The 57,077-nt window shown below is 58.8% G+C and carries 54 protein-coding genes and 1 pseudogene (2 of these 55 running past the window's edge); 24 read left to right on the forward strand and 31 right to left on the reverse strand.

The window, feature by feature from the left end; translation table 11 throughout:
• The 6 genes in view from moaA to ABLV64_RS23355 are tightly spaced (at most 45 nt apart) and all read left to right on the forward strand, a layout consistent with a single transcriptional unit that may run on beyond the window.
• On the forward strand, positions 1-723 hold the 3' portion of the coding sequence (gene moaA / locus ABLV64_RS23330; protein ID WP_004886137.1) for a GTP 3',8-cyclase MoaA. The gene continues 267 nt to the left of window position 1, outside the view; only the last 723 of its 990 coding nucleotides appear in the window; its start codon lies beyond the left edge, outside the window; it ends in the stop codon at positions 721-723.
• 23 nt (positions 724-746) lie between these two features.
• On the forward strand, positions 747-1,259 hold the full coding sequence (gene moaB, locus ABLV64_RS23335; protein WP_004886139.1) for a molybdenum cofactor biosynthesis protein B: 513 nt from the start codon (positions 747-749) through the stop codon (positions 1,257-1,259).
• Between the two features lie 3 nt (positions 1,260-1,262).
• Positions 1,263-1,751 (forward strand): cyclic pyranopterin monophosphate synthase MoaC, encoded by a 489-nt coding sequence (moaC, locus tag ABLV64_RS23340; protein WP_004886142.1) that lies wholly within the window; start codon positions 1,263-1,265, stop codon positions 1,749-1,751.
• Positions 1,744-1,992 (forward strand): molybdopterin synthase sulfur carrier subunit, encoded by a 249-nt coding sequence (gene moaD, locus ABLV64_RS23345; RefSeq protein ID WP_004886145.1) that lies wholly within the window; start codon positions 1,744-1,746, stop codon positions 1,990-1,992. Before moaC ends, moaD begins: the two co-directional genes overlap by 8 nt.
• Before the next feature lies 1 nt (position 1,993).
• A complete protein-coding gene (gene moaE / locus ABLV64_RS23350) occupies positions 1,994-2,446 on the forward strand; it encodes a molybdopterin synthase catalytic subunit MoaE (RefSeq protein ID WP_004886150.1) in 453 nt (150 codons plus the stop codon).
• A gap of 45 nt (positions 2,447-2,491) precedes the next feature.
• The gene (locus ABLV64_RS23355) at positions 2,492-3,196 is read left to right on the forward strand and encodes a Bax inhibitor-1/YccA family protein (RefSeq protein ID WP_004886153.1); all 705 of its coding nucleotides are present in this window, start codon (positions 2,492-2,494) and stop codon (positions 3,194-3,196) included.
• A gap of 298 nt (positions 3,197-3,494) precedes the next feature.
• Here ABLV64_RS23355 and ABLV64_RS23360 read toward each other — a convergent pair whose 3' ends face one another.
• Genes ABLV64_RS23360 through ABLV64_RS23370 form a run of 3 tightly spaced genes read right to left on the reverse strand, consistent with a single transcriptional unit; the run spans position 3,495 to position 6,459 of the window.
• On the reverse strand, positions 3,495-4,460 hold the full coding sequence (locus tag ABLV64_RS23360; RefSeq protein ID WP_017900169.1) for a YbhN family protein: 966 nt from the start codon (positions 4,458-4,460) through the stop codon (positions 3,495-3,497).
• Positions 4,457-5,701 carry a cardiolipin synthase ClsB gene (clsB, locus tag ABLV64_RS23365; protein WP_004886156.1) on the reverse strand — a complete coding sequence of 415 codons (1,245 nt, stop codon included), beginning with the start codon at positions 5,699-5,701 and terminating at the stop codon, positions 4,457-4,459. Before clsB ends, ABLV64_RS23360 begins: the two co-directional genes overlap by 4 nt.
• Positions 5,698-6,459: an endonuclease/exonuclease/phosphatase family protein gene (locus tag ABLV64_RS23370; protein ID WP_004886158.1), complete on the reverse strand. Its 762-nt coding sequence runs from the start codon at positions 6,457-6,459 to the stop codon at positions 5,698-5,700. Before ABLV64_RS23370 ends, clsB begins: the two co-directional genes overlap by 4 nt.
• A 131-nt stretch (positions 6,460-6,590) precedes the next feature.
• On the opposite strand from ABLV64_RS23370, the gene ABLV64_RS23375 reads away from it, so the two are divergent.
• Entirely contained in the window at positions 6,591-7,001 is a 411-nt protein-coding gene (locus ABLV64_RS23375; protein WP_012542390.1) for a YbhQ family protein, read from the forward strand.
• Here ABLV64_RS23375 and ABLV64_RS23380 read toward each other — a convergent pair.
• From ABLV64_RS23380 to ABLV64_RS23405, 6 genes are all read right to left on the reverse strand, one after another.
• Positions 6,963-8,069: an ABC transporter permease gene (locus ABLV64_RS23380; protein ID WP_004886162.1), complete on the reverse strand. Its 1,107-nt coding sequence runs from the start codon at positions 8,067-8,069 to the stop codon at positions 6,963-6,965. The two genes, ABLV64_RS23375 and ABLV64_RS23380, sit on opposite strands and share 39 nt — an antisense overlap.
• Positions 8,070-8,199: 130 nt before the next feature.
• Complete coding sequence (locus tag ABLV64_RS23385; protein ID WP_218804619.1) at positions 8,200-9,333, reverse strand: ABC transporter permease; 1,134 nt, start codon at positions 9,331-9,333, stop codon at positions 8,200-8,202.
• Positions 9,323-11,062, reverse strand: coding sequence for an ATP-binding cassette domain-containing protein (locus ABLV64_RS23390; protein WP_032455747.1), 1,740 nt, complete (start codon positions 11,060-11,062; stop codon positions 9,323-9,325). Before ABLV64_RS23390 ends, ABLV64_RS23385 begins: the two co-directional genes overlap by 11 nt.
• Positions 11,055-12,050 carry a secretion protein HlyD gene (hlyD, locus tag ABLV64_RS23395; RefSeq protein ID WP_048294415.1) on the reverse strand — a complete coding sequence of 332 codons (996 nt, stop codon included), beginning with the start codon at positions 12,048-12,050 and terminating at the stop codon, positions 11,055-11,057. The genes ABLV64_RS23390 and hlyD overlap by 8 nt, the downstream gene beginning before the upstream one ends.
• Positions 12,050-12,724 (reverse strand): transcriptional regulator CecR, encoded by a 675-nt coding sequence (cecR, locus tag ABLV64_RS23400; RefSeq protein ID WP_085956527.1) that lies wholly within the window; start codon positions 12,722-12,724, stop codon positions 12,050-12,052. The genes hlyD and cecR overlap by 1 nt, the downstream gene beginning before the upstream one ends.
• Before the next feature lie 57 nt (positions 12,725-12,781).
• Entirely contained in the window at positions 12,782-13,705 is a 924-nt protein-coding gene (locus tag ABLV64_RS23405) for a LysR substrate-binding domain-containing protein (RefSeq protein ID WP_043521817.1), read from the reverse strand.
• Here ABLV64_RS23405 and ABLV64_RS23410 point away from each other — a divergent pair.
• The 8 genes from ABLV64_RS23410 to ybiB all read left to right on the forward strand — a co-directional run bounded on the left by ABLV64_RS23410 (position 13,697) and on the right by ybiB (position 23,021).
• Entirely contained in the window at positions 13,697-13,834 is a 138-nt protein-coding gene (locus ABLV64_RS23410; RefSeq protein ID WP_053810621.1) for a hypothetical protein, read from the forward strand. The two genes, ABLV64_RS23405 and ABLV64_RS23410, sit on opposite strands and share 9 nt — an antisense overlap.
• Positions 13,835-14,122: 288 nt before the next feature.
• Positions 14,123-15,457: an MFS transporter gene (locus ABLV64_RS23415; protein ID WP_004886173.1), complete on the forward strand. Its 1,335-nt coding sequence runs from the start codon at positions 14,123-14,125 to the stop codon at positions 15,455-15,457.
• Between the two features lie 50 nt (positions 15,458-15,507).
• Positions 15,508-16,257, forward strand: coding sequence for a glucose 1-dehydrogenase (locus tag ABLV64_RS23420; RefSeq protein WP_017900162.1), 750 nt, complete (start codon positions 15,508-15,510; stop codon positions 16,255-16,257).
• Positions 16,258-16,270: 13 nt separating this feature from the next.
• Entirely contained in the window at positions 16,271-17,116 is an 846-nt protein-coding gene (locus tag ABLV64_RS23425; protein ID WP_049092359.1) for a transketolase, read from the forward strand.
• Positions 17,116-18,108 (forward strand): transketolase family protein, encoded by a 993-nt coding sequence (locus ABLV64_RS23430; protein WP_348843093.1) that lies wholly within the window; start codon positions 17,116-17,118, stop codon positions 18,106-18,108. Before ABLV64_RS23425 ends, ABLV64_RS23430 begins: the two co-directional genes overlap by 1 nt.
• Before the next feature lie 215 nt (positions 18,109-18,323).
• Entirely contained in the window at positions 18,324-19,679 is a 1,356-nt protein-coding gene (rhlE, locus tag ABLV64_RS23435; protein WP_004886179.1) for an ATP-dependent RNA helicase RhlE, read from the forward strand.
• Between the two features lie 192 nt (positions 19,680-19,871).
• Positions 19,872-22,028, forward strand: coding sequence for an ATP-dependent DNA helicase DinG (gene dinG / locus ABLV64_RS23440; RefSeq protein WP_348843092.1), 2,157 nt, complete (start codon positions 19,872-19,874; stop codon positions 22,026-22,028).
• A 27-nt stretch (positions 22,029-22,055) separates the two neighbouring features.
• Complete coding sequence (gene ybiB, locus ABLV64_RS23445; protein ID WP_004886183.1) at positions 22,056-23,021, forward strand: DNA-binding protein YbiB; 966 nt, start codon at positions 22,056-22,058, stop codon at positions 23,019-23,021.
• A 109-nt stretch (positions 23,022-23,130) separates the two neighbouring features.
• On the opposite strand, the gene ybiJ is transcribed toward ybiB, so the two are convergent.
• From ybiJ to ABLV64_RS23465, 4 genes are all read right to left on the reverse strand, one after another.
• Positions 23,131-23,391, reverse strand: a complete 261-nt coding sequence (ybiJ, locus tag ABLV64_RS23450) for a DUF1471 family protein YbiJ (RefSeq protein WP_004176772.1) — start codon at positions 23,389-23,391, stop codon at positions 23,131-23,133.
• 285 nt (positions 23,392-23,676) lie between these two features.
• Positions 23,677-23,943 carry a DksA/TraR family C4-type zinc finger protein gene (locus tag ABLV64_RS23455; protein ID WP_002895824.1) on the reverse strand — a complete coding sequence of 89 codons (267 nt, stop codon included), beginning with the start codon at positions 23,941-23,943 and terminating at the stop codon, positions 23,677-23,679.
• 20 nt (positions 23,944-23,963) lie between these two features.
• Entirely contained in the window at positions 23,964-24,224 is a 261-nt protein-coding gene (locus ABLV64_RS23460; protein WP_023320022.1) for a DUF1471 domain-containing protein, read from the reverse strand.
• A 140-nt stretch (positions 24,225-24,364) separates the two neighbouring features.
• A complete protein-coding gene (locus tag ABLV64_RS23465) occupies positions 24,365-24,979 on the reverse strand; it encodes a flavin reductase family protein (RefSeq protein WP_004886190.1) in 615 nt (204 codons plus the stop codon).
• Positions 24,980-25,075: 96 nt separating this feature from the next.
• Here ABLV64_RS23465 and rlmF point away from each other — a divergent pair, with 96 nt between their 5' ends.
• A complete protein-coding gene (gene rlmF, locus ABLV64_RS23470; RefSeq protein ID WP_285209683.1) occupies positions 25,076-25,990 on the forward strand; it encodes a 23S rRNA (adenine(1618)-N(6))-methyltransferase RlmF in 915 nt (304 codons plus the stop codon).
• Here the strand turns inward: rlmF and ybiO are convergent, their stop codons facing one another.
• The 6 genes from ybiO to rhtA all read right to left on the reverse strand — a co-directional run bounded on the left by ybiO (position 25,991) and on the right by rhtA (position 32,591).
• On the reverse strand, positions 25,991-28,186 hold the full coding sequence (gene ybiO / locus ABLV64_RS23475; RefSeq protein ID WP_004886194.1) for a mechanosensitive channel protein: 2,196 nt from the start codon (positions 28,184-28,186) through the stop codon (positions 25,991-25,993).
• A 110-nt stretch (positions 28,187-28,296) separates the two neighbouring features.
• Positions 28,297-29,019: a glutamine ABC transporter ATP-binding protein GlnQ gene (gene glnQ, locus ABLV64_RS23480; RefSeq protein WP_004212183.1), complete on the reverse strand. Its 723-nt coding sequence runs from the start codon at positions 29,017-29,019 to the stop codon at positions 28,297-28,299.
• Positions 29,016-29,675 (reverse strand): glutamine ABC transporter permease GlnP, encoded by a 660-nt coding sequence (glnP, locus tag ABLV64_RS23485; protein ID WP_002895837.1) that lies wholly within the window; start codon positions 29,673-29,675, stop codon positions 29,016-29,018. Before glnP ends, glnQ begins: the two co-directional genes overlap by 4 nt.
• A gap of 125 nt (positions 29,676-29,800) precedes the next feature.
• The gene (glnH, locus tag ABLV64_RS23490) at positions 29,801-30,547 is read right to left on the reverse strand and encodes a glutamine ABC transporter substrate-binding protein GlnH (RefSeq protein ID WP_004886198.1); all 747 of its coding nucleotides are present in this window, start codon (positions 30,545-30,547) and stop codon (positions 29,801-29,803) included.
• Between the two features lie 415 nt (positions 30,548-30,962).
• Entirely contained in the window at positions 30,963-31,466 is a 504-nt protein-coding gene (gene dps / locus ABLV64_RS23495) for a DNA starvation/stationary phase protection protein Dps (protein ID WP_065904932.1), read from the reverse strand.
• A gap of 237 nt (positions 31,467-31,703) precedes the next feature.
• Positions 31,704-32,591 carry a threonine/homoserine exporter RhtA gene (gene rhtA / locus ABLV64_RS23500; RefSeq protein WP_004886203.1) on the reverse strand — a complete coding sequence of 296 codons (888 nt, stop codon included), beginning with the start codon at positions 32,589-32,591 and terminating at the stop codon, positions 31,704-31,706.
• A gap of 351 nt (positions 32,592-32,942) precedes the next feature.
• On the opposite strand from rhtA, the gene ompX reads away from it, so the two are divergent.
• The gene (ompX, locus tag ABLV64_RS23505; RefSeq protein ID WP_004886207.1) at positions 32,943-33,455 is read left to right on the forward strand and encodes an outer membrane protein OmpX; all 513 of its coding nucleotides are present in this window, start codon (positions 32,943-32,945) and stop codon (positions 33,453-33,455) included.
• 96 nt (positions 33,456-33,551) lie between these two features.
• Here the strand turns inward: ompX and ABLV64_RS23510 are convergent, their stop codons facing one another.
• Both ABLV64_RS23510 and mntS read right to left on the reverse strand, forming a co-directional pair.
• On the reverse strand, positions 33,552-35,132 hold the full coding sequence (locus tag ABLV64_RS23510) for a phosphoethanolamine transferase (protein WP_004886211.1): 1,581 nt from the start codon (positions 35,130-35,132) through the stop codon (positions 33,552-33,554).
• Between the two features lie 268 nt (positions 35,133-35,400).
• Positions 35,401-35,526, reverse strand: a complete 126-nt coding sequence (mntS, locus tag ABLV64_RS23515) for a manganase accumulation protein MntS (protein WP_004886214.1) — start codon at positions 35,524-35,526, stop codon at positions 35,401-35,403.
• 185 nt (positions 35,527-35,711) lie between these two features.
• Here mntS and mntR point away from each other — a divergent pair, with 185 nt between their 5' ends.
• The 4 genes from mntR (at position 35,712) to ABLV64_RS23535 (ending at position 39,625) form a co-directional block, all read left to right on the forward strand.
• Complete coding sequence (gene mntR / locus ABLV64_RS23520; RefSeq protein WP_004886216.1) at positions 35,712-36,185, forward strand: manganese-binding transcriptional regulator MntR; 474 nt, start codon at positions 35,712-35,714, stop codon at positions 36,183-36,185.
• The gene (locus tag ABLV64_RS23525) at positions 36,182-37,294 is read left to right on the forward strand and encodes an anion transporter (protein ID WP_004886219.1); all 1,113 of its coding nucleotides are present in this window, start codon (positions 36,182-36,184) and stop codon (positions 37,292-37,294) included. The genes mntR and ABLV64_RS23525 overlap by 4 nt, the downstream gene beginning before the upstream one ends.
• Positions 37,295-37,464: 170 nt before the next feature.
• On the forward strand, positions 37,465-38,841 hold the full coding sequence (locus ABLV64_RS23530; protein WP_064150418.1) for a glycoside hydrolase family 1 protein: 1,377 nt from the start codon (positions 37,465-37,467) through the stop codon (positions 38,839-38,841).
• Between the two features lie 67 nt (positions 38,842-38,908).
• A complete protein-coding gene (locus ABLV64_RS23535) occupies positions 38,909-39,625 on the forward strand; it encodes a GntR family transcriptional regulator (RefSeq protein WP_004886227.1) in 717 nt (238 codons plus the stop codon).
• Between the two features lie 131 nt (positions 39,626-39,756).
• Here the strand turns inward: ABLV64_RS23535 and ldtB are convergent, their stop codons facing one another.
• Positions 39,757-40,671: a L,D-transpeptidase gene (gene ldtB / locus ABLV64_RS23540; RefSeq protein WP_004886230.1), complete on the reverse strand. Its 915-nt coding sequence runs from the start codon at positions 40,669-40,671 to the stop codon at positions 39,757-39,759.
• 177 nt (positions 40,672-40,848) lie between these two features.
• Positions 40,849-41,764 (reverse strand): annotated as a pseudogene (locus tag ABLV64_RS23545) (tyrosine-protein phosphatase).
• A gap of 48 nt (positions 41,765-41,812) precedes the next feature.
• Between ABLV64_RS23545 and ABLV64_RS23550 the strand changes: the two are divergent.
• Positions 41,813-43,405, forward strand: a complete 1,593-nt coding sequence (locus tag ABLV64_RS23550; RefSeq protein WP_004886235.1) for an ABC-F family ATPase — start codon at positions 41,813-41,815, stop codon at positions 43,403-43,405.
• Between the two features lie 376 nt (positions 43,406-43,781).
• Here ABLV64_RS23550 and ABLV64_RS23555 read toward each other — a convergent pair whose 3' ends face one another.
• Together ABLV64_RS23555 and ABLV64_RS23560 are read right to left on the reverse strand one after the other, a co-directional pair.
• A complete protein-coding gene (locus ABLV64_RS23555) occupies positions 43,782-46,145 on the reverse strand; it encodes a glycoside hydrolase family 31 protein (protein ID WP_348843091.1) in 2,364 nt (787 codons plus the stop codon).
• Positions 46,146-46,160: 15 nt separating this feature from the next.
• Positions 46,161-47,462, reverse strand: a complete 1,302-nt coding sequence (locus ABLV64_RS23560) for an MFS transporter (RefSeq protein ID WP_004886240.1) — start codon at positions 47,460-47,462, stop codon at positions 46,161-46,163.
• Positions 47,463-47,762: 300 nt separating this feature from the next.
• On the opposite strand from ABLV64_RS23560, the gene ABLV64_RS23565 reads away from it, so the two are divergent.
• A complete protein-coding gene (locus ABLV64_RS23565; protein ID WP_348843090.1) occupies positions 47,763-48,836 on the forward strand; it encodes a LacI family DNA-binding transcriptional regulator in 1,074 nt (357 codons plus the stop codon).
• On the opposite strand, the gene ABLV64_RS23570 is transcribed toward ABLV64_RS23565, so the two are convergent.
• The 6 genes from ABLV64_RS23570 to moeA form a co-directional block, all read right to left on the reverse strand.
• Positions 48,833-50,098, reverse strand: a complete 1,266-nt coding sequence (locus ABLV64_RS23570) for a DUF1479 domain-containing protein (RefSeq protein ID WP_017900150.1) — start codon at positions 50,096-50,098, stop codon at positions 48,833-48,835. The two genes, ABLV64_RS23565 and ABLV64_RS23570, sit on opposite strands and share 4 nt — an antisense overlap.
• 140 nt (positions 50,099-50,238) lie before the next feature.
• A complete protein-coding gene (locus tag ABLV64_RS23575; RefSeq protein ID WP_049092576.1) occupies positions 50,239-51,054 on the reverse strand; it encodes a Cof-type HAD-IIB family hydrolase in 816 nt (271 codons plus the stop codon).
• A 179-nt stretch (positions 51,055-51,233) separates the two neighbouring features.
• Complete coding sequence (locus ABLV64_RS23580) at positions 51,234-53,666, reverse strand: formate C-acetyltransferase/glycerol dehydratase family glycyl radical enzyme (protein WP_218804611.1); 2,433 nt, start codon at positions 53,664-53,666, stop codon at positions 51,234-51,236.
• Between the two features lie 4 nt (positions 53,667-53,670).
• Entirely contained in the window at positions 53,671-54,570 is a 900-nt protein-coding gene (locus tag ABLV64_RS23585; protein ID WP_004886257.1) for a glycyl-radical enzyme activating protein, read from the reverse strand.
• 154 nt (positions 54,571-54,724) lie between these two features.
• A complete protein-coding gene (gene moeB / locus ABLV64_RS23590) occupies positions 54,725-55,480 on the reverse strand; it encodes a molybdopterin-synthase adenylyltransferase MoeB (protein WP_064178099.1) in 756 nt (251 codons plus the stop codon).
• Positions 55,480-56,715 (reverse strand): molybdopterin molybdotransferase MoeA, encoded by a 1,236-nt coding sequence (gene moeA / locus ABLV64_RS23595; protein ID WP_017900147.1) that lies wholly within the window; start codon positions 56,713-56,715, stop codon positions 55,480-55,482. The genes moeB and moeA overlap by 1 nt, the downstream gene beginning before the upstream one ends.
• Positions 56,716-56,950: 235 nt before the next feature.
• Between moeA and iaaA the strand changes: the two genes are divergently transcribed.
• Positions 56,951-57,077 carry the 5' end (the start) of a beta-aspartyl-peptidase gene (gene iaaA, locus ABLV64_RS23600; protein ID WP_348843089.1) on the forward strand. Its footprint extends 815 nt past the window's final position, so 127 of the gene's 942 nt are visible here — the first part of the coding sequence; the start codon lies at positions 56,951-56,953; its stop codon lies off the right edge, out of view.

Genomic DNA, 57,077 nt, shown 5'->3' on the forward strand with positions numbered 1-57,077 from the left:
AACCCGGCGATCCGTCAGATTGCCGTCACCACTAACGGTTATCGCCTGGCGCGCGATGTCGAACGCTGGCGCGATGCCGGGCTGACGGCGATCAACGTCAGCGTCGATAGCCTCGACGCCCGCCAGTTCCATGCCATCACCGGCCAGGATAAATTCCACCAGGTGATGGACGGGATTGACGCCGCCTTCGCCGCGGGCTTTGACAAGGTGAAGGTGAATACCGTACTGATGCGCGATGTTAATCATCACCAGCTTGATACCTTCCTCGCCTGGATCCAGCCGCGTCGTATTCAGCTGCGTTTTATTGAGCTGATGGAAACCGGCGAGGGCAGCGACCTGTTCCGCCGTCACCATCTCTCCGGCATGGTGTTGCGCGACGAGCTGCTGCGTCGCGGCTGGATCCACCAGATCCGCCAGCGCAGCGATGGTCCGGCGCAGGTCTTTTGTCATCCGGACTACGCCGGCGAGATCGGCCTCATCATGCCGTACGAAAAAGACTTCTGCACCACCTGCAACCGTCTGCGCGTCTCCTCCGTCGGCAAATTGCACCTGTGCCTGTTTGGCGAAGGCGGCGTCGACCTGCGCGACCTGATGGCCGATGATCGGCAGCAGGCCGCGCTGGAAGCGCGGATCGCCGAAGCCTTAACCCATAAAAAGCAGACCCATTTCCTGCATCAGGGCAACACCGGTATTACGCAGAACCTGTCCTATATTGGCGGATAATCGTTTTCGAAAGGAGCATTCAGATGAGCCAGGCTAGCGCTGAGTTTATTCCGACCCGTATTGCTATTCTTACCGTTTCCAGTCGTCGCGGCGAAGCGGACGACACTTCCGGCCACTGGCTGCGTGAGGCGGCGCAGGAGGCGGGGCACCATGTCGTCGATAAGGCGATAGTCAAAGAGAACCGCTACGCCATCCGCGCCCAGGTATCGGTGTGGATCGCCAGCGATGAGGTACAGGTGGTGCTGATCACCGGCGGGACCGGGTTCACCGAAGGGGACCAGGCGCCGGAAGCGCTGCTGCCGCTGTTTGACCGTGAGGTGGAAGGTTTTGGCGAAGTGTTCCGCATGCTGTCGTTCGAAGAGATCGGCACCTCGACGCTGCAGTCCCGGGCCGTGGCCGGCGTCGCCAACCACACGCTGATCTTCGCTATGCCGGGCTCGACGAAAGCCTGCCGCACGGCGTGGGACAACATCATTGCCCCGCAGCTGGATGCCCGCACCCGTCCTTGTAATTTTATTCCTCACCTGAAGAAATAATGTATGTCACAACTGACCCATATTAACGCCGCGGGCGAAGCCCATATGGTGGATGTCTCCGGCAAAGCGGAAACGGTACGCGAAGCGCGCGCCGAGGCTTATGTCGAGATGCAGGCGACAACCCTGGCGATGATTATCGACGGCAGCCATCATAAAGGCGACGTTTTCGCCACGGCGAGGATCGCCGGGATCCAGGCGGCCAAGCGCACCTGGGAGCTGATCCCGCTGTGCCATCCGCTGATGCTCAGCAAAGTGGAAGTCAATTTGCAGGCGCAGCCGGAACATAACCGGGTGCGCATCGAATCGCTCTGCCGCCTGACCGGCAAAACCGGCGTCGAGATGGAAGCCCTTACCGCCGCCTCGGTTGCCGCGCTGACCATTTACGATATGTGCAAGGCGGTGCAAAAGGATATGGTGATTGGCCCGGTGCGCCTGCTGGCGAAAAGCGGCGGCAAGTCCGGCGATTTTAAGGTGGACGAACGCCATGATTAAGGTTCTGTTTTTTGCCCAGGTGCGCGAGCTGGTGGGGACTGATTCGCTGACTCTCGACGCCAGCGAGCTGGCCACCGTTGAGGCTGTGCGTCAGCAGCTTGCCGCTCGCGGCGATCGCTGGGCGCTGGCCCTGGAGGAGGGCAAGCTGCTGGCGGCGGTTAACCAGACGCTGACCGCCTTTGACCATCCTGTCGCCAGCGGGGATGAAGTGGCGTTCTTCCCACCGGTCACCGGGGGCTGACATGACGCAAACTCGTATCGTCGTTAGCCCGGCGCGCTTTAGCGTTGGCGAGGAGTATCTCTGGCTGGCCGAACGCGATGAAGACGGCGCGGTGGTTACCTTCACCGGCAAAGTGCGCAATCACAACCTCGGCGACAGCGTGAAAGCGCTGACTCTTGAGCACTATCCGGGGATGACCGAGAAATCGCTGGCGGAGATTGTCGACCAGGCGCGCGAGCGCTGGCCGCTGGGCCGGGTGACCATTATCCATCGCATCGGCGAAATGTGGCCGGGGGAAGAGATTGTGTTTGTCGGCGTCACCAGCGCCCACCGCGGCAGCGCCTTCGCCGCCGGCGAGTTTATGATGGACTACCTGAAAACCCGCGCGCCGTTCTGGAAACGCGAGGCGACACCGGAGGGCGAGCGCTGGGTCGATGCCCGCGACAGCGATCGTCAGGCGGCAGAGCGCTGGTAGTGTGATACGCTTACAGAGTGAAACTTTGTTAATCAGGAGAGAGTCATGGACAGATATCCGCGTTCCGATTCAATAGTGCAGGGCCGCAGCGGCCTGCAGACTTATATGGCGCAGGTGTACGGCTGGATGACGGTCGGCCTGCTGCTGACGGCGTTTATCGCGTGGTTTGCGGCGAATACCCCGGCGGTGATGATGTTCGTCTTTTCGAGCAAAATCACCTTTTTCGGGCTGATCATCGCCCAGCTGGCGCTGGTGTTTGTGCTGTCGGGGATGGTGCACCGGCTGAGCCCCGGGATGGCGACCACCCTGTTTATGCTCTATTCGGCGCTCACCGGGTTGACGCTGTCGAGCATTTTTATCGCCTACACCTACTCCTCCATCGCCAGCACCTTTGTGGTCACCGGCGGGATGTTCGGGGCGATGAGTCTGTACGGATACACCACCAAGCGCGACCTGAGCGGCTTCGGCAGCATGCTGTTTATGGGGCTGATTGGCATCGTGTTGGCGTCGCTGGTTAACCTGTGGCTGAAGAGCGAGGCGCTGATGTGGGCCGTGACCTACATCGGGGTGGTGCTGTTTGTCGGCCTGACCGCCTACGATACCCAGAAGCTGAAAAACATCGGCGAGCAGATTGATACCCGCGACAGCGCCAATCTGCGTAAATACTCGATCCTCGGCGCCTTAACGCTGTATCTGGATTTCATCAACCTGTTCCTGATGCTGCTGCGTATTATGGGCAACCGCCGCTAACCTGTTTATATCAAAAGGTTGCATCCCCTACCGCCCGGCAAGCGCAGCGCCGCCGGGCGAGACGTCAGGCACGGTACCCGTGGTATTGCCGGGTGGCGGCTGCGCCTTACCCGGCCTACAGGATCCTTTCACAGGCTCAGATCCCGTAGGCCCGCGCAAGCGCAGCGCCGCCGGGCAAGATATCAGGCACGGTACCTGTATTCTTGCCGGTTGGCGGCTACGCCTTACCCGACCTACAGGATCCTTTCACAGGCTCAGACCCAGTAGGCCCATGCAAGCGCAGCGCCGCCGGGCGATTTCATTCGCGGGCCAGCTTGCGCTGGTTCTTTTGCCGCAGCTTTTTCGCCCGACTCTCCAGCAGCAAATAGGCCACCGTCGCCAGCAGCAGCGGCAGAAAGTAATAGAGCGCGCGCCAGGCGAGGAGAGCGGCGATGATCGCTCCCTTCGAAATCTCTTCCCCGGAGAGCATGGCGATGAACACCGCCTCCAGCACGCCAATCCCGGCCGGAATGTGGATAATCACCCCGGCGATACTGCTCACCAGCAGTACCCCCAATACAAGGAAATAGTTAATCTCGCTGCCCAACAGCAGCCAGATGATCGCCCCCATCGCCATCCAGTTCGCCGCCGAGACCCCCATCTGCAGCAGCGCGAATCGCCAGGAGGGCAGCACCAGCCGCTGACCTTTGATCGTCAGGTGACGGCGTTTGGCGAAGGCGCAGCCAAACAGATAGCACAGCGTGAGAAACAGCATCACTCCGCCGATAATGCGCAGGGTGGTCTGGCTGATGTACCAGTGCGGCGGCAGCTTCACCAGATCCGCTGTAAATATCACCCCACCGAGCAGGATATAGCCCAGCCAGTTGGTGGTGATGCTTAATGAAAAAATACGGGTGATGGTGCCGCCGTTGAGCCCCAGCCGCGAGTACAGCCGATAGCGCATGCCGATGCCGCCGACCCAGGTGCTGAGGGTCAGGTTGAAGGCATAGCAGATAAACGACACCAGCATCACCTGGCGTTTCGCCAGCTTATGCCCGCAATAGGCCCGGCCAAGCAGATCGTAGCAGCCGTAGATCAGATAGCTGACGATGACCAGCGCAATGGCGCTGAACAAGGCCAGCCGATCGTAGCCGCGGATCACCTTCCATACTTCCTGCCAGTCGACCTTCTGCGCGTAAATCACCAGCAGGACGATCACGGCGATAAAAAAGAGTACGGTCAGCACTCTTTTTGCCATCCGCCAGCGAGGGTGCGATTTGCTCATAGTGGATTATCCCTGGTAGGTGACTCGACGCGATCCTGAGTTTCAATCTCCGGCTGCACCGGCGGGCTGACCCTGGCCAGCCGCGGAGTATGGGCCGGCAGCCAGCCGACCCACGCCGGAAAGTGGCGCAGAAAGTGGAAGGCCATCACGCTCACCCCCAGCCGCCACCAGTTGCGTTTCGGCAGCATCGTTTTATCGATCCGCTGACAATCCCGGGCGATAAGCCCGTTAAGATTATCGCGCAGCGTCTGGTTAAACACCCGGTCGTGGATGATCAGATTGGCTTCCAGATTCAACGACAGGCTGAGCGGATCGAGGTTGCTCGACCCGACGGTGGCCCAGTGGTCGTCCGCGAGGGCGACTTTGCCATGCAGCGGACGGCGGCGATATTCGTAGATCTGCACGCCGCCTTTGACGAGGTAGTGGTAGAGCAGGTGGGCGCCGAACTTCACAATCGGAATATCCGGTTCGCCCTGGACGATCAGCTTCACCCGCACCCCGCGCCGCGCGGCATTGCGCATCGCATGCAACAGACGGTAGCCGGGGAAAAAATAGGCGTTCGCGATTATCACCTCCCGGCGGGCGCTGGTCAGCATCTTCAGGTAGTGGCGTTCGATATCGTCGCGGTGATCCTGGTTATCGCGCCAGACGAACAGCGCCTGCGCCTCGCCGGGGGTCTGGTTGATCTCCGGCTGATGGCGACGACGGCGCCACCAGCGGCGGGCGGTTTCGCTGTTGGGCAGATTCTCCAGTTCGAACTGCAGAATATCGAGCACCACCGGCCCCTCGACCTGCACCGTGTAATCCTGTTTGGCCTCCGGGCCATAGTCGCTCATATGTTCGGCGGAGTAGTTGATGCCGCCGACAAAGGCGGTGGTGTCGTCGATCACCACGATTTTACGGTGCATACGACGGAACAGGTTGGTACGCATTCCCATCAGCTTAGGGCGCGGGTCGTAATAGCGGAAAATCACCCCCGCGGCGGTCAGTTCACCGACAAACTCATCGCTAAGATCCGGCGAGCCGTAGCCGTCAAGCAGCACTTCCACCTGGATGCCGCGGCGTGCTGCCTTCAGCAGAACCGCGTGCAGCCGCCAGCCGACCTCATCTTCAAACCAGATAAAGGACTCGAGGATCACCCGCCGGCTGGCGCGACCGATGGCCGCAAACAGCGCCGGATAGTACTGGTCGCCGTTCTCCAGTAGCGTAATGCGGTTGCCTTCCTGCCAACGACATTTCACAAATGAATCTCCACGCTAAGGGGTGCATGATCGGACAGATGCCGCCACTGTTTGAGGGCCAGCGCCTTCGGGCGGCTGGCGTGGGCGTTCTTGACGTAAATGCGATCGAGGCGCAGCAGCGGAAAACTGACCGGAAAGGTGCGCGCCGGCCGTCCGCGGGCGCGGGTAAAGATCTCTTCCAGCCCTGCCTGGGCCTTTAACGGCTGGTTAGCCTGCTGACGCCAGTCGTTAAAATCTCCGGCCACCACCACCGGCTCGCCGGCGGGCAGGGTATTGACCCACTCCGCCAGCATCGCCAGCTGCGCCTGCCGCTGGTCGGCACGCAGTCCGAGATGGACGCAAATGACGTGAATCGTAACGCCGCTCTGCGGCGGTACGATGCGGCAGTACAGCAGGCCGCGTTTCTCCCCATTGCCGACCGAGATATCGCGATTTTCATAGTATTCAATCGGGAAGCGCGACAGCACGGCATTCCCGTGGTGACCTTCCGGATAGACCGCGTTGCGCCCATAGGCGTAGTCGCTCCACATGGTGTCGGCAAGAAATTCGTAATGGGTCTTATCTGGCCAGTTTTCGATATGCAGCGGGTGAACTTCGTGAGCGCCCATCACTTCCTGCAGGCAAACTATGTCAGCGCTGACGCTGCGAACGGCTTCGCGCAGCTCGGGCAAAATAAAACGCCGATTAAACGCCGTAAAGCCTTTATGGGTGTTAATTGTCAGCACGTTCAACGAAAATCCCGACGTTGGCTCAGCCATAATTCTCCAGTAAATGTCACTTTCCTGAATAAAATAGTGTAGTAGACGTCACAAAAAGATGCGGTGATACGGAATTTTCCGTAAAGTGCGGTACTCTGAGTAGCAGAGAAAAATCCTTCAGGAGAGAAGCCATGAAGTGGCAACAACGTGTACGCGTCGCAACAGGTCTTAGTTGCTGGCAGATTATGTTGCATCTACTGGTCGTGGCAGTGCTGGTGATGGGATGGATGAGCGGCGCGCTGGTGCGCGTCGGATTAGGGCTGTGCGTCCTCTACAGCGTCACGCTGCTGGCGATGCTGTTTCTGCAGCGTCACCATGAGGCGCGCTGGCGCGATGTGGGAGACTTCCTTGAGGAGCTCACCACCACCTGGTACTTCGGCGCCGCCATGATAGCGCTGTGGTTGCTGTCGCGCGTGCTGCACAACAACCTGCTACTGGCCCTCGCCGGGCTGGTGATACTGGCAGGCCCGGCGGTGGTCTCGCTGCTGGCGAAAGATAAAAAATTACGCAATCTTTCTTCGGAACATCGCATACGCCGCTGAGCCGGTGGTGGCCGCTATGACCAGTAGCGGCCACAAACTTCCCCACACAATCTCCAGACTCGCATCCTTCAGATAAATTTGCTTGGTGATATCGGTAAAGTGGCGGATCGGGTTTATCCACGTCAGATCCTGCAGCCACTGCGGCATGTTTTCCACCGGTGAAACATAGCCGGAGAGAAGAATCGCCGGCATCATAAAGACGAACACGCCAATAAACGCCTGCTGTTGCGTTGAACATAGCGATGAGATCAATAAGCCAAATCCCACCAGCGACAGACCGTAAATCACCATGGTGAAATAGAACAGCAGCAGCGAGCCGGCAAACGGGATCTGATAGGCCCAGATACCAATCGCCAGCACGATAGTCGCCTGCAGGGTGGCGACGATCAGCGCCGGTACCGCTTTACCGACAAAGATTTGCCAGGTGGCGAGGGGCGAGACCAGCAGCTGATCGAGGGTGCCCTGCTCGCGCTCGCGGGCCACCGACAGCGAGGTGACGATCATCACTCCGATGGTGGTGATCATGGCGATGAGCGACGGCACCACGAACCATTTGTAGTCGAGATTCGGGTTATACCAGTTGCGCACCACCAGTTCGCTGTTGTTCGGCTTCGCTTTGTCCTCCAGCAGTTCCTGCTGATAATTTTTCACGACCTGTTGCAGATAGTTGGCGGCGATTTGCGCGCTGTTGGAGTTGCGCCCGTCGAGCAGGAGTTGCAGCGGGGCGGTTTGATAGTTGTCGAGGTTGCGAGAGAAATCCGCCGGGAAGCGCACCACCAGCAGGGCTTTTTGTTCATCGATGGTCGGCTGGATCGCCTGCGGGCTTTTCAGCAGCAGGACGTGGGTAAAGGCTTTGGCGCGGGCGAAGCGCTGAGTGAGTTCCACCGCGTGGCGACCGCTGTCTTCGTTGTAGATGGCGATGGTGGCGTTGGTCACCTCCAGCGTCGCGGCAAAGGGAAACAGCAGCACCTGAATCAGCACCGGCATGATTAAAATTGCCCGCGTCTGTGGTTCGCGCAGCAGCGACTGCAGCTCTTTGCGAATCAATGTCCATAAACGGTGAAACATAATAGCTCCTTTGGCCCATTCAACAACGCCGGGCGGCACTGCGTTTGCCCGGCCTGGGAGGATCGGCGAACCGTATAATCGATGTTGGTTAAACCGTAGGCCCGGTCAGCGCAGCGCCACCGGGCAAAACCTAATCCAGACGCCGCTTGGTTTTCAACCATGTCAGACCGATAAACATCACCGCCGAAGCAATCAAAAACAGCACATTCACCAGCAGTACCACTGGAATATTGCCCGCCAGAAACAGGCTTTGCAGGGTGTTGACGAAATAGCGCGCCGGGATCACGTAGGTCACGGCGCGGATCACCGCCGGCATACTATCTATCTGGAAAATAAACCCGGACAGCATAATCGACGGTAAAAACGCGGCGTTCAGCGCCACCTGCGCGGCGTTAAACTGGTTGCGGGTAATGGTTGAGATAAGCAGCCCCATCCCCAGGGTGCTGAGCAAAAACAGACTGGTGATGACAAACAGGATCGGCAGCGAACCGCGATAGGGCACGCCGAGAATAAATACTGACACCAGCATACACAGCAGCATCGCCAGCATGCCGAGGAAGTAGTAGGGAATGAGCTTGCACAGCAGCAGTTCGGCGCGGGTGATCTCCGTCGACAGTAGCGCCTCCATGGTGCCGCGCTCCCATTCCCGCGCCACCACTAGCGAGGTCAGTATCGCGCCGACTACGGTCATGATAATGGTGATCGCCCCGGGGATAATAAAGTGCTGGCTGATAGCCGCCGGGTTAAACCAGTAGCGCATCTGCACGTCGATCAGCGGTTCAAAGGTCTCGCCGCGATCTTCCGCCCGCTGCTGCTGCCAGATCTGCCAGATCCCCTCCACGTAGCCCTGGGCGAAGTTAGCGGTATTGGGCTCGCTGCCGTCGGTGATGAGCTGGAGCGGCGCGCTGGTGCCGGGGCGGGCCATCTGGCGGTCGAAGTCCACCGGAATGACCACCATGGCGCGGATGCGACCGGCCTGCATCAGCTGAATTAACTGCTGGCGATTATCGCTGACGGTGGCGTCGATGTAGGGTGAGCCGGTCATGGTATGGACGAAATCCAGCGCCTCTTCGCTCTGCTGCTCCAGCAGAACCCCCACCCGCAGCTTGCTGGAGTCGAGGTTAATGCCGTAGCCGAAGATAAACAGCAGCAATAGCGGGATCACCACCGCAATCAGCCAGCTGCTGGGATCGCGGACGATCTGCCGGGTCTCTTTCACGCACAGGGCGCGGACCCGTCGCCAGGAGAGAAGGTTACTGCTCATGGCCATTCTCCTTATCCCAACGGTTAATCAGGGTAATAAACGCCTGCTCCATGGTCGGGTCCGTCTGGTTGTCATCCGCCGCCTGGGCCTTCAGCGCGTCCGGGGTGCCGCTGGCGATAAGCTTGCCGTGATAGACCAGCCCAATGCGGTCGCAATACTCCGCCTCATCCATAAAGTGAGTGGTGACCATCACCGTCACCCCTTTATCCACCATGCTGTTGATATGCAACCAGAATTCGCGACGAGTGAGGGGATCGACCCCGGAGGTGGGTTCGTCGAGAAACAGAATGTCTGGCTCATGCATCAGCGAGCAGGCCAACGCCAGCCGCTGCTTATAGCCGAGCGGCAGCTCGTCGGCGGCGTGGCGGGCAATGCTGTTCAGACCGAAGGCATCGCTCATGCGGGCGATTTTGTCATTTTGCGCCCGACCGCGCAGGCCGTAGACGCCGGAGAAAAAGCGCAGGTTCTGCTCGACGCTGAGGTTGCCGTACAGCGAAAATTTTTGCGCCATATAGCCCAGATGCTGACGCGCCTTGCCGGAGCTGACCTTAAGATCCATCCCCAGCACCAGCGCTTTGCCGGAGGTGGGCACCAGCAGGCCGCACATCATTTTGAAGGTGGTGGATTTACCGGCGCCGTTGGGGCCGAGCAGGCCGAAGATCTCGCCGCGCTTGACCTGGAAATCGACGTGGTCGGTGGCGGCGAAATCGCCAAATTTTTTCGTCAGCGACTGCGCCTCAATCACCGTTTCGTCTTTACTGCCGTCAACGCGATGGATAATCGCCCCCAGCGGCGATTCGGCGGTGCCGGCGCCGCCGAGCAGGTCGATAAAGGCGTCTTCAAAGCGCGGCGCGGTGTCGGCCACCTGCAGCGGCGGCATATCGTCATGTTCCTGAACCTCATCGATGCGGGCCTCCTTTTTCAGGATCAGACGCACCGATTTGCCCTGAATCACGCCGTCGCTAACCTGCGGCAGCTTCAGCGCCCGCTGCAGCAGGCGGCGGTTGTTCTCCTGCGGGCTGGAGACCAGAAAGCTGCGCCCGGCCATAGTTTGCGTCAGGGCCGTCGGCTCTCCTTGATAAAGCAATTTGCCTTCGTTCATCAGCAGCACATCGCGACACTGCTCGGCTTCATCGAGATAAGAGGTGCTCCACAGGATCAACATGCCGTCGCCGGCCAGCTCGTGCACCATCTGCCATAGCTCGCGGCGGGAGATCGGGTCGACGCCGACGCCGGGTTCATCCAGCAGCAGCACCTTCGGGTCACCCACAAGGGTACAGGCGAGCCCCAGTTTTTGCTTCATACCGCCGGAGAGCTTGCCCGCCAGCCGTTCGGTGAACGGGCCAAGGGCGGTAAAATCCAGCAGGCGGTCGAAAATTTTCTTCCGTGCCTCGCCGGTGACGCTGCGCAGGTCGGCGTACAGGGTCAGGTTTTCCATCACCGTCAGATCTTCATACAGGCCGAACTTCTGCGGCATATAGCCGAGCACCGCGTGCAGAGCGCTGTCGTCTTTTAGCGGATCAAAGCCGATCACCCTGGCGCTGCCCTCATCAGGCTTGAGCAACCCGGCGAGCATCCGCATCAGGGTGGTTTTCCCTGCGCCGTCGGGGCCTACCAGCCCGGTGACGTAGCCGGCGCGGATCGTACAGGTCAGCGGCGCCACCGCTGGCCTGTCCATCCCGGGGAAACGGCGGCTCAGGCCGTTTAAGGCGATGACGGCCTCACTCATGTCCGTTCCCGTGGTTAAAGGAGACGGTCACCGGCATCCCCTGGCGCAGGGCGCCGTCGGCATCGGTCACCACAATACGCAGACGATAAACGAGGTCGGTACGCAGATCCGGCGTTTCAACGGTCTTCGGCGTGAATTCAGCGCTTGGCGAGACAAAGCCGATTTTGCCGTGATAGGGCTTATCCGGCCGGCTGTCGGTATAGAGCAGCACCTCTTGTCCCGGCTGCGCCTGGCCGAGGTTTGTCTCATCAACGTAGGCCCGGACCCATACCGGATGGGTTAATGACAGCGTCAGCACCGTGCTGCCGGCGTTGAGCATGGTGCCGGGCTCGACGGCGCGGGTCATCAGCGTGCCGTCGGAAGGGGCGGTCAGCACCGTATCGTGCAGGTCCAGTTTGGCCTGCGCCAGCGCCGCCTGCGCCTGTTCGAGGCTGGCTTTGGCCTGGGCTATCTCCTGCGGACGGTTGCCGGCGCGGTATTGACGCAGTTTATCCTGCGCTGACTTCAGCGTTGCCTGCGCCTGGTCGCGCGAGGAGCGGGCGTTCTCCAGATCGTTGGCGGAAATGGCGCTGCTGGCGCGTAAACCCAGCTGGCGCTGATAAAAGTTTTGCGCGTAGTCGTAAGCGGCCTGCGCCTGATTTACCGCCGCCGCGGCCTGGGCAATCTCTTCCGAGCGGTAGCCGGCCATCATCAGGTCATACTGCGCCTGGGCGGTGGAGACGTTGGCCTGCGCCTGCAGCAGGGCGTTTTCATAGGGAGCTCGGTCAAGCGCGCCGAGGGTTTGCCCGGCGCGGATGCTGTCGCCTTCGTCGACGGTCAGCGAGGCCAGCCTGCCGCCGACGCGGAAGCTCATATTGACGGTGCGGATATCGACATTGCCATACAGGGTCAGCGGCTGCTGCCGGCTGCTCTGGTACCACCACCAGCCGCCGCCCAGCGCGGCGAGAAGAATCACGATCAGCAGAATGACGACGACGGGTTTTTTCATCAGCCCAAACTCCTTTGCGATAACCCATGCAGGATGAAATCGATATGACAAGTAATGACCTCAAAAATCTGTTCGGTTTTTTGCGCGTCAAACTGCGTCCAGCCGGTGCGCAGCAGGATAGTTTCACGCCCGAGACGGAAAGCGAGCACCTCGCCCAGCAGGGCGTGGGTATGAAGGATCATTTGCGTATCACCGGCATCGCGGCCAGTCCAGGCGGCGATTAGCCGGGTGAGATAGTGGTGCAGGGGGGCGATCACCTGCTGGTGGATCAGATGGTACGCGGCGGTGGGCGCCAGCTGTTCCCGGGAAATAAATTTGCTCAAGTTGACCGTATCCTCCTGGGTCAGCAGCAGGATCATGTTATGGCAGGCGCTGAGGATAAGGGCGCGGATCGCCTGGCGATCTGGCGACTCTCCGGCGAGCAGAGCCTCCGCCGCTTCGGCGTGCGGGCGAAAATTGTCACCGATAAAATCGGCGATCCACTGGCCGCAGGCGAGATACAGGTCGTCTTTCGAGCCAAAATAGTAGGTGATAGCGGCGATATTCTGCCCGGCCTGGGCGGCGATGTCGCGGGTGGTGGCGTGCTGGCCATACTCGCCAAACTGGGCGATAGCGGCCGCGATAAGCTGACTTTTTGCCTGTTCGCCTTTACTGGTCATCGCGCTCTTAAAAATTAATCAATCGATTGATTAACTTTAGGCGTCGACTGGCGCTTTGTCCACCCGCCAGGGCTAAATATGAAAGCCGTCTTCCTCTAGCTCACCGGCGACCCAGGCGAAGAAGCGCTGCACTTTCTCCTTCTGTTCATTAGCGTGGGGAAGGACGAAGTGGTGCGCGCCGACCGGCATGCTCCGTTCGTCGGCAAACACCGGCGTCAGCTGTCCCTGGCGCACATGGCCGCCGGCCAGCAGATTGCTTTCCAGGATCACCCCCATCCCCATTCGGGCCGCCTCGATGCTCATGTACGACCGGTCGAAATTAAAGATAAAGTTTTTGTGCCAGCCGCGGACCTTGTGCCACGACAGCCAGTTGCTCCAGTTAATTAAGGTGCTGTCGGAATGGATCAGATCGCAGGCCAGCAGATCTTCCGGGGCGTGAACCGCATGGCGGGTTAAATAAGAGTCGGCGCTGTAGGGCAGGACGCACTCATTTTTAATGGTTCTGACCAGCAGCGTCGGCCACTGCGACAGCCCGTGGCGAATATCGATATCAATATTATCCCGGGAAAACTGAATGCTTTCGTAAGAGCAGGTGAGGCTGATTTTTAGCTCCGGCCACGCCTGACGGAATTTATCCAGCCGCGGCATTAGCCACAACAGGCCGAAGCTCGGCGCCGAGTGAATGCGTAAATAATCCTGATGAATATCGTTGATCACCTGGCTGGTGGCCTGGCCAATCATATTCAGCGCTCCGGAGACCTCTTTAAGATATTTTTCTCCCACCGTGGTTAACATCACGCCTTTGCTGCTGCGGGAAAACAGTTTTTTTCCCAGCAAGTGCTCCAGACTGGCTATCTGATGGCTGACCGCCGAGGCGGTAATATTGAGATTCTCTGCGGCCAGGTTGAGGCTGCCGGTCGCGGCGACTTCAATAAAAGCCTGGATATTGCGTAAAGAGGGCATCGGCAGATTTTTATTGGGCAGTGGTTGACTCATGGCGGCATCCTGCGCGAGGCGCGAATAAAAGAAAATGGCGAACAGCGTGGCGCAGCCGTGATGAACAGCCCAGGGAAAAGCGAAAAAACCATTTTAATTTGTGATGGGCTTAACAATTTATCTCGTTAAAAGCACGCCTCTCAGTAAACGCTAAAAATTTGCGGGGAGTCACTAACTCAATTTTTCTCAATCATAATTGAGCTTTTTTGAATACCTTTTCATTTTGGGGTTGTTATATTCCCCTCACAGGCCTGATCACAAACTGCGATGCGCTTGGATCGCAATAATAAAACACCTAACCACCTGTTTCGCTGTGCAAAAAGACATGTCTCTCTTGTTGCGCCGGGGCGCGTGAAACGCGGCGACCCAGACGGCAACCTACGGCGAAGTGGATGAGGTATAAGATGAGGAAACCCTATGTCACGTATAGATACGCTGGTCTGTACTGACGCCAGGAAAACAAAATATCGTTTTGTGGTTTTGACGATGATTTTCCTGGTGTATGCCATCAATTACGCCGACAGAACGAATATCGGCGCGGTACTGCCGTTTATCATTGATGAATTTCATATCAATAATTTTGAGGCCGGGGCGATTGCCAGTATGTTTTTCCTCGGCTATGCGGTCAGCCAGATCCCGGCCGGCTTTTTCATCGCCAGACGCGGCACCCGGGGGCTGGTTTCACTATCCATTTTCGGCTTTTCCGCTTTTACCTGGCTGATGGGCACGGTGAGCTCCGTGTTTGGCCTGAAGCTGGTGCGGCTGGGCTTGGGGCTGAGCGAAGGTCCCTGCCCGGTGGGGCTGGCGTCGACGATAAATAACTGGTTTCCGCCGAAAGAGAAAGCCACAGCAACCGGCGTTTACATTGCGGCGACCATGTTTGCGCCGATTATCGTGCCGCCGCTGGCGGTGTGGATTGCGGTGACCTGGGGCTGGCGGTGGGTCTTTTTCTCCTTTGCCATTCCCGGGATCGTGGCGGCGATAGCGTGGTACCTGTTGGTCAAGTCAAAGCCTGCGGAGAGCGGATTTGTATCTCAAAGCGAACTGGCAGAGATCAACGCCGGGCGCGACAGCCATCATAACGACGGTGTACGCGAAAATATATTAATCGCCGATCGCTTCACCTGGCTGGATAAAATTATTCGGGTGAAAAAAATGGCGCCTGTGGATACGGCGAAGGGCTTATTTACCTCAAAAAATATTCTCGGAGACTGCCTGGCCTATTTTATGATGGTCAGCGTGTTATATGGGTTATTAACCTGGATTCCGCTGTATTTAGTGAAAGAGCGCGGTTTCGATGTGATGAGTATGGGCTTCGTAGCCAGTATGCCGTGCATTGGCGGCTTTATTGGCGCGATTGGCGGCGGATGGATTTCGGATAAATTATTAGGCCGCCGGCGCAAACCAACCATGATATTCACAGCGGTATCAACCGTAGTCATGATGTTAATTATGCTAAATATACCGGCAAGCACCCTGGCGGTCTGTATTGGTTTATTCTTTGTCGGTTTCTGTTTGAATATCGGCTGGCCGGCTTTTACCGCCTACGGTATGGCGGTTTCGGATACGAAAACTTATCCCATTGCCTCTTCTATTATAAATAGCGGCGGTAACCTCGGCGGATTTGTAGCGCCGATGGTGGCCGGTTTCTTACTGGATAAGACGGGGAGCTTTAATTCTGTATTTACCTATTTTGGTATCTGCGCCGCATTGGGTTTGGTGGTGATTCTTTTCCTCGATGAGCCACAATAACGAAAATAGATCCTGTTAATTAATATGACGTAATGTCATGGAGTGAAACTATGTTATTAAAAGATAAAGTCGCCATTATTACTGGCGCGGCCTCCGCACGCGGTTTGGGTTTTGCGACTGCGAAATTATTCGCCGAAAACGGCGCGAAAGTGGTCATTATCGACCTCAATGGCGAAGCCAGTAAAACCGCCGCGGCGGCACTGGGCGAAGGCCATCTCGGCCTGGCGGCGAACGTCGCCGACGAAGTGCAGGTGCAGGCGGCCATCGAACAAATTTTGGCGAAATACGGCCGGGTCGATGTGCTGGTCAATAACGCCGGGATCACCCAGCCGCTGAAGCTGATGGACATCAAGCGCGCCAACTATGACGCGGTGCTCGATGTCAGCCTGCGCGGCACGCTGCTGATGTCGCAGGCGGTGATCCCCACGATGCGGGCGCAAAAATCCGGCAGCATCGTCTGCATCTCGTCCGTTTCCGCCCAGCGCGGCGGCGGTATCTTCGGCGGTCCGCACTATAGCGCGGCAAAAGCCGGCGTGCTCGGCCTGGCGCGAGCGATGGCGCGCGAACTTGGCCCGGATAACGTCCGCGTTAACTGCATTACCCCAGGGCTGATTCAGACCGACATCACCGCCGGCAAGCTGACGGACGAGATGACGGCCAATATTCTTGCCGGCATTCCGATGAACCGCCTCGGCGACGCGGTGGACATCGCCCGCGCCGCGCTGTTCCTCGGCAGCGACCTCTCTTCCTACTCCACCGGTATCACCCTGGATGTTAACGGCGGCATGTTAATTCACTAAGCGAGGCACAGAGATGAAGATCACCGAATCACAAAAAGTCGCTGCGGCGGCGTGGCGTATCCGCCGCTACGCCCTGCAAATGGGGGAAGTGCAGGGGCAGGGCTATATTGGCCAGGCGCTGGGGTATGCCGATGTACTGGCTACCGCCTTCAGCCACGCCATGACCTATCGCCCGGAAGATCCTGAGTGGGAGGGGCGCGATCGCTTCCTGCTTTCTCATGGCCATTACGCTATCGCTTATTATGCCGCGCTGCTGGAGGCGGGCATTATTCCGGAAGCGGAACTGGAAACCTACGGCTCCGACGACAGCCGCCTGCCGATGTCCGGCATGGCGACCTACACCCCGGGGATGGAGATGTCCGGCGGCTCGCTGGGGCAGGGACTGTCTATCGCCGTCGGCATGGCGCTCGGCCTGCGGCAGAAACAGAGCACGGCCTGGGTCTACAACTCGATGTCCGATGGGGAGCTGGACGAAGGTTCGACCTGGGAAGCGGCGATGTCGGCGGCTCACTATGGCCTGAGCAACCTGATTAACCTTGTCGACGTCAACAAACAGCAGGCCGACGGCGATTCACGCAAGATCCTCGGCTTTGAGCCGCTGCAGGATAAATGGGCCGCCTTCGGGTGGTACGTACAGCGCGTAGACGGTAACGATCTGCCGGCGGTGATGGCCGCCTTTGACAACGCGAAAAGTTATTCCGGCAACCAGCCGCGGGTCATTTTATGCGACACGCTGATGGGCAAAGGGGTGCCGTTCCTCGAAACCCGCGATAAGAACCATTTTATTCGCGTCGATGCCGACGAATGGCAAAAAGCGATTGCGGTGCTGGACGCTAACAAACCGGAAGGAGTGCTGTAATGAGCCAGAGTAAACCCCGTTTAAAAACGTCGGCGATGATTGCTTCGATTGCCGATGAAGGCCAGGCGACCGTCTCTGCGCCCTTCGGCGTCGCGCTGTCGAAACTGGCGGCGCAGCGCCCTGAAATCGTCGGTATGACCGCGGACCTGTCAAAATATACTGACCTGCATATTTTCGCCCAGGCCTTCCCGGATCGTTTTTTCCAGATGGGAATGGCGGAGCAGCTGCTGATGGCGGCGGCGGGAGGCATGGCGAAGGAGGGATTTATTCCCTTCGCCACCACCTATGCCGCCTTTGCGACCCGTCGCGCCTATGATTTTATTCATCAGGTGATCGCTGAAGAACATCTGAACGTCAAGATCTGCGCGGCGCTGCCGGGCCTGACGACCGGCTATGGCCCCAGCCATCAGGCCACCGAAGATCTGGCGATCATGCGCGGTATCCCAGGCATGGTCATCGTCGATCCCTGCGATGCGCTGGAGATTGAGCAGGCGGTACCGGCCATTGCCGATCACCAGGGTCCGGTGTATATGCGCCTGCTGCGCGGGAAGGTGCCGCTGGTGCTGGATAAATACGACTATCAGTTCGAACTGGGCAAAGCGAAGCTGCTGGAGGACGGCAACGACGTGCTGATTATCTCCTCCGGGCTGATGACCATGCGCGCCCTGGAGGCGGTTGAAAAGCTGCGGGCCGATAATATCAGCGTGGCGGTCCTGCACGTGCCGACCATCAAACCGCTGGATGAAAAAGCGATTATTGAACAGGCGTCGAAGCCGGGTCGGCTGGTGGTCACCGCCGAAAACCACACCGCTGTCGGCGGGTTAGGGGAGGCGGTGGCCGCCCTGCTGATGCGCAAGGGGGGTCGCTGCGAGATGGATACCGTTGGTCTGCCTGACGCGTTTCTGTTGGCCGGCGCGCTGCCGACCCTCCACGATCGCTACGGCATCTCCACCGCGAAGATCGTCGAAAAGATTAAGTATCGTCTGCGTTAACCGCGCTGCGGCGACGCGCCTGGCCGCTGAGCGCTCTCAGCGGCCTTCTTCCTCCCGCCAGCCAGGCGCGGCATTCTTTTACAGATTTTATGCGGCCTGTCACAAAATCTGCTAGACTGCGCCCCTTCATGGCATTGTGGTTTTTGCCATCTCTTATCGCAATAATCTCCCTGAAAACTACGCCCTTCACCGGGCCGGGGCGGTTCGGAGTTGTTATGTCTTTTGATTCCCTTGGCCTGAATCCCGATATCCTGCGCGCTGTCGCTGAGCAGGGCTACGTTGAGCCGACCCCTATCCAGCAGCAGGCGATCCCGGCGGTACTGCAGGGCCGCGACCTGATGGCCAGCGCCCAGACCGGCACCGGTAAAACGGCGGGCTTTACTCTGCCGCTGCTGCAGCGCCTGATCCAGAACGAGCCGCATGCGAAGGGCCGTCGTCCGGTGCGCGCGCTGATCCTGACCCCGACCCGCGAGCTGGCGGCGCAGGTGGGCGAGAACGTGCGGGATTACAGCAAATATCTGAATATTCGCTCGCTGGTGGTGTTCGGCGGCGTGAGTATCAACCCGCAGATGATGAAGCTGCGCGGCGGCGTCGATATCCTCGTCGCCACCCCGGGCCGTCTGCTGGACCTCGAACATCAGAACGCCGTCAGCCTCGATAAAGTAGAAATCCTCGTACTGGATGAAGCGGACCGCATGCTGGATATGGGCTTTATCCATGACATCCGCCGCGTACTGGCGAAACTGCCGCCGCGTCGGCAGAACCTGCTGTTCTCGGCGACCTTCTCCGACGAGATCAAAGGCCTGGCGGAGAAACTGCTGCACAACCCACTGGAAGTGGAAGTGGCGCGTCGCAACACCGCCTCCGAGCAGATCACCCAGCACGTCCATTTTGTTGATAAGAACCGCAAGCGCGAACTGCTGTCGCAGCTTATCGGCGAAGGCAACTGGCAGCAGGTGCTGGTCTTTACCCGCACCAAGCATGGCGCCAACCACCTCGCGGAGCAGCTCAACAAAGACGGCATCCGCAGCGCGGCGATCCATGGCAACAAGAGCCAGGGGGCGCGTACCCGCGCGCTGGCCGACTTTAAATCCGGCGGCATTCGCGTGCTGGTGGCGACCGATATCGCCGCCCGCGGACTGGATATCGAAGAGCTGCCGCACGTGGTGAACTACGAGCTGCCGAACGTGCCGGAAGATTATGTCCACCGTATTGGGCGTACCGGTCGCGCGGCGGCCACCGGCGAAGCCTTGTCGCTGGTGTGCGTCGATGAGCACAAGCTGCTGCGCGATATCGAGCGCCTGCTGAAAAAAGAGATTCCGCGCATCGCGATTGCCGGCTATGAGCCGGACCCGTCGATTAAAGCCGAACCTATCCAGAACGGTCGCCAGCAGCGCGGCGGCGGTCGTGGTCAGGGGCAGGGACGCGGCGGCCAGGGGCAGGGGCGCAGCGGACAGCCGCGCAGCCAGAGCAGCGCCCCGCGTCGTCAGGACGGCGAGGCGCCGAAAGCGCGCACTCAGGACGGCAAACCGCCGCGCCGCCGTCGCCCGCGTAAACCGGCTGGCGAATAACAGGCTGATGCCCGGGCCGCGATAACGCGGTTAAGCACGGCTCAGGCCCGTCTGCCCGCTACGCGGCGGCGGGCCTTTTTCTTTCCATTACACTATTTGTCGAGCACGCTTCCACACACAGCAGAAAGCAATACCTCCGGACGGGTAAAAATGGCACAATAGTGGCTGTTTATACAGTATTCAGGTTTTCTCATGGCTTTGACCGCTGCGCTGAAAGCGCAAATCGCCGCCTGGTATAAGGCGCTTCAGGAACAGATCCCGGACTTTATTCCCCGCCCCCCGCAGCGGCAGATGATCGCTGATGTGGCGAAAACCCTCGCCGGGGATGAGGGCAGGCATCTGGCTATCGAAGCGCCGACCGGCGTCGGTAAAACGCTGTCATACCTTATCCCTGGCATTGCCATCGCCCGTGAGGAACAAAAAACGCTGGTGGTCAGCACCGCCAACGTCGCCCTGCAGGATCAAATCTACAGTAAAGACCTGCCGCTGCTGCGCAAGATTATCCCCGACCTGCGCTTCACCGCCGCCTTTGGTCGCGGACGCTACGTCTGCCCGCGCAACCTGGCGGCGCTGGCCAGCACCGAGCCGACGCAGCAGGATCTGCTGGCTTTCCTCGACGACGATCTCACCCCGAACAACCAGGCGGAGCAGAAACTGTGCGCGACGCTGAAGCAGGACCTTGACAGCTATCGCTGGGACGGCCTGCGCGACCATACCGACAAAGCCATCGACGATGGACTATGGAGCCGGCTGAGCACCGATAAGGCCAGCTGCCTGAACCGCAACTGCCACTATTATCGCGAGTGTCCGTTCTTTGTGGCGCGGCGGGAAATTCAGGAGGCGGAAGTGGTGGTAGCCAACCATGCGCTGGTGATGGCGGCGATGGAGAGCGAGGCGGTGCTGCCGGAGCCGAAAAACCTGCTGCTGGTCCTTGATGAAGGCCATCATCTGCCGGACGTCGCCCGCGACGCGTTGGAGATGAGCGCCGAGATCACCGCCCCCTGGTTTCGCCTGCAGCTGGATCTGTTCTGCAAGCTGGTGGCTACCTGCATGGAGCAGTTCCGCCCGAAAACCACGCCGCCGCTGGCCAATCCGGAGCGGCTCGCCGGCCATTGCGAAGAGCTGTTCGAGCTGATTGCGTCGTTGAATAATATTCTCAATCTCTACATGCCCGCCGGCCAGGAAGCGGAGCATCGCTTCCCGATGGGCGAACTGCCGCAGGAGGTGATGGAGATCTGCCAGCGGCTGGCGAAGCTCACCGAGACGCTGCGCGGGCTGGCGGAGCTGTTTCTTAACGATCTCAGCGAAAAGACCGGCAGCCATGACGTGGTGCGTCTGCATCGGGTGCTGCTGCAGATGAACCGCGCCCTCGGCATGTTTGAAAGCCAAAGCAAGCTGTGGCGTCTGGCGTCGCTGGCGCAGTCCTCTGGCGCGCCGGTGACCAAATGGGCGACGCGGGTAGTGCGAGACGGCCAGATCCACGTCTGGTTCCACTGCGTCGGCATCCGCGTCAGCGATCAGCTTGAGCGGCTGCTGTGGCGCAGCGTGCCGCATATCGTGGTGACGTCAGCGACGCTGCGCTCTCTTAACAGCTTCTCGCGCCTGCAGGAGATGAGCGGCCTGAAGGAAAAAGCGGGTGACCGCTTCGTGGCGCTGGATTCGCCGTTCAACCACGTGGAGCAGGGGAAAATTATTATTCCTCAAATGCGGTATGAACCGTTGATAGATAACGAAGAGCAGCACATTGCCGAGATGGCGGCCTATTTTCGCCAGCAGGTGGAGAGCAAGAAGCATCTCGGGATGCTGGTGCTGTTTGCCAGTGGGCGAGCGATGAATCGCTTCCTGGAGCATGTGACCGACCTGCGTCTGATGCTGCTGGTGCAGGGCGACCAGCCGCGCTACCGGCTGGTGGAGCTGCATCGCAAACGGGTGGAAAGCGGCGAGCGCAGCGTGCTGGTGGGCCTGCAGTCCTTTGCCGAAGGTCTCGATTTAAAAGGCGATCTGTTAAGCCAGGTACATATCCATAAAATCGCCTTTCCGCCCATCGACAGCCCGGTAGTGATCACCGAAGGCGAATGGCTGAAAAGCCTCAATCGTTATCCCTTCGAGGTACAGAGTTTGCCCAGCGCCTCCTTTAATCTTATTCAGCAGGTGGGGCGTTTGATCCGTAGCCATCACTGCTGGGGAGAGGTGGTGATTTACGATAAGCGTCTGTTGACCAAAAACTACGGCGCGCGTCTACTGAACGCGTTACCTGTTTTTCGCATTGAGCAGCCGGGCGTTCCGGAGGTTATAGTAAAACGGAAAGCAAAACAGACAGCAAAACAGACAGGCCGCAAACGTCGCTGACGACGGCGCGTTGCACCAGGGGGAGCCATGGAGTACAGCAAAATTATAAAAGAGGTGGGCCGCGGTAAGAATCATGCCCGCGACCTGGATGAAGAGACCGCCCGTGCGCTCTACGCGCGGATGCTGAACGGCGAGGTGCCGGAGCTGGAGCTGGGAGGAATATTAATCGCCCTGCGCATCAAAGGCGAAGGCGAAGCGGAGATGAAAGGCTTTTACGCCGCGATGCAGCAGCATACGCTGCGCCTGACCCCGCCGGCAGGCAAGCCGATGCCGATCGTTATCCCCAGCTACAATGGCGCGCGCAAGCAGGCGAACCTGACGCCGCTGCTGGCGATGCTCCTGCATAAGCTGGGGTTTCCGGTCGTGGTTCACGGCGTCAGTCACGATCCGACCCGGGTGCTGACCGAGACCATTTTTACCCTGCTGGACATTCCGGCTACCCGGCATGCCGGTCAGGCGCAGGCGCAGCTGGAGGGGCATGAACCGGTGTATATCCCGGTGGGCGCCTTCTGCCCGCCGCTGGAGAAACAGCTGGCGATGCGCTGGCGGATGGGCGTACGCAACAGCGCCCATACGCTGGCCAAACTGGCCACGCCGTTTGGCGAAGGGGAGGCGCTACGCCTCTCCAGCGTGTCGCATCCGGAATATGTTCCCCGGGTGGCGGGCTTCTTTCGCGAGACCGGTGGCCGCGCGCTGCTGATGCACGGTACCGAAGGCGAAGTGTACGCCAACCCGCAGCGCTGCCCGCAGATCAGCCTGATTGATGACCAGGGCGTGCGGGTGCTGTGCGACCGCCAGACCGAGGCGGCGGCGGAAGTTATTCTGCCGGCCTCGAAAGATCCCGAAGTGACCGCGCGCTGGATCGAGCGCTGCGTCGCCGGCGTCGAACCGGTACCCCACTCGCTGAAGATCCAGCTCGCCTGCTGTCTGCTGGCCTGCGGCGAGGTCTCAACCCTGGAGCAGGGTCTCAGCCGCGTCAACGACTGCTGGTGATCGGATCGGCAGGATAAAAAAAAGCCCGTCCGGTGGCTCGGACGGGCAAGGCAAGGGTATTAAAGGTCTTTTCAGGGTTAATTCAGTGGCTTACAGGGTTGAGTTGCGATTATTTATAGATAACCGCGGTACCGCTCAGTTTGTTGTTGGTGTTAGCGGAAGTGATGCTATAGCCGGTTGCGCCAGCGGCTTCGGCTTTAGCAGCCAGTTTCGCTTCCAGACCATCTAATGTGGTTGCGCCTTGCGCAGACACCACACCGATCTTATTCATGCTTTCAGCCTGAGCGGGGGTAACCGGCTCGGCGGCAAAGGCGCCGAAGGAAAGGGCGGTCAGAGCGATGGCAGCGGCAGCATATTTGATGTTTTTCATAGTTAATCTCTCGCAGGTTGTTCTGTTCAGGGGACGATGTTCCGTCGATGTGATAAGTATCACGCTTTTTTGCGGGAGATAAAATCGAAGGAAATTCACAGTCTTCATCGATTTTTTTGAATGATTAATAATTTACTGATTATTAATAAATTATTTCTGATTCTTTTCGTCTGATGGCGGAGCGAGGGAGACCGGCACGCTTAAGGGCACATATTGCGACATTTATCGCCAAAAAGTGTGCGCGAAAAGATAATGCGAAAAGCTGTCATGAACGGTAAAGGAAAGTCAGCGTAGCTGGCTATCCTTGGAACCACGGCGATTATATCCTGAAAATGTATTGTTATGTAAATCTTTCTCCTGTTGGCACTTCACGCAGTATCTGACGCCAGGAATAGCCTGTCGACGAGCCTCCGGAATCGGTTCTCCGCATTCATCACAAAATTTGTTGCTTTCGCCGCGTGGAAGCTCGCGGCGGGCGCGAGCCACCGCATCGTCAATGGTGCTGTCGATCTGATCCTGAACGGCGCCGTCGCCTGCCCAACCTGATGCCATCGTCTGCCTCCTGTAAAAGGTTATTGATAAATTATAGCTGAACCGTACAGCCGGTTACCGCTGCTGGCGGCATTGACCCGCCAGGCTATCGCCCCACGGCGGTGGGCCTTATCCGCGAGGGCAGCCACCAGGTCGTCAAGGGTACGGGCGCCGGAAGCGGAGACGGTGCCGACAGGGCGCAGCGGCCCGTCATAGGGCAGTTCAGGTGTCAGCGGCAGGGAAGAGGCCGCGTTGGCCTGAGCGGCAAGCGCAGCGGCAAACAGCAGCGAGGTGATTTTCATCAGCATATCCTCATAAACAGCATGGGACATAGCTTAAGTGTAGGCCTTTCCAGACCGCGCAGCAGGGAATTTTTTATGCAAAAACAAGGCGTTTTGCATGCTACCGGCGCAGGGTAGCGATACTCTGGCCGGTAAATTATTTAGCGGGCGTCCGGGCGGATCATGTCAAAACGCAGGCTGTCATCAATACTGTAATAGGCGCTCGGACCTCCGGCGCGCAGGATCGGCTGAGCGCGGGCGGTTTGATAGATGCCGTTATCCAGCAGTGATTCATCGATATGCACGGCGACCACTTCGCCGAGCACCAGCCATGTATCGACAAGATTGCCGTCGGCGGTGGCGAGCTGAATACATTGCGACAGGCGGCACTCAAAGTTCACCGGGCTCTCCGCCACCCGGGGGGCCTTGACCAGGCGGCTGGCGGCGGCGGTGAGCCCGGCGCGCACGAATTCATCCTCATGGTGCGGGATCGAGGCGGAGGTTTCGTTCATCGCTTCGGCCAGCGGGCGCGTCGCCAGGTTCCAGACGAACTCCTTCGTTTCGACGATATTTCGCACGCTGTCTTTCCAGCCGCTGCTGGCGAAACCAATGATCGGCGGACGATAGTTAAAGCAGTTAAAAAAGCTGTATGGCGCCAGATTATGCTGGCCCTCGGCGTCCTGCGAGGCGATCCAGCCTATCGGGCGAGGCCCGATTATCGCGTTCAGCGGGTCATGCGGCAGGCCGTGGCCCTGCGAAGGTTGATAAAAGTACATGCTGCACCTGTCACGGATAAAGGAGATATCCAGACTCCCTTATTTACCGCGCCGCCGTCAACGGGTATCTTACGCGGCTGTTCAAAGGAGATTGTCATGAAAGCCCAGAAACCGGGGTTACACCCGCGTAACCGCCACCATCAACGCTACGACCTGCCCGCGCTCTGCCAGGCGCATCCTGACCTGCAGGGATACATTACGCTCAATCCGCTGGGTGAGCAGACCATTGATTTTGCCAATCCGCAGGCGGTTAAGGCGTTGAATAAAGCGCTGCTGGCGCATTTCTACGCGGTCAAACACTGGGACATTCCTGACGGTTTTCTCTGTCCGCCGGTGCCCGGGCGGGCCGATTATATTCATCATCTGGCGGATCTGCTGGCCGGGGACAGCGGCGAAGTGCCGAAGCAAGCCACGATCCTCGATATTGGCACCGGCGCCAACCTCATCTATCCCCTGATCGGCGTTCACGAATACGGCTGGCGCTTTACCGGCAGCGAAATCAGCCCGGAAGCCTTCGCCAGCGCGCAGGCGATTGTTAATGGCAACCCGGGATTGACCCGGCAGATCCGTCTGCGTCGGCAAAAAGAGAGTCAATCCATCTTCCACGGCGTGATCCACAAAAACGAGACCTATGACGCCACCCTGTGTAATCCGCCGTTCCATGACTCCGCAGAGAGCGCCCGGGCGGGCGGCGAGCGCAAGCGCCGCAATCTCGGACTCGGCGCCGACAGCGGGCTTAACTTTGGCGGTCAGCAGCAAGAGCTGTGGTGCGAGGGGGGCGAAGTGGCCTTTATCTCGCAGATGATCCGCGAAAGTCAGGCCTTCGCCCGCCAGGTGAAATGGTTTACCTCGCTGGTGTCGCGCGGCGACAATCTGCCGCCGCTCTACCGCCTGCTGACCGAGGTCGGGGCAGTGAAAGTGGTGAAAAAAGAGATGGCCCAGGGGCAAAAGCAGAGCCGCTTTATCGCCTGGAGCTTTATGGACGACGCCAAACGCCGCCGTCCGTTCTAACTACTCCACGGCCGGGCTGTCGGCGCCCGGCATCGGCAATTGCTGCCAGGTCTGTACCGGGGCGCGAACCCCGGCGCGATCGAAGTGCTTTTTCACCTGGGTATCAAGGGCAAAGCGCACCGTCCACTGCTTCAGCGGCAGGGTGGTGAAGCTGACGCGCAGCGTAAAGGCGGTATTGCTCAACCCCACCAGCCCGGCGAACGACGGTTCGCCAATGATCAGGCCGCGGATCTCCTCCTGGGCCAGCAGATCGTCCACTGCCGCCTTCAGCGCCTGGCTGGCTTTATCCAGATCCTCATGGCGATCGACGTCATAGTTAGCCACCACCGAGCCAATGCCGCGCACGAAGTTGGCAAAGGTGGTGATCGAGGACCAGGGAATAATGTGATAGGCGCCGGTATCCTGGCGCACCCCCACTGAGCGAATCGACATCCGTTCCACCGTGCCGGTCAAAGGCCCGATGGTGACCAGGTCGCCGGTATTCATCCCGTTCTCAAACTGGATAAAAATGCCGGTGATAATGTCTTTAACCAGGGTTTGCGCGCCAAACGAGATGGCCAGCCCTAACGCCCCGGCGCCCGCCAGCAGCGGCGCGATATTAACCCCAATCTCCGAGAGCAAAATCATCACCGTGATGGTGCTGATCACCACCGCCAGCGCGTTGCGAAACAGGGTTAGCAGCGTACGGGCCCGCGCGCTGGGCAGCGGACGGCCATGGATATCCGAGGCCAGACGGTTTTCGATCAGGCTGGCCAACACCGTCCAGCCGATAGCGGAGAAGAAGAGGATAAGAGCGATACGGATCAGCACATCCACCGTTTTTTGCCCGGCATCGTTGTGCAGCCATTCGCGGAAGTCAAACAGCCCCCAGGCGCTCAGGAGCAGCATAATGGCGACACAGACGGTGAGAATGCGCGCTGCCTTCAGCGAGGCGGAGATCCAGCCGTTCAGCCGCTTTTGCAGCTCAGGATAGTTGCGCTGGGTGGCAGGGGAGAGAGTGATGGTTTTGGCTATCCAGCGCGACAGGATGCCGGACACCAGCGCCGCGCCGCCGATAATCGCCAGGCTGCGCAGGGTGGCGCCCATCATAAATTTCAGGCTGTTGCCTGGGTCGAACAGGGAAAAGAAGAAGAGCACCACAAAGTAGGCGCAGGCCAGCCAGTGCCAGATCAGGGCGAAGGCGCGGATAAACAGGCTAAAAAAGGAGAGCGAGCGGTCAGCCAGATGGATCAGCCCCTGCGTAATCACCGCTTTGTTATGAAAAATCAGATACAGCGCCCACAGCGTAATGCACAGCATGATGATGACGTTAGCCAGCGCGCCGACCTGAACATTCACCTGGTTAGAGATAATCGGCACCGCGACGATCAGGCCGTAGCCGATCAGGCTGCTGAGGGCGCTCAGGCGCAGACTCCAGTAGGAGGCGGCCTCGTCGCTGAGGTTAAAGGGCCTGAGCGCTGGAATGCGCGGGCAGAAAATGAGCCGCAGGATGGCTTTAAAGAACTCGATCAGCGCGAAGGCGTTGAGGAAAAGGCTCTGCTGAAAGGCGATAGTGGGGTTGTTGCCATCCAGACGATCGCTCAACAGCTGACCGACAAACAGGGTCAGCGCCAGCAGCAGCAGATCGATAATAAACGCCCCGGCGATGGTCAACGGCAGCTGGAGCCAGTTTCCGCGATCGCGGTTTTTATGCCGTCCCCATTCGCCCATTTTACGATACAGCGGCAGCGCCGCGAGGCGTACCAGCCACCAGAAGGCAAACACCAGCCCGGCCAGCAGTAAAAAATGCCAGGCGGCGCTGGTAAAGGTTTGTGGATTAAAGGGCTTATGCGGCGAGCCGGTAATATTGCGCCACAGCTGGGAAAAGCGCGATGAGAGCTCATCGCCATATTCCCGGCTGATCTGCGTGACGTTCTCCAGCACGGTGGTCTCTTCTTTCACCGCCGGCGGCGTCAGCGTCGGGGTGCTGTCGGGCGGCGGCGTGGCGGCCGCTTTACGCAGCTGGTCAATGAGCTCCTGGCGGGCGGCGTCGTTGGCCAGCACGTCGGCCAGCGCGGCATAGGCCGCTCTTTTCTGTTCTACATCGGGTTCGCTGGCGCTGGTTTTATCGGCGTTAGCGGTCGGCACGCCGGGCAGGGCGGCGGCGGAAAGCGGGGCAGTAAACAGCGCAGCGAGCAAAAGCAGGATCCACGGCATGGGCACCTCCGTTGCAACGTAAACGGGTAAGTATAGAAGCCGCTGGCGGAAGGGGAGGGAAGAGGAATCTGGAAAGCGGCTCTCTCCGTGAGGGAGAGAGCCGTTGTGGGTCAGGCGACGTGCTGCAGGAATTCGCGCAGACGCGGGCTTGGCGGGTTGTTCACCAACTCCTGTGGATTGCCGTCTTCGGCAATTCGTCCTTTGTCGATAAAGATCAGTCGCGAGGCCACTTTTTCGGCAAAGCCGATTTCGTGGGTCACAATCACCATCGTCATACCCTCTTCCGCCAGATCCTGCATCACCTTGAGCACTTCATGGCGCAGTTCCGGGTCGAGCGCGGAGGTGGGCTCATCAAACAGCATCATCTTCGGCTTCACCGCCAGCGCGCGGGCGATGGCCACACGCTGCTGCTGGCCGCCGGAGAGTTCAGACGGATAGTGATGCGCGCGCTCAGCCAGACCGACTTTCGCCAGCAGATCTTTCGCCAGCTTCTCCGCCGCCTGTTTGCTGGCGCCGCGTACCCGCAGCGGGCCAAACATCACGTTTTCCAGCGCCGTCAGGTGCGGGAACAGGTAAAACTGCTGGAACACCATTCCGGCTTCCTGACGAATCAGACGTTCGTCCACCTTTGGATCGTTGACCTTCAGGCCATCGACAATCAGATCGCCGCTGGTGATCTCTTCCAGTTTATTGATACAGCGCAGCATCGTCGATTTACCGGAGCCGGACGGGCCGATGATGACCACCACTTCACCCTGATTGATTTTCAGAGAGATATCGTGCAGCACCTGGGTTGGGCCAAAGTGCTTGGAGACGTTTTTAAATTCAATCACAGGATTTTCATCCTTCTTTCAAGACGACGCAGAATAAAGCTCAGGACCAGGGTGATGATCAGGTAGATCACGGCAACGGCGCTCCAGATTTCCAGCGCGCGGAAGTTGCCGGCGATGATCTCCTGTCCCTGACGGGTCAGTTCGGCGACGCCGATGACGATGAACAGCGAGGTATCCTTGATGCTGATGATCCACTGGTTGCCCAGCGGCGGCAGCATGCGGCGCAGCGCCAGCGGCAGGATCACGTGGCGAATGGTTTCGCGACGCGACAGGCCGAGCGCCAGGCCCGCTTCGCGGAAGCCTTTATGAATGGAGAGCACCGCGCCGCGGGTAATTTCCGCGATATAGGCGCCCGAGTTAATCATGATGGTCACTACCGCCGCGGAGAAGGGGTCAATGCGCAGATCGCTAAAGGCCATCGGCAGCGCAAAGTAGATGAACATAACCTGCACCACAATCGGGGTGCCGCGAATGATTTCAATAAACACCAGCGCGATGTGGTTGGCGATCCAGCCGCCGAAGCAGCGGGCGAAACCGGCCACCAGACCGATGATCAGGCCGCCGGCCAGGCCGAGGACGGAAATCCACAGCGTCATTTTGGCGCCTTCCAGCAAAATCGGAATGGCGGGCCAGATGGCACTCCAGTCAAACTGCATAATACGTTCCTGTTACCGTGTCGAGAGCAGAGGAAAGCCTCCGCCAAAATACGGTCTCCCGCAGCGTCTGTGCCGGAAGACCGTTGTGATGTCGCCGGGCCTGCGCCCGGCGAAGGACATTTTTATTATTTTGGTTCAGTGCCGAACCATTTTTTATAAATTTCGTTGTAGGTGCCGTTCTCGCGCAGCGTTTTCAGCGCACCGTTCACTTTCTCACGCAGCTCGTCGCTGCCTTTCGGGAAGGCGATACCGTAGTTTTGCGCTTCCAGTGATTCACCTACCGCTTTGAATTTGCCGTTGCCCGCAGTTTTGATGAAGTAGAGGATGTTCGGCGTATCGTGCAGGACGGCATCCGCGCGGCCGGTACCCAGCTCCATATAGGCGTTATCGATGTTCGGGAACTGACGCAGATCTTTGGTTTTGATATTAGCTTTGGCGTAGTCAACGGAGCCGGTGCCGCTCTTCACCGCGACCACTTTGCCGTTCAGATCTTTCACATCTTTGATGTCGTTATTATTGGCGTTGACCATCACCAGCAGGCCGCTTTTGTAGTAGCCGTCAGAGAAGTCGATGGCTTTTTTACGCTCGTCGGTAATGGTGATCCCCGCCAACGCCAGATCGATATTTTTGGTTTGCAGCGCCGGGATAATGCCGCTGAAGTCCATCGGCTTCAGGGTGTAGTCGAGCTTCAGCTCTTTGGCGATTGCCGCCCACAGGTCAACGTCAAAACCCACATACTTATCGCCTTGCTTAAATTCGAACGGGACGAACGCCGTATCGGTGGCGACAACCAGGGTCTTATTGGCGGCATGGGAAGAAACCGCAAAAGCCAGGGTCAGTGCAGCCAGTGAAACTTTAAATACAGACTTCATAGCATTTCCTTTTATATCCACGGGACGATCCCCTGCGAGAACGACTAGCCTAATGAAAAAATCGTGCCACTTTTACAACCTGTTGTTTTTAAACAAACGAAGCGGTAGCCGCTGCACAATATCGATCATTTCAGGCAAAGAGTGCACCATAACGGGGCGTTATTTTGGTGCATCCTGAGGTCGCTGAATAACGAGCCCATTTTTAGCGCAAACCCTGATGGGAAAACAATCTCGGTGTAACGATTGTGTGAGGTGATTATTACAATTGTTTTACTTTTGTGCGCATTTTCATCAATTTGACGCCCTGAAATGGTGCAAGGACAGCGGGTGAGGGAAAGGCGGAGGGGAAAAACAGCAAGGGTTGGGATGGGAAAGCAAAGGCGCCGTCGACCGCGCTGCGGCCGACGGCAAAGCCTTACTCGATGTTCGCTTCAATAAACCACAGGAATTTATCCAGGTCGCGGGAAGCGGCGGTGAAGATATCTGCGGTATCTTCGTCTTTGGCTTCACCGATCGCTTTGCGCACATCGTTCGCCACTACCGCGTAACGGTCCGCCAGCGCTTTCAGGTGATCCTGAACATGATGGATATCCAGCGGATAGCTCTGCAGCGGGGTTTTGCTGTTGATCACCTGAGTGGTGCCCAGGGCGACGCCGCCCAGCTGTACGGCGCGCTCCGCCATGGTATCCAGATGCTCAGTGAGCGCGGTACGGAAGCCATCCAGCATTTCGTGCACGGCGATAAAGTTCGCACCGCGCATATTCCAGTGTGCCTGCTTGGTGATAAGGGACAGGTCAATGAACTGGATCACCTGGCGATTCAACAGCTCAATGGTCGCTTTCTTTTCGCTGTCAGCGACATCGTTGCGGGTATAGACCAGATCAGATGCTTTTGATTTAACCAGTTTAGCGGTACTCATCGTTTCATATCCTCTTGATATTGATGCTCGTCACACTTCAAAGCTGAATGATGTGGAGCGTTGTCCCAGGTAACTTCGGGACTAAGTATAGCAAGGGTTTTAAAGTATGAGGCATCGGCAGGCCATATTACTCCGATAGCGTAAAGTGGTTGGCTATTTGAAAAAGCAAGCTAAGTCAGAAGGTTAGCGGAGGCTGGCGGGCCCGTAACTCGCGCGGGCCGCCGCCGTAACAGAATGTTAATTGATATCGACTTGCTTAATTTTGCTCTGCCGCTGCATGGTCAGCGTGGCGCCCATTGAGGCGATGATAATAGCGCCCAGCGCCAGGGTCTGGGAGAGATTCAGGGTTTCGCCGAGGAAGACCATACCGGACAGGGCGGCTAGCGCCGGCTCGAGGCTCATCAGCGTGCCGAAGGTGCGCGTCGGCAGGCGCGTCAGGGCCATCATCTCCAGGGAGTAGGGGAGTGCAGTGGAGAGAATGGCAATCCCCAGCCCCAGGGGCAGCAGCGACCATTGCCACAGCGTATCGGTAGCTTGCGCCATGCCTAACGGGACAAAGACCAGCGAGGCGATAAGCGACCCCATCGCCACCGTGGCTGGACCATGCTCCTCGCCCGCGCGCTGGCCGGTCAGAATATAGACCGCCCAACAGGCTCCGGCGCCGAGAGCGAACAGCGCGCCGGTTAAATCCACCTGCGCCACGTTCTGGCCCAGCGGCAGGAGATACCACAGCCCGAGGATCGCCAGCGCCACCCAGACAAAATCCAGCGGGCGGCGCGAGCCGAAAAGCGCCACCGCCAGCGGGCCGGTAAACTCGAGGGCTACCGCCACGCCGAGCGGAATACGCTGCAGGGATAAATAAAACAGATAGTTCATCGCCCCGAGCGCCAGGCCGTACAGCAGCAGCGGCACGCGCTGGGCCGGAGAGAAACGCAGCCGCCAGGGCTTGAACACCACCACCAGGATCAGCGTCCCGAGCGCCAGGCGCAGGGCGGTAACCCCCGGGGCGCCGACCACCGGGAACAGCGATTTGGCGAGCGATGCGCCGCTCTGAATCGAGGTCATAGCGATTAAAATCACCACTATTGGCAACCATGCCGCCGCTTTTCGGGATGGACCGGGCATCCTTTCTCCTGTCAGTTTTTGTCAAAAGGGGTAAAAGTTCCAGTGTACTGGAATTAGCTGCTGACGGTTGAGCTAATGTTGAAAAAAACAGGGGCAAAAACAGTACAATGGCGAACGTTGCTGAGAAATTCACCAGGTGATTAGGATTAATCTGGATGCTTGCGAATTTCTTAATGAGCGTTAAACTGTAAGTTAACGCCAAAAACTGTTGTTTTCCATATTGTTATAGAAATATGGAAACTTTTGGTTACATGAAAAAGTATGTTAGACAATGTAAACTCCAAAGAGTTTCCCAAAAGTTTTTGATATATTTAAGGCTTAGGACTTATTAGAAACACATTTGAGGTGGTTATGAATAAAATTGCACGTCTTTCAGCACTGGCCGTTGTTCTGGCTGCATCCGTAGGTACCACTGCATTTGCTGCAACTTCTACTGTAACCGGCGGTTACGCGCAGAGCGACATGCAGGGTAAAGCGAACAAAGCTGGCGGTTTCAACCTGAAATACCGTTACGAGCAAGATAACAACCCGCTGGGTGTTATCGGTTCCTTCACCTACACCGAGAAGGATAACAACAGCAACGGTACTTACAACAAAGGTCAGTACTACGGCATCACCGCAGGTCCGGCTTACCGTCTGAACGACTGGGCAAGCATCTACGGCGTAGTGGGTGTTGGTTACGGTAAATTCCAGAACAACAACTTCCCTAATAAATCCGATATGAGCGACTACGGTTTCTCCTACGGTGCTGGTCTGCAGTTCAACCCGATCGAAAACGTTGCCCTGGACTTCTCCTACGAGCAGTCTCGTATTCGTAACGTTGACGTCGGCACCTGGATTGCTGGCGTGGGTTACCGCTTCTAATCACTCCGGTGATATAAAAAATCCGCCTTCCGGGGCGGATTTTTTTTGCCTGGCGATCGCCAGCCCGGCCGGTTGGCCGGCGCTGAACGCGTCGTTTTAGTTGATGGTGAACTCATCGCTGCCTAGGTGTGAATAGTCTACCTTCTGCAGCTGGAAGTTGGTGATATACACCGGGCCGGCCTTCTGCTCAGAGATAAACCGATAGCGCGGGGCGATTTCCGCCGCCTTGATTCCGGTCCATTGCGAGAAGAAGCTGAGGAAATCATTCGCCGAGCGCTGCGCCTTAATCACTTTATGCGCTTTGTCATCGCTGGAGAGCACCATAAACGGCACCTGGAAGTTCTGCTGGAACTTATCGTCGTGCGCCAGATACTGCACCTCTTTGCCTCGCTCCTTGAACGCCAGACCATGATCGGAAAAGTAGGTCAGGGAAAAGGTGGCGCCGGAATTTTGCAACTGACTGTAGAGCTTAGCCAGCAGGGTATCGGTTTGCGTCATGCTGTAGAGATAGCAGGAGGTCTCTTTCGACTGGACGAAAACCGTGTATTTGCCTTTGGTTCGGTCGCAGGCCTGCGGGTGCGAGCCCATCAAGTGCAGAACAATCAGCTGCGGCTGGGTGCGCTGGGTGGAGAGTACCTGCTCGGTCAACTTGAGTAACTGCTCGTCCTGGGTGTTTTTATTGGCTTCGAAATCGCCGTTTTTCAGGAACTGCACTTCATCCGCCCGTTTGGCGATACTGGCGATAGCGGTGTCGTACTCGCCGATCTGTCCCTGATTGGAGAACCACCAGGTCTGGAAACCGGCGCGGTTGGCGAGGGTGACAAAGTTATCCTGAAACTGCGGTTTGCCATCGACCACCCGGTTAAGCGTCAGGCCGAGGGATTTTTGCGTCGAGCCGCTGGCGGCGACGTAGTTGTTAAACAGATACCCGTTCACCGAACTGGCAAACGGCGTGTTATCCCAGTGGCCGCCGAAGGCGCCGAGGGCGTCGCGGCGGGCGCTTTCACCGATCACCACCACATAGAGATGGTACTTCGGCTTCACCGCCAGCACGTGCCAGCTGTCTTTCATGCCGGCCAGCTGCGCCATCCGCGCCTGCTCGTCCAGCACCTCGTTATTATTCACCACCACGTCTTTGACAAAACGGAAGGCCGGGTAACCGGTATCGATCACCTTGAATACCCCGCCCCAGGCGAGATTTTGCACCGGCTGGAGAAAAAAGATCCCGATGCTGAACAGCAGGCCCAGGGTCTCCATTTTTCCCCAGCGGGTCTGCTCGACGATCCTGCGGCGGACCGCAATGATCCCCAGCGCGAAGATAAATACCGCCAGCAGATAGTTGTACCACGGGAAGATAGTGAGAATTTCCGTGGACTCTTCCACGTTGGTGGCGTGCAGCGCCAGCAGGGTGTTGAAGTTGGGCGCGCCGTAAGCCTGGCCAAACGGGTAGTAGAGGGCCGCCAGTAGAGAATAGGCGCCGACCACCCCTTTCTGCACGCGCGGAAAGGCGCGCCACAGAAGATGTAACACGCAGGTAAATGCCACGGTATAGAGCAGGCTAAATTCATAGCCCAGCGCCAGGTTAATCAACAGCGATTGTAAAAAGTAGAATCCTGTCCATGGGTTCAGTGCCAGTCGGCGGGCGACTAGCGTATCTTTCAGGGTGGTGACATTCATAGTAAACAATCAAAAAGAGGCCATGCGCATCCCCTGGCGTCAAGGGGTAAAACCTGCTGGACAGTGCGTGAAGAGGGTCTCTGCGAGCCGCGAATGTGGCAGGGCTGTGCAAAGATAGGGCTTGTAAATGGTAAGGTCAACCAGACATAACAGATTGTTTTGCGAGGGCGCTTACAAAACTTGAAAAAAGGTGGGGGGAACGGGATAAACCGGTCAGTTTAGCGGCGGATGATGACAGAAAAATGAAGCGGCGTACCGCGACGCCTCCTCAGGAATGGGGTTTGTCCTGCTGCGGTTTACCGTTGATCATCTCGCACAGCATACCGAGCAGCATTAAGCGTACTTTAAAGGGGGAATGACTAAACACGTTTAAGCACCTCTTGAATTCGTTCATCTGCTCTCCTCCTGCCTGTTCGCTCCATCATTCCCTGATGGATGTTTGCATTATATACAGATATAGCACAGGCTATATTTTATAGCTATGGCTAAAACGTTAAATTTTTGTGCTCTTGGCGCAATCCATTACAATGTGGATCTTTTTATATGATGCTTGACGCGTCACACGAATGAGGAAGCACAATGAACCGTCGCGCAGGTAAGCCAATAACAAAAAAAGTGACGCAGTTGGTAAATGTTGAAGAGCACGTTGAAGGATTCCGCCAGGTGCGGGAAGCGCATCGGCGCGAGCTGATTGACGACTATGTTGAACTGATTTCCGATCTCATCCGCGAGGTGGGCGAGGCGCGTCAGGTGGATATGGCCGCCCGGCTGGGGGTCTCGCAGCCCACCGTCGCCAAGATGCTCAAACGGCTGGCCAGTGTCGGCCTTATCGAACAGATCCCGTGGCGCGGCATATTCTTAACGGCGGAGGGTGAGAAGCTGGCCCAGGAGAGCCGCGAGCGCCATCAAATCGTGGAGAACTTCCTGCTGGCTATCGGCGTCAGCCCGGAGATTGCCCGCCGCGATGCGGAGGGAATGGAGCATCACGTGAGCGAGGAGACGCTGGCGATGTTCCTGAAATTTACCCAAACACAGGGATCTCAGGAAGCATGACTCTTCCCTTCGTCCAGTCGCTGCTGCGCGACCGTTTTCTCCATCTGCTGCTGATTATCGCCTGCGTACTCAGCGTGATGGTGCCGTTTGTCCCGGCAAGCTGGCCGGCGGCCATTGACTGGCATACTATCATCACCCTCAGCGGCCTGATGCTGTTGACCAAGGGGATTGAACTGAGCGGTTATTTTGACGTGCTGGGGCGTAAAATGGCCCGCCGCTTTGTCACCGAACGCCAGCTGGCTATGTTTATGGTGCTGGCGGCGGCGCTGCTATCCACCTTCCTCACCAACGACGTCGCGCTGTTTATCGTGGTGCCCCTGACCCTGACGCTGAAGAAGTGGTGCGCCATCCCGGTGAACCGGCTGATTATTTTCGAAGCGCTGGCGGTGAACGCCGGGTCGCTGCTGACGCCGATCGGCAACCCGCAGAATATCTTACTGTGGGGACGCTCCGGTCTCTCTTTCCCTGGATTCATCGGCCAGATGCTACCGCTGGCGGCGGCAATGATGCTGACCCTGCTGGCGCTGTGCTGGTTCTGTTTCCCGGCAAACCGGCTCAACTACCAGAGTAGCGATAAGGCGCCATCGTGGCAGCCAAAGCTGGTCTGGAGCTGTCTGGGATTGTATCTGGTGTTCCTGACCGCGCTGGAGATGAATCAGGCTCTGTGGGGGCTGGCGCTGGTGCTGCTGGGCTTCCTGATACTGGCCCGGGCGGTGATCGTCCATGTGGACTGGTCGCTACTGCTGGTGTTTATGGTGATGTTTATCGACGTCCATCTGCTGACCCAGCTTCCGGCGCTGCACCAGGTGCTGAGCGGGGTCGGGACGCTCTCCGGCGGTGGACTGTGGCTGACCGCCATCGGCCTGTCGCAGGTGATCAGCAATGTGCCCTCGACCATTCTGCTGCTCAACTATGTCCCGCCTTCGATCCTGCTCGCCTGGGCGGTTAACGTGGGCGGCTTTGGTCTGCTGCCGGGCTCGCTGGCCAATATCATCGCGCTGCGCATGGCAGGCGATCGGCGGATCTGGTGGCGTTTCCATCTCTACTCCATTCCCATGCTGCTGTGGGCGGCCCTTACCGGCTATTGGCTCTTCAAACTCTGCGCCTGATTTCCGCAGCGGTACGCCGCCCTCCACGCCGTTCGACAGGATCGCCCCTCGGGGCGATCTTTTTTTTGCCCGGCTCACAGAAAACGATCCCTGGCTTTGCGCATCCGTTCGCTTTTCGGTATATGACTAGTCATGAAATTTAAATGACTAGTCATATACCGAGGCGCAGGATGAAGAACAGACTACCGGCAGATTTCTTATGGGGTAATTCCGTCTCCAGCATGCAGACGGAGGGGGCATGGAACGAGGGCGGCAAGGGGATGTCGGTGTACGATATCCGGCAACCGGCGGAATTCGCTTCCGACTGGAAGGTAGCGACCGACTCCTATCATCGCTATCGGGAAGATTTCGATCTGATGCAGGATCTGGGCATGAACTGCTATCGTTTTCAGATCGCCTGGAGCCGGGTGTGTCCTGAGGGAGACGGCGAATTTAATGAAGAGGGCATCACCTTCTACCATCAGTTTATTGATGAACTGATCGCCCGCGGCATCGAGCCGATGATCTGCCTGTACCACTTCGATATGCCGCTCTCGCTAGCGGAGCGCTACAACGGATTCACCGACCGCCGGGTGATGGACGCCTTTATTCGCTATGGCCAGAAGATGATCGCCTGCTATGGCGACAAGGTGAAATACTGGCTCACCTTTAATGAACAGAATCTGTACCATTCGCCGGAAGCGTTTCTGATTTCCGGCTACCTGCAGGGGGAGAAGACCCTGCGCGAGCTGTATCTGATCCAGCATCATGTGATGATGGCGCACGTCCATCTGACCGATCACCTGCATCAGACGAAGCCGCAGTGTCTGATGGGCGGAATGCTGGCCCACGCCCTGGTTTATCCGGCGACCTGCAAACCGCGCGATATCCTGTGCGCCCAGCAGCTGGACGAGTTTTTAAACCAGAACCTGCTGCGGGCTTACGCCGGGGAGGGCTACAGCCCGGAAGTGATGCATTTTGTCGCCGCTGAAGGGTTCGATGATATCTATCGTCCGGAGGATCTGGCGCTGATGGCGACGGTGAAGGTCGATTATCTGGCGTTCAGCTATTACGCCAGCCGGACGCTGAACAGCGACACCATCCCGGCGGGAACGGCGGTAAACAACTATATGCTGTTTGGCAATCAGGATAACCCGTTCCTGAAAGCGACAGAATGGAACTGGCAGATCGATCCGCTGGGCTTCCGGACCATCATCACCCGCTATTATAACGACTGGCGCCTGCCGGTGTTCCCGATTGAAAACGGCATCGGGGTGATTGAGTCGTGGGACGGTGAACATCCGGTTGCCGACGATTACCGCATCGCCTACCATCGCGACCATATCAACGCCATGAAAGCGGCCATGTTTGAGGATGGGGCGCAGGTGATCGGCTATCTCGGTTGGGGATTAATCGATATCCTGAGCTCGCAGGGTGATATGCGTAAGCGCTACGGCGTGGTCTACGTCAATCGCGAGAACCATGACCTCAAGGATCTGCGGCGGGTGCCGAAGAAGAGCTATGCGTGGCTGAAGCAGGTGATCCACAGCAACGGCGACGTGATGTAACGATGTTCTGGCGGTCAGGTCTAGTATGCTGCCCGCCAGTCACTCACAGAATGTAAAAGGACCGGGAATGACGGCGAAGTATCTGCAAATTGCGCGGGAAATAAAAAAACGCATCATCAGCCAGCAGTATCCTGCCAGCGCGCCGCTACCCGACCAGTTTGCGCTGGCGGCGGAGTTCAACACCAGCCGGATGACCATCCAGCAGGCGATGCGCCAGTTAATCGTCGAAGGGCTTATCTATACTCGCAAAGGGCAGGGCACCTTTGTGCGGAAAAATTTCCTTCAGCTGTCGCAGTGGGAGCTGCCCGGCAGCGACTATTTCGGCGCCACCAAAACCTGGGAACATCTTGGCGAGGTGCAAAGCGAAGTGGTGCGCTTCGAGGTGCGTTTTCCCACTGACAAGGAGCAGAGTTCGCTGCTGATCGACGCCGATGCCCCGGTGTATGACTTTGTCCGCCTGCGGCTGCTCAACGGCGAGCCGGTGTCGCTGGATTTGACGGTCATGCCGGTGGGGCTGGTGCCGGGGTTAACCAAAAGCCATCTGGAGGGGTCGGTGTTTCGCTACGTGCAGGAGACGCTGGGGCTGAAGCTGATGGGATCTTACCGCGTGGTGCGGGCGATGAAGCCGGACGAACTGGATAAACAGCATCTTCACTGCGAGGCCACCGATCCGGTGCTGGAGGTGGAGCAGGTTATCTATCTGGAAGACGGCACGCCGCTGGAGTACGCCCACTGCCACTATCGCTACGACCACGGCGGGATTATTCTGGTGAATAACGGCTAGACCGGGGGACCCTGCCGGCGCAGCGCTCAGCAGGGCCACGGTGTTGTCAGGTTTAGCCAGCCGCAGCCAGAGACAATACAGATAAAAAAACGGCGGGCATCAGGCCCGCCGTTTTTCTTGTCATGCAGAACTTAGTTCAGACGCACCGGCATACCGGAGCGGTTCTGGATAGCCTGCTCAACCACGCTCTGATCGACATCAGACTGGCTGGTGATCGCCTGTACCGGCTGAGTCAGGGTGATAGGCACGATCTCGCCGCCCTGGAACTGGGCTTCGGTGGTCGACAGCGGGTTGTGAACCTCGATGTAACGGCTGCCGTCCGGCTCGGTGGTGGCTTTTACCGGCTCATCGATAAACTGCACGCGGGTACCGACCGGCACGTTCTCAAACAGGAATTTGATGTCATCGTTGCGCAGACGCACGCAGCCGTGGCTCACGCGCAGGCCGATACCGAAGTTAGCGTTGGTACCGTGGATGGCGTACAGGCGGCCGATATACAGCGCGTACAGACCCATCGGGTTATCCGGACCGGCCGGTACGACGGCAGGCAGCGGGTTGCCGGCGGCAGCGTATTCCGCATGCATCTTGGCGGTCGGCGTCCAGGTCGGACCGGCCTTCTTACGTTCGACTTTGGTGGTCCAGTTGATTGGCGTATCTTTACCCAACTGGCCGATGCCGATCGGCAGAACGATCACGGTATTGGTGCCTTTCGGGTAGTAGTACAGACGCATTTCCGCGCTGTTGATGATGATCCCTTCATGCACGGTATCCGGCAGGATCAGCTGCTGAGGGATGTTCAGGACGCTACCGCCCTTCGGCAGATAGGTATCCACCCCCGGGTTGGCTTCCAGCATGTTGGAAAGCCCCATCTGATATTTGGCCGCGAAGTATTCCAGCGGCTGCTTGTTATCATCCGGAATGGTGATGACCTGGTTCTGACCAACCAAACGGCTGCCATCGGTTGGCAAAGGATAGGTGACAGCAGACGCTGTATTGCAAAAGCCTACGATGGCGAAGGCTGCCGCTAAGAGTGTAGATAATTTCATAGTTTTTAATGTCGTGTGCGAAATCAACGCCACACAGGCCTTTGTTAATGATTGAGACAGTAGATGGGAGCGCATTATATGTGCATTCCGCTGAACAGGTAAATCAGATGTGTACGAAATCACATTTTTTTCCCTGTCGCCTCGGCTGCCGCGCCCTGGCGTTGGGGGCGACAGGGGTTAGTCTTCCAGCAGCCGGGCCTGCAGCGCGACGCGGGCCGGGGCGGTGAGCTGATACTCTTCCGCCAGCCAGGCGTCGACATTGCCATAGCGCTGCTGAATGGCCGACAGCGCGGCGGCGAGATAGGACTCTTTCACCGTCAGGATGTCCGCCAGGCTCTGGCGCCCCTGGGCCGTCAGGTCGTTGCCGAGCATCTCCAGCATCCAGGCCTCCACCTGCGTCAGCATGCCATGGGTGAGGAGATACTCCTCCATCACCGTCTCGCTGTCGCATCCGACGGCGAACAGGGTTAACGCGCAGCCGACGCCGGTGCGATCTTTACCGACCGCGCAATGTTGCAGCAAGGCGCCGTCGAAAGGGGTCGTCAGCCACGCGGCGAGCTGGCGATAGGCCGGGTTGTTAAACGGCAGCTGGCGATAGAGTTGCAGCATAAACTGCTCGCCGTTCAGCGCATTAAGGGTGGCGGCATTCAGCTCGGTGACCTTCGCATTGACCTCGCCGAGCGGCGGATTGGCCGGCGCGTTGAGATAGTGGGTGAGCGGGCTCAGTTTGTCCGGGGTGCGCTGCACTTCACCGGGGTCGCGGTAGTCGAGCACCCGGCTGAGCGGCAGGGTATCCAGGTGGTTGAGATCCTCAGCCGTAAGCCGGTTTAACGCGCCGGAGCGCAGCAGCTTGCCGCTGCGTACCCGACGTCCGTCGGCGGTGCGCTGGCCGCCCAGGTCGCGAAAATTGATGCCGCCCTGCAGGGATAAAAAGGCCGGATGTCGCGGTAGGCTGGTGGTCATGGGACTCCTCATCATCACGTACAGAATAACGGTTTGCGCGCAGGTCTCTGGCGCATCTGACAAAGACCATAGCACAAGCGCCGCGGCGGAATTTACCGCAGACCGTGAAAAGTGCGTCATTTACTGGCATAATGTCTGCTGTATCACACCCCTCATACTCTTTTTTCAGGATATCCCCGTGCTAGTATCCAGCAACGTTACCATGCAGTTTGGCAGTAAGCCGCTGTTCGAAAATATCTCCGTTAAATTTGGCGGCGGCAACCGTTATGGTCTGATCGGCGCCAACGGCAGCGGTAAATCGACCTTTATGAAGATCCTCGGCGGCGATCTCGAACCGACGCTGGGCAACGTTTCTCTCGACCCGAACGAGCGCATCGGTAAGCTGCGTCAGGATCAGTTCGCCTTTGAAGCGTTCACCGTGCTGGATACGGTGATCATGGGCCACAGCGAGCTGTGGGAAGTGAAGCAGGAGCGCGATCGCATCTACGCCCTCGCTGAGATGAGCGAAGAAGATGGCTATAAAGTGGCCGACCTGGAAGTTAAATATGGCGAAATGGACGGCTACTCTGCTGAAGCGCGCGCGGGCGAACTGCTGCTGGGCGTGGGCATTCCGGTTGAACAACATTACGGCCCGATGAGCGAAGTCGCCCCGGGCTGGAAGCTGCGCGTCCTGCTGGCGCAGGCGCTGTTCTCTAACCCGGACATTCTGTTGCTCGACGAACCGACCAACAACCTGGACATCGACACCATTCGCTGGCTGGAGCAGACGCTGAACGACCGCGACAGCACGATGATTATCATCTCGCACGACCGTCACTTCCTGAACATGGTCTGTACGCACATGGCGGATCTGGACTACGGCGAGCTGCGCGTCTATCCGGGCAACTACGACGAATACATGACGGCGGCCACCCAGGCGCGTGAGCGTCTTCTGGCGGACAACGCCAAGAAAAAAGCGCAGATTGCCGACCTGCAGTCTTTCGTTAGCCGCTTCAGCGCCAACGCCTCTAAATCGCGTCAGGCCACCTCGCGCGCGCGTCAGATTGACAAGATCAAGCTGGAAGAGGTTAAAGCCTCCAGCCGTCAGAACCCGTTTATCCGCTTCGAGCAGGACAAGAAACTGTTCCGTAACGCGCTGGAAGTGGAAGCCCTCACCAAAGGCTTTGAAGAAGGTCCGCTGTTCAAAAACGTCAACCTGCTGCTGGAAGTGGGCGAGAAGATTGCCATTCTGGGCGCCAACGGTGTGGGTAAATCCACGATGCTGAAAACCCTGGTGGGCGAACTGCAGCCCGATAACGGCACCGTGAAATGGTCTGAAAACGCGCAACTTGGCTACTACGCGCAGGATCATGAATACGAGTTCGAAAACGACCTGACGGTCTTCGAGTGGATGAGCCAGTGGAAACAGGAAGGCGACGACGAGCAGGCGGTGCGCAGTATCCTTGGTCGACTGCTGTTTAGCCAGGATGACATCAAGAAGCCGGCGAAAGTACTGTCCGGTGGTGAGAAGGGGCGGATGCTGTTTGGTAAACTGATGATGCAGAAGCCAAACATCCTGATCATGGACGAACCGACCAACCACCTGGATATGGAATCCATCGAATCGCTGAACATGGCGCTGGAGATGTATCAGGGTACCCTGATATTTGTCTCCCACGACCGTGAGTTCGTCAGCTCGCTGGCCACCCGCGTGCTGGAGATTACCCCGGAACGGGTGATCGACTTCAGCGGCAACTACGAAGACTACCTGCGCAGCAAAGGTATCGAGTAATCCCTCTTCGTTACCCGGGTAGCGGCTATGCCTTACCCGGGCTACGCCTGGCATGGGATCTGTAGGCCCGTGCAAGCGTAGCGCCGCCGGGCAATAACCGCGGGTAAAGAGCCACTTTCGCGCCGGATGGCGGCTGCGCCTTATCCGGCCTACGGTCGGTGCTATTGTGAGCTTAAGAGCCCTATCTTGTACCCATGGTTACTGAAACTGTCCGTTACCGGGGCTACCAAACCGCACAGTGCTGTAGCCCCGGTAAGCGGTAGCGCCACCGGGGGTTTTGAGGCCACCAGTTTGTAGCCCGGATTAGCCTAGCGCAATCCGGGAACATCATTAAATCCAGGCCGGGCAAGGCGTAAGCCGCCGCCCGGCATATCGCTTAGCGCCTCCACTCCGTTCCTTCAACGCCATTCACCAGCAGTTTGCGTTTTTCTCCCGCCGGTAATGACAGCTTCAGCGCTTTCCACGCCGGGCGATAGTTGCCGCGGGCGTTGACCTTCAGGTTGATGGTGCTGCTGTCGCACGCCATTTCCCACTCCAGCCATAGCGCATCGCCATGTTTATAGCCCCAGCTTTCGCCGTCATCCTCAAACAGCAGACCCGAAGAGGTCCCGACGCCTTTCAGCGGGAACAGCTGCAGTTCGCGACGATCGTCCTGTTGCGCCGCAACATGACGGATGCGCTCGCTGAGCGGCAATCCGGCCCCGGCGCGGACCAGCAGCGGCAGCTTTTCCAGCGGCGCGTCGAGGGTGACCCACTGGCCGCCGGCGAACCATTGGTGGCTGTAGAAATCATACCAGCCGGCCTGATTATCCGGCAGCCACACCTCACGCTGACGGGCGCCAGGCTCGACCACGCTGGCCACCAGCAGGTCGCGCCCCAGCAGGAAGTCATCGCATTCGGCGAAGGTCTGCGCGTCGTGTTGATGATCGAGGAAGGTCGGGCGCAACATCGGCTCGTCGTCAGCATGCGCCTGCCACAGCAGGGTATACAGATAGGGCAGCAGGCGGTAGCGCAGCTCAATCGCGGAACGAATGGCCGGGGTAACGGCCGGATACATCCAGGCTTCGTTGGCCGTCTGGTCGTCATTCCATGAGTGAATGGTAAAGCGCGGGTGCATCACGCCGTTTTGTACCCAGCGCACAAACAGCTCCGGCTCCGGTTTATCGCCGGAGAAACCGCCGACGTCGTGGCCGACGTTAAACAGCCCGGAAAGGCTCATGCCCAGCCCCATGCGGATGTTATAGCGCAGCGTATCCCAGTTGGTGCGGTTATCGCCGCTCCAGGTCTGGACGTAGCGCTGCATCCCGGCGCAGCCGGAACGAGAGATGAGATACGGGCGCTTTTCCGGCGCAAAGCGCTGCTGGGCTTCCATCGAGGCGCGCATCATCAGCAGCGGCATCACCGGGCGAATATGCTTGATGGCGATTTCGCGGCCAAAGCCGTAGCAGCGCGCTTCGCCGTCCCACACCTCATACTCGTTATTATCGTTCCAGGTCGAGTCTATGCCCATCTCCAGCAGCTGGCTGGTGACCCCTTCCTGCCACCAGGCCACGGTTTGCGGATTGGTGAAGTCGAGGTGCGATCCTTCATCGTCCCAGAAGCTGGAGCGCTCCGGAGCGTCGGTTTGCGAATCGCGAACGAAAAGGCCGCGCTCCGCCACCTCGCCATAGCGCGGATGGTCCTGCAGCAGGCAGGGTTTGATATTGGCGGCCAGCTTCAGCCCGGCGTCGTGAAACGACTGACTCATCACTTTTGGCTGCGGCACCTTGTCGTAGTTCCAGTTAAAGACGTAGCGCTTGCCGTTAATCGAGGTATAGCCGGATGAGAGCTGGAACGAATCGCACGGAATAGCGTGCTCATCGCACAGGCGGATGAAGTTCATCAGCTGATTTTGCGCATCCGGCGCGTCGGTGTAGTGCATGGTCGAGCCGCTGTAGCCGAGGCTCCATTTTGGCCCGAACAGGGTTTTACCGGTCAGACGTACAAAGGCTTTGGTGACATCCAGCACCTGTTTACCGGTGAACAGGTAGTAATCGATATCGCCGGCTTCCGCCTGCCAGCGGCGGTAGGCGGTGTGGTAGTTGTCGATTTCGTTACCCAAATCCAGCCAGCAGCTGCTCAGGTTGTCGTAAAACAGACCATAGCTGACGTCGCTGCGCTGGGTGATGGTGAACGGAATATGTTTATACAGCGGGTCGGTGCTGGCGGCGTTGTAGCCCATGGCGTCGAGGTTGCGCATCTCATAACGCTTACCGGTGCGCTGCAGATCGCCGGCCTTTTCGCCCAGACCATAGAAACGCTCGTCTTTCCGGCGGCTCAGATAGTGGGCGACGCCGTCGCCGTGGGCATTGGCCAGATAGGCGCTGGTGGGGCGGTCGTTAGCAAGCTGCTGCCATTCCCCGGCGTCGTCGCGATAGCTCCACTCCAGCCACAGCGGCTGATGGACGGTGACGCGCAGCTGGCGGGTGGCGATGGTCAGCGTATCGGCCTCCTGTGTCAGCTGCCAGGCCGGGAGACTAAAACCGCTGAGGTCATCCCGGGCGCGGCCTTCCCACGGCACATCCTGCTGCGGAGCGATACTCCAGGTGCGATCCAGCGCCAGCTGGCCCTGGCGTTTCAGCAGCACGCGGAATAAATTCTCTTCCAGTACGTACAGGCACAGGGTGTGCTGGCCATCGACCGTCAGTTCAACGTGATGCTCCAGCTGTTGATGTAAACTCCAGTGTTTCAACGTTTTCATATCTTACATCCACTCTCAGGCGCGCTTGGCGCGACGTTCAGCAATAAATGCCACCAGGAAAACGGCGCCAATCAGGTCAAAGAACCCCATGGCGATGAACAGCGGGTTGAAGCCAATTTTGTCGGCGGTCACCCCGATTAATAACGAAAACAGGAAGCTGGCGATCCACGCCGCGGATCCGCGCATACCGTTTACCGTCGCCATTTGTCCCTTGTCGAACGACTCCACCACCAGCGCGCTGAGCATGCAGGAGATGATCTGATGTCCGAAGCCGCCAATGGAGATCAGGACGATGGTGATATAGGGATCGCGAGTGATAGCGACGAGGGCCAGGGAGATCATCAGAAATGCGCCGGTCACCGAGCTGGCGATCACTGAGTTGACTCGCGTACAGCCGAACCAGCGAACGTACAGGCGGGTGAGGTAGCCGCTGACCACGCTGCCGAGGTCGGCGGCGAGGAAAGGCAGCCAGGCGAACATGGCGATCTGCTTGAGATCCATGCCGTGCTCTTTGGCCAGGTACAGCGGTACCCAGAAGCTCAGCACCGCCCAGGCGGGCTCGGCCATAAACGCGGGAATGGCGATCCCGTAGAAACGTTTATTCTTCGAGACGGTTTTGAGTGCGGTAAAGAAGGGCTGTTTCACCGGTGGCGCTTCGTTATCCTGCTTGATGTACTCCAGCTCGCTTTTGCTGAGGTTGGGGTGCTTTTCCGGGTTCTGATAGAAGGCCCACCACAGCACCACCCACAGCAGGGCCAGCGCGCCGGTAAACATAAACGCCCCCTGCCAGCCGAAGGAAGCGTGGGCGAAGTAGATGATCGGCGGGGCGAGCATTGCGCCGATAGAGAACCCGACGCCAGCCCAGCCGGCGGCGATTGGCCGTTCAGACTTCGGGAACCACTCGCCGATGGTCTTGGCGTTGGCCGGGGTGGCGGCCGCCTCGGCCCCGCCCATAAAGAAGCGCAATATCGCCAGGTGCAGCCAGCTGCCGGCCCCGGCGTGGGCGATACAGGCCAGCGCCCACAAGGTGGCGCAGATCATAAACCCGAGCTTCAGGCCGATGACGTCGATAAGCCAGCCACAGAGCGGCTGGAAAATCGTGTAAGCCAGCTGAAACGCGCCGACGATCCAGGAATATTGTTCGGTGGTAATGCCGAGCGTCGCTTTCAGTTCCGGGGCGATAATCCCCAGCGAGTTGCGTGTGATGTAGTTGACGGTGACGCCAAGTAAAAACAGGACCAGCACCCACCAGCGCAGGTTTTTTACCACCCGGCGCGTTTTGCTGACCGCGATATCATTGTTGAGGCCTTGACTCATAGCACACTCCACATGACGTTAGTAGGGGGAAAGTGACGACCTCAATCCTTGAGTGGCCACGTAGTGTTATTAACTATTTGAATAGTCTATTTTTTTATCTCAACATCATTGGTATAACTAGTATGGGAGATGTTGGACCAATTCAGGCTAAGGGAGAAAAAACGGCGGGCAAAGTGCTATTTATGCAAGTTTTTTCATGAAATGACCGGGATCTCAAATTTTGCGCTGTCATTTGCTTACAGGGAGCGCTTTGGCGATTATGAAAATTCTTTCATTTTCCAATCGGAGCTGGATCACAAAATGGATAAAAAGCTGCGCGTCGCCGAAATCGCTGCCCGCACTGGGCTGTCGGCCAGTACCGTTTCGCGCGTCCTGGCCGGAAAGGCGAATACCAGCGACAAGGCGCGCCGGGCGGTGCTGGAGTGCGCCCGCGAGCTGGGGGTCATGCAGGGGCTGGCCGCCGGGCGTCTGCTGCTCAATAATCTGCTGGTGTTTGCCCCGCAGCGCGCCTTCGATGAGCGGTCGGATATCTTCTACTACCGGGTGATCCAGAGCATCAATAACGCGCTGGCGGCGCATGAAGTGCGCCTGCGCTACTGCGCGCTGGACGAAAACGACAGCGACGCCAATCTGTTTCTTGCCCGCATGAACGAAGCGGAAACCCAGGCCGCGGTGCTGCTGGGGATCGACGATCCGCATATTCATGGCCTGGCGGCGGATCTGGGTAAACCCTGCGTCTTGATAAACTGTCGGGATGAAGGGATGCGGTTGCCGTCCATTGCCCCCGATCATCGTTTGATTGGCCAGTGCGCCGCCCGCTATCTGTTTGATATGGGGCATCGGGTGGTGATGAACGTCATGTGTTTGCGCCGCTATACCATGGAGCTGCGGCTGGGGGGGATCGAGGAGGCGTGGCGCGCGCGCAATTTGCGCTTTACCGCCAGCCGGGATCTCATCAGCGTCGCCAACTTTAGCGCCAGAGAGACCGAAGAGCAGGTGGGGGCCTGGCTTGATGGCTTACAGGGCAGGCCGTTGTCCACCGCCTTCCTGGTGGGCGGCGATTTCATGGCCGCCGGCACGGTCAGCGCATTGCAAAAGCGCGGCCTGCGGGTGCCGCAGGATGTCTCGGTGATGAGCATCGACGGGTTTAATCTGGCGGCGATCCAGGAGGTGCCGCTGACCGCGGTGCATGTGCCGCGGGATGAACTGGGCAGCGAGGCGGTGCATCTCCTGCAGCAGCGCCTGCTGCGCCCGGAGGCGCCGCACGGTTCGCTGCTGCTGCACGGCACGCTGGTGGTGCGCGATTCGGTACGGCGGATCCGGCCGGGCAAAGGCCATACCGCCGTGGAGCCGCAGGGGCTGTATGACGATTAAACCGGGATACCCAGCGCCCGCTTGCCGTGGATGTTCAGATCTTCCAGAGTGAAGCGCCCCTGCCAGCTGGCCTCATAGTCCTCGCGCGGGAAATCCCCCGGCGAGGCCCCTTTTTCCAGAGCAATTTTCACTTTCTGCGCGTAGGCGAGGTTCTTTTCGCACATCGGCGCTGCCGGAATGTACATCACATTGCCCCAGCCCTGCTGATTTTCCACCGGCGCCACCGAGTGAATGACGTCGCAGTGCCACCAGACGGAATCGCCAGCGTTCAGCGCCGGAATCGAACTGAGGGCTTTGATCAGCAGCGGGTGCCACTGCTCAGAGATCGGCAGTACTCTGCCCGGCGCGACGCCGCACAGCTCATCTTCCGGCACATCGTCAAGCAGTGGGCGCAGTAGAACATAAGCCATCGCCTCGGGGATCGGCACCACGTGCAGTAGCCCCTGACCCGGGATCATGTCCGACAGCGCGGTCCAGCCCTGGAAAGTGCGGAACACTGAGCATTTGGTGGTGTTGTCGACGGTGTACTCTTCCACTTCCGTACGGTGCGCGGCGTCCCACGGATCGTAAGCGTCGACATGACCGTTAAACACGTTGGCGAAGACCTGCTGGTAGGCGGGGAGCAGCCAGCGCTCCAGCGCACCGGAATCGGTATGCGCGCCCAGCCCCTTCGAGGTGGTTCCCGGCGGACGGCGGCGAATGCGGTCAGGGTAAATGACGCTGACGTCCGGATCGAACCAGCGCTTGCCGTCCTGCTCAAAGCGCCACAGGCGGTTGAGGAAGGACTGCGCCGCCGCCATTTCATCGCTCTGGCGGGCCTGCATTTGCGAGGGCGACCAGTAGATGGGATAGATTTCCGGCCGCGAAGCCTCCAGCGTACCGAAGAAGCTGTCGCCTGGCCCTTTGTAGACCTCGTCGAAATGGTTCAGATCCAGATATTCCAGCATCGCGGTATCCCAGGCCAGCGCCTGTTCGCGCGGAAAGTGGCCTTTGATCACCGCGCAGCCCCGACGCTTAATGGCCGCGCGCTGGGCATCGCTCACGGTTCCCTCGGCGATATCGCGGAACGGAATGGTTGGCCAGACCTCCTGGCCTGCGGCTTTCAGCGTCTCAATTTCCTGCAGGCGCTCGCTGATGCGCGCTGAGAGCTTATCGAACACCGCCTGGACGTCGCCGATTTGCGCCCGCAGCGCCTGCTTCATCTGGCGAATCGCCGCTTTGTGGTCGGCGGGGAGTGTTTCGTGGGTCGGGAGAGCAGCCATAATAACCTCGCTGTATCTTTCATTCGAAAGTATTAAATCTTACAAACGTTAATTTAAGTTAAAATGGAGTTAATGCAAGTTTAAAATCTTGCTGCGGCGCACAAAATGGACAAGCCGGGGCGCGCAGCCCCGGAGAGAGGTCAATCGTTGAAGGGAGCGCTGTTATCGAGGACGGCCTGAATGACGTTCAGCGCGCCGTCATGGTTATTATCGTCGGTCGCGTATCCGGCGATAGCCTTAATGCTGTCGGCGGCGTTACCCATGGCGAAAGCGTATTTCACCAGCTTCAGCATTTCGGCGTCGTTGCCGCTGTCGCCGATGGCCACGCACTGCTGCGGCGACAGGTTCCAGCGCTTGAGCAGGCGGCTGATGCCGTTGGCTTTATGCAGGCCGGGAATAATCAAATCGACAAAGCCAAAGCCGCTGGTGACCGGCTTCATAATGCCCTCGAGCGACACGTGCAGTTTATCGATCAGCTGCGGGATCTCACTGTCCGGCAGGTTCAGAGAGAATTTGAACAGCGTATCGTCGATGGCGTGATAGTCGCTTACCCGCTGCAGACGGTGGTAGTGCTTTGACATCAGGTCGACGAAGGCATCCGGGGCGTTATCGCTGACGTAAGCGCTCTGCAGGCCGCAGGCGACGAAGTTCAGCTGCGGATCTTTGAGTAATTCGCCAATCACCACCTGCGATTCGTGGCGGGTCAGTTCGCCGTGGAACAGCTGCTTACCATGCGCAAAGACCAGCGCGCCGTTTTCGGCGACGAACGAGATCTGCTCGCGGATCTCCGGGAAGAAGGAGATCAGCTGATAGTACTGGTTGCCGCTGGCGACAACGAATTCAATGCCGCGCTGCTGCAGCTGGGCGAATTGCGCCAGAAACCGTGCGCGATCGTAGGTTTTGGCGTCATTGAGAAAAGTTCCGTCCATATCGGTGACGATAACTTTAACGGTCATAAGGGGGTGCTCCTGGCTTAACTTCGACCAGTAACATTCTAATTACAATGTGATGGGGAGCACAAATTTATTTCGAATGAAAGTTCATGCATTCAGAAAATGCCGGGAGGCGGCGTTGCCTTTCCCGGCCTGCAGGACAGGGAAGGCCCGCTAAGCGTCGCGCCAGCGGGCCTGAGGGGTTACAGCGTATGCTCGGTACGGGCGATGATATCGTCCTGGGTATCCGGCGACAGGGCGGTAAAGAACGCCGAGTACCCGGCGACGCGCACCACCAAATCGCGGTACTGGTCGGGGTGTTTCTTCGCCTCCAGCAGCGTGTCGCGCGAGACAATGTTGTACTGGATATGCCAGCCTTTATGCACCTCGAAGAAGGTGCGCAGCAGCACCATCAGCTTCTGCTTATCGGACTCGTTCTCCAGGGTGGACGGATTCAGCTTCTGATTAAGCAGCACGCCGCCGAGGATCGCCCCGGTGGGCAGTTTACCCACCGAACTGATGACCGCCGTCGGCCCCAGATGGTCGGTTCCGGAGGCCGGGCTGGCCCCTTCCGCCAGCGGGGTGTGCGCTTTACGGCCATCCGGCGTCGCCATGGTCTGCGCGCCGAACGGCACGTTGGCGGAGATAGACGACGTGCCGGCGTAATAGTTGCCGCCGATCGGGCCGCGGCCATAGCGCGGGTTGTGATACTGCTTCAGCTCGTCGATATAGGTCTGGTAGGCCCGCGCCAGCAACGTGTCCACGCTGTCATCATCGTTACCGTACTTCGGCGCGCCGTTGATCAACCGCTGGCGCAGCTGCTCGTGGGTCAGGCCGTCGAAATCTTCCGCCAGCGCCTTCGCCAGTTCCTGCTGGCCGATAACGCCCTGATCGAAGACCAGCTTTTTCACCGCCGCCAGGCTGTTGCCGAGGTTGGCGATGCCCACCTGCAGACCGGACACCCAGTCATATTTCGCGCCGCCTTGCTTGATACTCTTCGCCCGTTCGATGCAGTCGTCCACCAGCGCCGAACAGAGAATATCGTGGACGTTCTCTTCCAGCATGGTATCGACCACGTACTCAATCTCAATCGACTTACGGGTGTAGTAGCGGATCTGGCGGTCCCAGTCGGCCAGTACCTCGTCGAAGTTAGCGAAGTTGCCTTTCGACAGGGCGTGATCCTGCGGCAGAAACACCTGGCCGCTGGTGGCATCGCGGCCGCCTTCCAGCGTCGCCAGCATCACCCGCGCGAAGTTGATAAAGCTCATGCCGGTGCAGCGATAGCCCCATTTGCCGCCGACCGCGGTTTCGATACAGCCGATGGCCGCATAATCGTAGGCGTCCTGCGGCTCAATACCCAGCTTGATAAATTCCGGGATCACGATTTCGTCGTTATTAAACGCTGGCATACCGAAGCCGCAGCGGATCACCTGGACGCAGGCGTCGAGGAAATCGTTGCTCATTCCGGCGTGGTAGCGCACGCTGAGGTTCGGCTGGGTCGAACGCAGACGACCGCAGGATTCCAGGATGGCATACGACAGCGGGTTGACCGCGTCCTGCGGCTGGCCATCCACCAGGTTCTGGCCGCCGATGGTGACGTTCTGATACAGCGGGCTGCCGGCCGAGGCCTTGGAGTGCGAGCCGGAACGGATCTTGTTAACCTCCAGCAGCTTCAGCCAGCAGCTGTGCAGCAGCTCAATGGCCTGTTCGCGATCCAACGATTGCTGCAGCTCAACGTCGCGGCGGTAGTACGGATAGAGGTACTGGTCCATGCGGCCAAACGAGACCGAGTGGCCATTGGATTCAATCTGCAGGATCAGCTGAATGAAGTAGCACAGCTGCAGCGCCTGCCAGAAGGTCTTCGGCGGCTCATGGGCAATGATGTCGCAGTTTTCGGCAATCGTCAGCAGCTCCTCGCGGCGTGCGTCACGGGATTCTGCCGTCGCCATCTCGCGCGCCAGCGCGGCGAAGCGTTTGCTGTGGTCGCTGACCGCCGCCAGCACTATATCAATCGCTTTCAGGAACTGTTCGCCGTGCAGGTCTTCCAGCACCGTCAGATTGATGCGCGACCGGCGTTCGGCGACTTTTGCACGCAGGCCGTCCAGGCCTTTCTCCAGCAGCAGCGGGTAGTTGACCGCCAGGTGGGCGTCGCCGGAGGTCATATTGCCCTCTGCCTTAATAATGCCGGTGGCGAGCAGCGCTTTCTGCTCATCGGTAAACATGCCGTAGCAGCGGTCCTGTACGGTCTGGCCGCGCCACCACGGGCACACTTCATGCAGCACGCGCTTGTTCTCTTCGCTGACCGCGAAGCCGGCGCCGGGGCGGTCGGCGAGATCGTCGATCTCTTTCTCGATCCAGCTGACGGTGTATTCCGGGAAGATCGGCGCGGCGCGCACTTCGCTGGCCTGGTTGCCGACGATCAGCTCATCGTGCTTGATCCAGATGGTGCGCTCGGCAAGGTGATGCGCCAGCGCCAGGGCACGACGCACCGGGATTGGCTTATCAAGATGCTGCTGATACATCTCGGTGTAGTGGCGGGCGCGTTCGGTACAGACCGGTGGCTTGACAATATGCACCAGCGCCATTTTATGGGCCTGGATGCGGGCGCTGAGGGTGTTGAGTTTCAGGGTAGTCATAGGGTTATCCTCGTAAGATCGCCGTTAGCCCCTTGCTCCGCGCATAATCCTGCGCAAAGGCGAGCAGCTCGGGAGCATCCAGCGGTTTATCCGGTGCGGTGTAGGGCTGACTGAGTAACTGGTATTTATTCATTCCCAGCGTGTGGTAGGGCAGGAAATGGATTTCGCTGACCCGTAGGCGGTCGGCGGCAAAATCAGTGATGGCGGTGATGTCGGCTTCGCTGGCGTTGAATCCCTGGATTAACGGCACGCGAATGATCATGTTTTTCCCCGCCTGCGCCAGACGCTGCAGGTTGTCCAGCACCCGGCGGGCGCTGCCGTCGGTCCACTGCCGGAAAACGGCCTCGTCGACATGCTTCAGGTCGGCGAGAAACAGGTCGACGAAGGGTAAAGCCGGTTCAATGTATTTCCAGGGGACGTGCAGGCAGGTTTCCACAGCAGTATGGATCCCTGCCTGATGGCTGGCCTCGAACAGCGCCCGCGCCAGGCCCGGATTCATAAAGGGTTCGCCGCCGGAAAGGGTGATGCCGCCGCCACTGCGATCGTAAAAGGGTTTATCGCGCAGCACCGTCGCCATGATCTCCTCGACGCTCTTCTCTTCGCCGCACACCGTGAGCGCGGTGGTGGGGCAGCAGTCGCGCAGCGCGGCGATATGGCTGTCGTTAACGTGTTGCCGGTGAATGATCAGGCCATCGAGGGTGCGGGTGATAACCGCCGGCGCCGCCTGCTGGCACAGCTCGCAGCCGGCAAGGCACAGGCGCGGGTCATACAGCAGGTCTTCGCTGCGGGCGCGGCTCTCCGGATTCTGGCACCAGCGGCAGCCCAGCGAGCAGCCTTTCAGGAAGACGACGGTGCGGATCCCTGGGCCGTCATGGGTGGAATAGCGCTGGATATTGAAGATCATGGCTTACCTTCTTGTTTGCGTATGAATATAAAAACACTTTCGAATGAAAGTTATATTGACGCAAATCAACAAGCGGGATGGGGATAAGTCAGAGGGGAGAAAATAACGAGAGCGGTCACAAAACCACCGGCGACTCTCGTCGCCGGTAGGGGGGTTAGTGCGAGCCGCATACCTCGCACTGCGGGTGGCGCATCAGCTTCATTTCACGAAACTGGCAGGTCATGGCGTCGTACATCACGATTTTTCCGCTGGCAGGGGTGCCGTAGCCGGTCAGCAGCTTAATGGCCTCCATCGCCTGCAGGGAACCGATAGTGCCCACCAGCGGGGCCATCACGCCGGCTTCGACGCAGGTGAGGGCATTTTCGCCAAACAGGCGGCTCAGGCAGCGGTAGCAGGGTTCGCCCTGCTGATAGGTGAAGACGCTGATCTGCCCCTCCATGCGGATCGCCGCCCCGGAAACCAGCGGGGTTTGGTGGCGGAAGCAGCCGGCGTTGAGCTGGTTACGGATGTCGACGTTGTCGGTGCAGTCGAGCACCAGATCGTGCCCGGCGATCTGCGCCGCCAGCGCCGGTTCATCCAGTAAGGCATTGAGCGGCACCAGATGAACGTGCGGATTAATGCGCGCCAGCGCCTCGCGGGCGGAATCCACCTTAGGCTGGCCGAGGGTGGCATCGCTGTGCAGCGTCTGGCGCTGCAGATTGGAGAGCGAGACGGTGTCGAAATCGAGCAGGGTGAGCTGCCCCACCCCGGCGGCGGCCAGATACTGCGCGGCGGCGCAGCCAAGCCCGCCGAGGCCGACCACCAGCACCCGAGCGGCCTTTAGCCGCTCCTGGCCGTCAAAATCAAAACCGCGCAAAACAATCTGCCGGTTATAGCGCAGCATCTCTTCATCGCTCAGCTCCACGGCCATTACAGCCCCCCAAACAGATGGCTGAACGGTTCGACCTCGACCCATTCGCCCGCTTCAACGTGGCCGCGCTCGCGCTCCAGCACGATAAAGCAGTTGCCGAGGCTGAAGGAACTAAATATGTGCGAGCCCTGATGGCCGGTGGTGGTCACCACCAGCTCGCCGTCCGGGTTGCGCTGCAGAATACCGCGTTGAAAATCGAGGCGGCCCGGCGACTTTTTCAGTCGTGTGGCGGCGCGTACCCGCAGGCGAGTTGCCTGAAGCGGGCCGTACTTGCCCGAGAGCTTCGCCAGCAGCGGCTGCACCAGCTGACAGAAGGTGACGGTGGCGGAAACCGGGTTGCCCGGCAGGCCGCAGAACCAGCTGCTGCTGAGCTTGCCGAAGGCGAAGGGTTTGCCCGGCTTGATCGCCAGCTTCCAGAAGCCGATCTCCCCCAGCTCTTCAAGAATGGTTTTGGTGTAGTCGGCTTCGCCCACCGAGACGCCCCCGGAGCTGATGACCACGTCGGCCTGCTGGTCGGCGGCGATAAAGGCCTCACGCAGTTGCGCCGGATCGTCAGGAATAATGCCGAGGTTAATGACCTCGCAGCCCAGCTGTTCGAGCATCAGATGCACCGCCAGGCGGTTGGTATCGTAAATCTGGCCGTCGCCGAGCGGTTGACCCGGCAGCTGCAGCTCATCGCCGGTCGAGAAGACCGCGACGCGAACCTTGCGCACCACCTCGACGTCGGCAATGCCCAGCGAGGCCAGCACCGGCAGCTCGGCTACCGTCAGCGGCGTTCCCGCCGGGAAGACCACCGCGCCATGGGCGATATCTTCTCCGCGGCGGCGAATATGCTGCCCGGCTTTCACCGGCGCGGTAAAGCGCACGCCGGCGTCGGTCTGTTCAGTCTCTTCCTGCATGACTACCGCGTCGCAGCCTGCAGGCACCGGCGCGCCGGTCATAATGCGGATACAGGTGCCGGTGGGCCAGGCGTCGTGAAACGGCTGGCCGGCGAAGGCCTTCCCGGCGACCGGCAGGGCCGCGCCGTCGCGAAGGTCGCTCAACCGGACGGCATAGCCATCCATCGCCGCGTTATCAAAGCCGGGGACATCCAGCGGGGAGATAATGTCATGGGCGGTAACGCGCGCGAAGGCCTGCAACAGCGGTACAGTTTCCGTGGCGCTCAGCGGCGTAATACGATCGAGCATCTGGGTGAGGGCTGTGTCGAGCGGCATCAGTCCGGCGGTAAAATCCATGGGTCACTCCTGCGGGCAAAACGGCGAAAACGCCTATTATGGCAGAAAAGCGGCGCGGGCTGTATGCCACCTGGGTACGAGGCTTTACATCGCCCGCCGCTCTTTCTATATTCAAAAATTGTATAAGACATTCAGCAATATAATGATATCAATACCCTTATTCCTGACGTGACCGGCGCCGCGACGCGCTACGACAGGGCGGGGGCTATCCACTTCATCGTTAAGGACTGGCGAAATGGGCAAGGCGGTTATAGCAATTCACGGCGGCGCAGGGGCGATTTCTCGCGCGCAGATGACGCCGGAGCGGGAGCGGGAGTACGTGGCGGCGCTGTCGGCTATCGTCGAAAGCGGACAGAAAATGT

The organism is Klebsiella sp. JB_Kp031, assembly GCF_040064295.1.
Taxonomy (GTDB): Bacteria; Pseudomonadota; Gammaproteobacteria; order Enterobacterales; family Enterobacteriaceae; genus Klebsiella; species Klebsiella quasipneumoniae.

Coding starts and splice junctions, on each gene's coding strand:
- ABLV64_RS23355 (WP_004886153.1), top strand. CDS start 2,492: ATGGACAGATATCCGCGTTCCGATTCAATAGTGCAGGGCCGCAGCGGC.
- ABLV64_RS23565 (WP_348843090.1), top strand. CDS start 47,763: ATGGATAAAAAGCTGCGCGTCGCCGAAATCGCTGCCCGCACTGGGCTG.
- ABLV64_RS23570 (WP_017900150.1), bottom strand. CDS start 50,098: ATGGCTGCTCTCCCGACCCACGAAACACTCCCCGCCGACCACAAAGCG.
- rhlE (WP_004886179.1), top strand. CDS start 18,324: ATGTCTTTTGATTCCCTTGGCCTGAATCCCGATATCCTGCGCGCTGTC.
- moaE (WP_004886150.1), top strand. CDS start 1,994: ATGACGCAAACTCGTATCGTCGTTAGCCCGGCGCGCTTTAGCGTTGGC.
- moeB (WP_064178099.1), bottom strand. CDS start 55,480: ATGGCCGTGGAGCTGAGCGATGAAGAGATGCTGCGCTATAACCGGCAG.
- ABLV64_RS23535 (WP_004886227.1), top strand. CDS start 38,909: ATGACGGCGAAGTATCTGCAAATTGCGCGGGAAATAAAAAAACGCATC.
- ybiB (WP_004886183.1), top strand. CDS start 22,056: ATGGAGTACAGCAAAATTATAAAAGAGGTGGGCCGCGGTAAGAATCAT.
- ABLV64_RS23510 (WP_004886211.1), bottom strand. CDS start 35,132: ATGAATGTCACCACCCTGAAAGATACGCTAGTCGCCCGCCGACTGGCA.
- ABLV64_RS23455 (WP_002895824.1), bottom strand. CDS start 23,943: ATGGCATCAGGTTGGGCAGGCGACGGCGCCGTTCAGGATCAGATCGAC.
- rhtA (WP_004886203.1), bottom strand. CDS start 32,591: ATGCCCGGTCCATCCCGAAAAGCGGCGGCATGGTTGCCAATAGTGGTG.
- ABLV64_RS23580 (WP_218804611.1), bottom strand. CDS start 53,666: ATGACTACCCTGAAACTCAACACCCTCAGCGCCCGCATCCAGGCCCAT.
- moaD (WP_004886145.1), top strand. CDS start 1,744: ATGATTAAGGTTCTGTTTTTTGCCCAGGTGCGCGAGCTGGTGGGGACT.
- rlmF (WP_285209683.1), top strand. CDS start 25,076: ATGAAAGCCCAGAAACCGGGGTTACACCCGCGTAACCGCCACCATCAA.
- moeA (WP_017900147.1), bottom strand. CDS start 56,715: ATGGATTTTACCGCCGGACTGATGCCGCTCGACACAGCCCTCACCCAG.
- ABLV64_RS23425 (WP_049092359.1), top strand. CDS start 16,271: ATGAAGATCACCGAATCACAAAAAGTCGCTGCGGCGGCGTGGCGTATC.
- ABLV64_RS23415 (WP_004886173.1), top strand. CDS start 14,123: ATGTCACGTATAGATACGCTGGTCTGTACTGACGCCAGGAAAACAAAA.
- ABLV64_RS23465 (WP_004886190.1), bottom strand. CDS start 24,979: ATGTACTTTTATCAACCTTCGCAGGGCCACGGCCTGCCGCATGACCCG.
- ybiJ (WP_004176772.1), bottom strand. CDS start 23,391: ATGAAAAACATCAAATATGCTGCCGCTGCCATCGCTCTGACCGCCCTT.
- ldtB (WP_004886230.1), bottom strand. CDS start 40,671: ATGAAATTATCTACACTCTTAGCGGCAGCCTTCGCCATCGTAGGCTTT.
- dinG (WP_348843092.1), top strand. CDS start 19,872: ATGGCTTTGACCGCTGCGCTGAAAGCGCAAATCGCCGCCTGGTATAAG.
- ABLV64_RS23525 (WP_004886219.1), top strand. CDS start 36,182: ATGACTCTTCCCTTCGTCCAGTCGCTGCTGCGCGACCGTTTTCTCCAT.
- ABLV64_RS23380 (WP_004886162.1), bottom strand. CDS start 8,069: ATGTTTCACCGTTTATGGACATTGATTCGCAAAGAGCTGCAGTCGCTG.
- glnP (WP_002895837.1), bottom strand. CDS start 29,675: ATGCAGTTTGACTGGAGTGCCATCTGGCCCGCCATTCCGATTTTGCTG.
- moaC (WP_004886142.1), top strand. CDS start 1,263: ATGTCACAACTGACCCATATTAACGCCGCGGGCGAAGCCCATATGGTG.
- ABLV64_RS23385 (WP_218804619.1), bottom strand. CDS start 9,333: ATGAGCAGTAACCTTCTCTCCTGGCGACGGGTCCGCGCCCTGTGCGTG.
- ABLV64_RS23370 (WP_004886158.1), bottom strand. CDS start 6,459: ATGGCTGAGCCAACGTCGGGATTTTCGTTGAACGTGCTGACAATTAAC.
- ABLV64_RS23460 (WP_023320022.1), bottom strand. CDS start 24,224: ATGAAAATCACCTCGCTGCTGTTTGCCGCTGCGCTTGCCGCTCAGGCC.
- ABLV64_RS23555 (WP_348843091.1), bottom strand. CDS start 46,145: ATGAAAACGTTGAAACACTGGAGTTTACATCAACAGCTGGAGCATCAC.
- hlyD (WP_048294415.1), bottom strand. CDS start 12,050: ATGAAAAAACCCGTCGTCGTCATTCTGCTGATCGTGATTCTTCTCGCC.
- ABLV64_RS23390 (WP_032455747.1), bottom strand. CDS start 11,062: ATGAGTGAGGCCGTCATCGCCTTAAACGGCCTGAGCCGCCGTTTCCCC.
- ABLV64_RS23360 (WP_017900169.1), bottom strand. CDS start 4,460: ATGAGCAAATCGCACCCTCGCTGGCGGATGGCAAAAAGAGTGCTGACC.
- ompX (WP_004886207.1), top strand. CDS start 32,943: ATGAATAAAATTGCACGTCTTTCAGCACTGGCCGTTGTTCTGGCTGCA.
- ABLV64_RS23575 (WP_049092576.1), bottom strand. CDS start 51,054: ATGACCGTTAAAGTTATCGTCACCGATATGGACGGAACTTTTCTCAAT.
- glnH (WP_004886198.1), bottom strand. CDS start 30,547: ATGAAGTCTGTATTTAAAGTTTCACTGGCTGCACTGACCCTGGCTTTT.
- ABLV64_RS23560 (WP_004886240.1), bottom strand. CDS start 47,462: ATGAGTCAAGGCCTCAACAATGATATCGCGGTCAGCAAAACGCGCCGG.
- dps (WP_065904932.1), bottom strand. CDS start 31,466: ATGAGTACCGCTAAACTGGTTAAATCAAAAGCATCTGATCTGGTCTAT.
- ABLV64_RS23530 (WP_064150418.1), top strand. CDS start 37,465: ATGAAGAACAGACTACCGGCAGATTTCTTATGGGGTAATTCCGTCTCC.
- ABLV64_RS23430 (WP_348843093.1), top strand. CDS start 17,116: ATGAGCCAGAGTAAACCCCGTTTAAAAACGTCGGCGATGATTGCTTCG.
- ABLV64_RS23420 (WP_017900162.1), top strand. CDS start 15,508: ATGTTATTAAAAGATAAAGTCGCCATTATTACTGGCGCGGCCTCCGCA.
- mntS (WP_004886214.1), bottom strand. CDS start 35,526: ATGAACGAATTCAAGAGGTGCTTAAACGTGTTTAGTCATTCCCCCTTT.
- ABLV64_RS23405 (WP_043521817.1), bottom strand. CDS start 13,705: ATGAGTCAACCACTGCCCAATAAAAATCTGCCGATGCCCTCTTTACGC.
- ABLV64_RS23375 (WP_012542390.1), top strand. CDS start 6,591: ATGAAGTGGCAACAACGTGTACGCGTCGCAACAGGTCTTAGTTGCTGG.
- mntR (WP_004886216.1), top strand. CDS start 35,712: ATGAACCGTCGCGCAGGTAAGCCAATAACAAAAAAAGTGACGCAGTTG.
- ybiO (WP_004886194.1), bottom strand. CDS start 28,186: ATGCCGTGGATCCTGCTTTTGCTCGCTGCGCTGTTTACTGCCCCGCTT.
- ABLV64_RS23585 (WP_004886257.1), bottom strand. CDS start 54,570: ATGATCTTCAATATCCAGCGCTATTCCACCCATGACGGCCCAGGGATC.
- moaB (WP_004886139.1), top strand. CDS start 747: ATGAGCCAGGCTAGCGCTGAGTTTATTCCGACCCGTATTGCTATTCTT.